The sequence below is a fragment of the Nocardioides taihuensis genome, from assembly GCF_042657275.1.
Taxonomy (GTDB): Bacteria; Actinomycetota; Actinomycetes; order Propionibacteriales; family Nocardioidaceae; genus Nocardioides; species Nocardioides taihuensis.
In genome coordinates, this window is record NZ_JBHSKD010000009.1 from 55,592 (window position 1) to 112,320 (window position 56,729).

A 56,729-nucleotide genomic window follows, 5' to 3' on the forward strand; every position below is an offset into this window, starting at 1 on the left:
GCGGGTTGGTACGGGCCACGGTCGGTTCCTCCCGGTCGCGTTCGAGGTCTCACGGGCAGTCAAGCACGAAGGGCGCCGGCGCAGGAGGCGCCGGCGCCCTTCTGGGACGGGTGGGGGTCAGGAGACGGAGCGGAACGGGTCGTGCTCGCTGAGGATCTTCTCCACGCGGGCCTGGTCGAGCCTGGCGTAGACCGCCTGGGTCTCCTGGGCGTCGCGGACGCACTTGGCGAGCGTGAACGACGAGGTGGTCAGGTAGAGGATCCCGATCCCGAGGAAGGCCCGGATCCAGGGGTCCACCGGGAGGTAGAAGATCGAGAAGACCAGGGTGAGGAGGGCGATCGCGAAGGAGATGCCCGCCTGGGCGTAGAACGCGGTGGTGTTGCTGGGGTGCTGTGGCTGGCTCATGGGGAGCAGCCTCGTCGGGTCCGGGGCGGCCGGGGCCCGTCGTCGTACCCGACGGGGAGTGAGTATGCGCGCTCAATCTGGTCGGATGGGCCCATGAAGCTGTACGCCGACCTGCCCGGACGCCGGGCCCGCCAGATCCTCGCCGACTGCCTCGTGGTGCTGTGGGTGGTGCTGTGGTCGTGGTTCGGCATGGCCGTCCACGACGGCACCATGGCGCTCGCCGCACCCGGCCGGCAGGTGGCGGAGTCGGCCACCGGGCTGGCGGGGTCGATGTCGGACGCGGGGGAGCGGTTGAGCTCGGTGCCGCTGGTGGGCGACGAGGTTGCCGCGCCCTTCGACCAGGCCTCGGGCGCCTCCGAGCAGATCGCGGAGGCCGGGCGGCAGCAGGTCGAGGCGGTGGAGTCGCTGGCGCTGGTGCTCGGGCTGTCCACGGCCCTGGTGCCGATCCTGATCGTGGTCGGCTTCTGGCTGCCGCGGCGGCTGCGGTTCGCGCGGGAGGCGGCCGCGGGGCAGCGGTTCGTCGACTCCGACGCCGACCTCGCGCTGTTCGCGCTCCGGGCGATGGCCCACCAGCCGATGCACGTGCTGGGCCGGATCTCCGACGACCCGGTCACCGCCTGGCGCGAGGGCGACGCGGACGTCGTACGGGCGCTGGCGTCGCTCGAGATGCGCACGGTCGGGCTGGTGCCACCAGCGCTGGCCGCCCCGTCCGCCTGACGGCGGTGGTCCGGACCACGGTTGGTTCACGCTCCGGAGGGGAACGGTGAGGCCCATGGTGGACAAGAAGCGCACCGACCGGATCGTCGACGTGCTCGGAGAGGCGTTCGCGCCCCTGATGGAGGCCGACCCCGCGGCGTTCCGGAGCAAGTACCGCAAGATGGCCTCCGACCCGCACTCGTTCTACCGAGGGACGGCGTGCCTGTTCTACGCCGACGTCACCGACGAGAAGGGGGAGTGGGCGGAGGACTTCTGCGACGACCGGGCCCGGCGGATCTGGGTGCACGCTGACCTGCACGTGGAGAACTTCGGCACCTACCTCAACTCCGACGGCGTCCTGGTCTTCGACGTCAACGACTTCGACGAGGCCTACCTCGGCCGCTTCACCTGGGACCTGCAGCGCTTCGCGGCGTCGCTGGCGCTCGTCGGCTGGCAGAAGGCGCTGCCCGAGGAGGACGTGCGGCGGCTGATCGGCTCCTACGTGCGCGCCTACCTCGCGCAGGTCGACGAGTACCGCCGCAGCGCGGAGGACGACGACTTCGCGCTGCACCTCGACAACACCGAGGGGCCGGTGCACGCCGCGCTGGTGTCGGCGCGGGGCCGGCGGCGGGCCGACCTGCTCGACGCCTCCACCGTGCTCGACCAGGACGTCCGGGTCTTCCGCGAGGACTCCTCGGTGCGGCGGCTCGGCAAGCGCGAGCGGCAGCAGGTGGTGCGGGCGTTCGAGGGCTACCTCGAGACGATCCCGGAGGACAAGCGCTTCGACCGCGAGCTCTTCTACGAGCTGCGCGACGTCGTGGGCAAGTCGGGCTTCGGGATCGGCAGCGCGGGCCTCCCGGCGTACAACGTGCTGGTGGAGGGGTACAGCCAGGCGCTCGACAACGACGTCGTGCTGTCGATGAAGCAGGCCAACGTGCCGGCCGTGAGTCGCTTTGTCGACACGACGGCGGTCGAGGACTACTTCCAGCACGAGGGGCACCGGACGGTCGTCAGCCAGCGCGCCCTCCAGGTGCACACCGACCCGCTGCTCGGCCACACCGAGCTCGGCGGCGTGGGCTACGTCGTCAGCGAGGTCTCGCCGTACGAGGTGGACCTCGACTGGTCGGGGCTCACCGAGCCCGACGAGATCGCGGCCGTGGTCGGCCTGCTCGGCCGGGCGACCGCCAAGATCCACTGCGCCTCCGACGAGGACAGCGAGCAGGACCTCGTCGACTTCCAGGTCGAGGAGGCGGTGGCCGCCTCGGTGGAGGGGCGCCGCCGCGAGCTCACCAGCTGGCTCACCGACTTCGCGATGCGCTACGCCGTCCGCGTGCGCGACGACCACGCCCTCTTCGTCGACGCCTTCCGCGAGGGCCGGATCGGCGTCTCGGCGACCTGAGCGGCCGGCGTCTGTCAGTGCGGTTGGTGACCAATCGGCACGATGTCACCGGTCACATCCGTCGTCTGGTCACCAACCGCAATTCTCAGATCACCTCCGCCGGGCCCGACGGGTCGGCGCGGAGGTGGGCGGGCGCACGGAAGCCGGCGGCGACGAACGCCGTGTCGACGGCGCGCACGACGGCGTCGAGGCGCTCGGTCGGGACCAGGGCGACGCTCGAGCCGCCGAAGCCGCCCCCGGTCATCCGGGCGCCGAGGGCTCCGGCCTCGACGGCGGTGGTCACCGCGAGGTCGAGCTCGGCGCAGGAGATGTCGAAGTCGTCGCGCATCGAGGCGTGCGACGACGCGAGCACCGCGCCGAGCGAGTCCCACGTGCCGGCCTCGACCAGCCGGACCACCTCGGTGACCCGGCCGATCTCGGTGACCACGTGCCGCGCGCGGCGCCGCAGCCGGTCGTCGGCCAGCGTCTCCACCGACGCCAGGTCGGCCCCGCGCAGGGAGACGAGCCCGAGCGCCGCGGCCGCGGCCTCGCAGTCCGCCCGGCGCTCCGCGTAGCCGCCGTCGACGAGCGCGTGCGAGACCCGGGTGTCGGTCACGAGCAGCGCCAGCCCGGCCTCCTCGAGGGCCAGGGGCACCGCGCGTGTGTCGTGGGTGGTGAAGTCGATCAGGAGTCCAGCCCCGGGCGACGCGAGCAGCGCCACCGTCTGGTCCATCCCGCCGGTGGGCGCACCGGCGACCTCCGCCTCGGCGCGCATGCAGGCGCTCACCAGCCGACGTCGCAGGTCGGGGGAGTCGTCCAGCCCGGCCAGCCGCGCCGCCGCCACCGCCACCGCGCACTCGATGGCCGCGGAGCTCGACAGCCCCGCGCCGAGGGGCACCGTGCTCTCCACGGCGAGGTCGACGCCGGGCACGTCGAGACCGTCGTCGCGCAGCGCCCACACCACGCCGCCGACGTACGCCGCCCAGCCGTCGAGCGCCCCCGGCCCCAGGCCGCCGGCCGCGGCCGTCCAGCCGTCGTCGGCCTGGCGGCTGACTGCCGCGACCCCGGCGTCGTCGCGCGCCGCAGCCGCGACGTACGTCGCGTGGGGCAGCGCGACGGGCAGGCACAGCCCGCCGTTGTAGTCGGTGTGCTCACCGATCAGGTTGACCCGGCCGGGAGCGCGGGCCACCAGCGTGGGGGCCCGGCCGTGCGCGGCCCGGAAGGCCGCCGTCGCGCGTTCGGTGAGGTCGTCGCGGGAACCCGGATGCAGGAGAGCCACCCGGCCACCCTAGGCGCGGGCCCACAAGCAGCCGGGTCGCGTAGATTCACCCGTCGTGCACTTCCTCGGAACCGCGACCCCGTCGCACGACCTGACCTACGACGACGTCTTCATGGTGCCCCGGCGCTCGGCCGTGGCCAGCCGCTTCGACGTCGACCTGAGCACCGACGACGGCACCGGCGCGACGCTGCCGCTCGTCGTCGCGAACATGACGGCGGTGGCCGGCAAGCGGATGGCCGAGACCGTGTCCCGGCGCGGCGGCCTGGTGGTGATCCCGCAGGACATCCCGATCCCCGTCGTCACCGACGTCATCCGCTACGTCAAGGAGCGGCACCTGGTCTTCGACACGCCGATCGAGCTGCGCCCCGACCAGACGGTGGCCGAGGCGCTGTCGCTGATCCCCAAGCGGGCGCACCGGGCGGCCGTGGTGGTCGACGGCGCCCGGCCGGTCGGCGTGGTCTCCGAGTCCGACTGCGGCGAGGTCGACCGCTTCGCACAGGTGCGCCAGGTGATGAACCCGTCGTTCGTCAGCATCGCCCACACCACCGACCCGCGGGCCGCGTTCGAGGCGCTGGAGGCCGCCCGCGAGCACCTCGCCGTCGCCGTCGACGACGACGGCGCCCTCGTCGGCGTGATCACCCAGAACGGCGCCCTGCGCTCCACGCTCTACCAGCCGGCTGCCGACGCGGCGGGCCGGCTGCGCGTGGCCGCCGCCGTCGGCGTGAACGGCGAGGTGGCCCAGCGCGCCCGCGACCTGCTCGCCGGCGGGGTGGACTGCCTCGTCGTCGACACCGCGCACGGCCACCAGGACCGCATGGTCGAGGCGCTCGGCGTCGTCCGCGCGCTCGACCCGGGCGTGCCGGTCGTCGCGGGCAACGTGGTCTCCGCCGAGGGCACCCGGGCGCTGATCGAGGCCGGGGCCGACATCGTCAAGGTCGGCGTCGGGCCGGGCGCCATGTGCACCACCCGGATGATGACCGGGGTGGGGCGCCCGCAGTTCACCGCCGTGCTGGAGTGTGCGGCCGCGGCGCGGGCGCTGGGCCGCCACGTGTGGGCCGACGGCGGCGTGCGCCACCCACGTGACGTGGCGCTGGCGCTGGCTGCGGGTGCGGGGTCGGTGATGATCGGGTCCTGGTTCGCCGGCACCCACGAGTCGCCGGGCGACCTGCTCCACGACGTCGACGGCCGCCCCTACAAGGTCTCCTTCGGCATGGCGTCGGCCCGCGCAGTGGCCAGCCGCACCGCGCACGAGTCCGCCTTCGACCGGGCCCGCAAGGGCCTCTACGAGGAGGGGATCTCCTCCTCGCGGATGTACCTCGACCCCGCGCGTCCGGGGGTGGAGGACCTGATCGACGAGATCTGCTCCGGTGTCCGGTCCGCCTGCACGTACGCCGGTGCCGGCTCGCTCGTCGAGCTCCACGAGCGCGCGGTCGTGGGGGTGCAGTCGACCGCCGGGTTCCACGAGGGCCGGCCGCTCACCACGAGCTGGTGAGCGGCCGGCCCCGCGCGTCGTACGCGGTGCGCGTCAGCGCGGCTCCGGCACCGCGTCGGGGTCCTGCTCCACGGCGATGACGACGTCGTCACCGCGCGGTCGCGCCGGCACGGGACGGTCAGCCGCGGCTGCTGCGCGCCGTACGCCCGCGCACGACGCCGATGAAGGCCTGGATCCGCTCGTCCTCGTCGTCGACGCGCCAGACGAGGCCGATCGTGGTGCCGGGGAGGTCCGCGACGAAGCGCTGCACGACATCCTTGCGGTGGTGCAACCGGGCCACCGACTGGGGGAGGAGGACGATGCCGGTGCCGGCAGCGACGGTGGCCACGGCGTCGCGCTCGCTCATGGCGGGCCAGGACAGCTGGGGCGCCGAGGGTGTCCAGCCGGAGCGGTGCGGCAGCACCAGCTGCTCGTCGGCGAGGTCGGCGAGCCGCAGCTCCTCGTGCGGGTCGGTGGCCGCGACGACGTGGTCGTGGCCCGCGACCACCACGGGACGCTCCTCGTAGAGCGGGATGCAGTGCAGACCGGTGCGATCCACGGGCAGCCGGGCCAGCACCATCGAGAGGCTGCCGTCGCGGACGCCGACCTCCTGGTCGGTCTCCTCGAGCGGCACCAGCTCGAGGGCGTCGCGGCGCCGCTCGCGCCAGGTGCGCGCCCACTTGTCGGGGGTCGCGCCGGTCACGAACCCGATCCGGAACGGCGCGTCGTCGGGGGGCACGCCGTGACTGTAGTCGCCGCGACGCAGCGGTCAGGCGTGCGAGCCGACCTGGTGGCGGTGGGGACGGTGGCCGTGGTGGTGTGACTCGACCGGGGCGGCCACGAGCACCGGGCAGGCGGCCTCGCGCAGGACGGTGCGTGCGACCGGCCCGAGGTGCGACCCGAGCGGGATGGCCGGGTCGTGGCGTCCGACGACGAGAAGTGCGGACCGCTCGGCCTCCGCGAGCAGCAGGTCGGCCGGGCGACCGTGGTGGACCTCGATCTCGACCGGCACGTCGGGGTACTCGGCGCGCGGCCCGGCGAGCGCCTCCTCGATCTCGTGGCGGGCGCGCTCGGTCCACTCGGCGGCGCCCACGGGGTCGACGGAGAGGTCCTCGTAGGCCGTGGGGAACCACCAGGCGTGGAAGACGCGGAGCGTGGTGCCGGCGGTGCGGGCCTGGTCGAGCGCGGTGCGAAGCAGCGACGAGGCGGACGAGGCGTCGTCGACGGCGACCGTGACCGGCTTGCTGTCCGCGGCCGCGGGGGACCACCCCGGTGGCACCACGACGACCGGCACGTGGGCACGCGCGGCGACGCCGCTGGTCGTCGAGCGGGTGACCGCGCGGCGCGCACGGGAGAGGTCACGGCGCTCGAGCACCACCATGCGGGCGTTCTCACCCGCCTCGACGAGGCGGTGCACGGCGGCGCCGTGGGCGGTGCGCGCGGTGACCGTCACGCCCTCGGGGGCGGGATCGCCGACGAGGTGCTCGGCGCGCTCGCGTGCGGCGTCGATGACGGTGCGGGCGGTGGCCTCGATGCTGGTGAACTCGACGAGCTCGGTCTCGGGGCCGGTGGGGCGCAGCTGGTAGCAGTGCACGAGGCGCAGCTCCCCACCCGTGCGCAGGACCTCCCGAGCGCCGTACTGCACGGCGGCGTGGTGCTCGTCCTGGGCAGGGACGGCGACGACGACGGGGCCGGTGGTGGTCATGGTGTGTCTCCTCGCGGGCTGAGGTTCCTCCGATCCGTCACCTCCAGCCTTGCTCGGCGGGGTGGGTCCAGACAGGGACCAACGGCCCGGTGCCGCGCGCCGAAGGTCTTCTGTCCGGACCAGTCCGGGCTCCGGTGTGTGACCCGTCGGCCGAGGGGGTACCTGACTCGCCCCGCCCGCGAGAGGCCCAGGACCGTGCCCCTGCTCGGCGGCCTCGGCGCGGGCTTCGCCGTGCTGCGCGGCCACGTGCCGACCCACATGCAGGGCCTGCTCACCGTGGGCGGCTCCCTGTTCTCCGGCCTGGTGCTGATCCCCAGCTGGGCCCGGAACGGCTGCGACGCAGGTCGTGACCCCTGGGTGGCCTGACCTGCGTCGCTGTGCCCCGGCCCGTCTGGGCTCGTCCGGGGAGTGCTGTCGAGGGTGCGCCCGACCGGACCGCTTCGTCAAGTTCTCCTCAAGAAGCGGTCCGGACCGGGGTGGGCGGACCGAGCTGGACCCGTCAGGCCAGGTCGAAGCGGTCGAGCTCCATCACCTTGGTCCACGCGGCCGCGAAGTCGTGCGCGAACTTCTCACGGGCGTCGTCGCTGGCGTAGACCTCGGCAAGGGCGCGCAGCTCGGAGTTCGAGCCGAAGACCAGGTCGACGCGGCTGCCGGTCCACACGACGTTCCCCGCGTCGTCGCGCGCCTCGAAGGTCTCCTGCGCGTCGTCGACCGCCTTCCACGTCGTGCCCATGTCGAGCAGGTTGACGAAGAAGTCGTTGGTCAGCCGGCCGGGAGTGCGGGTCAGCACGCCGGTGTCGCTGCCGCCCTGGTTGGCGCCGAGGACCCGGAGGCCGCCGACGAGGACGGTCATCTCCGGTGCGCTGAGGGTCAGCAGGTTGGCCCGGTCGAGGAGCAGGTACTCGGCGGGGAGCCGGTGGCCCTTGCCGAGGTAGTTGCGGAACCCGTCGACCGTGGGCTCGAGCGCAGCGAAGGACTCGACGTCGGTCTCCTCCTGGGAGGCGTCGCCGCGACCCGTGCTCACCGGCACCTCGACCGTGACCCCGGCGTCGCGGGCGGCCTGCTCGACCGCCGCGGCGCCGCCGATCACGATCAGGTCGGCCATCGAGACCCGGCCACCGAACGACGACCGAACCTCCTCCAGGGTGCGCAGCACGGTGGCGAGCTGGTCGGGGTCGTTGACCTCCCACCCGTTCTGCGGCTCGAGGCGGACCCGCGCGCCGTTCGCCCCACCGCGCTTGTCGCTGCCGCGGAAGGTCGAGGCTGAGGCCCACGCGGTCGACACCAGCTGGGCGACGGTGAGGCCCGACGCCAGCACCGCTGCCTTGAGGGCCGCGACGTCGTCGGGTGACAGTGCCTCGCCCGCCGGGACCGGGTCCTGCCAGAGCAGCGTCTCCTGCGGCACCTCGGGGCCGAGGTAGCGCGACACGGGTCCCATGTCGCGGTGGGTGAGCTTGAACCAGGCGCGCGCGAACGCGTCGGCGAACTCGGCGGGGTTCTCGTGGAAGCGGCGCGAGATCGGCTCGTAGACCGGGTCGAAGCGCAGCGCGAGGTCGGTGGTGAGCATGGTCGGCACCCGGCGGGGGGAGCCCTCGGCGGGGCCGGGGACGGCGTCCTTGCCGGCGCCGTCCTTCGGCTGCCACTGGTGGGCGCCGGCGGGGCTCTTGGTGAGCTCCCACTCGAAGCCGAAGAGGTGGTCGAAGAAGCCGTTGCTCCACTGGGTGGGCGTGGCGGTCCAGGTCACCTCGAGGCCACTGGTGATCGCGTCCTCGCCCTTGCCCGTCCCGAACGAGTTCCGCCAGCCGAAGCCCTGCTCCTCCAGCCCCGCGGCCTCCGGCTCCGGGCCGACGTAGCGATCGGGGTCGGCCGCCCCGTGGGTCTTGCCGAAGGTGTGGCCGCCGGCGATCAGCGCGACGGTCTCCTCGTCGTTCATCGCCATCCGGCGGAAGGTCTCGCGGATGTCGCGGGCCGCGGCGAGCGGGTCGGGGTTGCCGTTGGGTCCCTCCGGGTTGACGTAGATGAGGCCCATCTGGACGGCGGCGAGCGGGTTCTCGAGGTCACGCTCCCCGCTGTAGCGGGCGTCGCCGAGCCACTCGTTCTCCGGGCCCCAGTAGACGTCCTCGTCGGGCTCCCACACGTCCTCACGACCACCGGCGAAGCCGAAGGTCTCGAAGCCCATGGACTCCAGGGCGACGTTGCCCGTGAGCACCATCAGGTCGGCCCAGGAGAGGCTCTGGCCGTACTTCTTCTTGACCGGCCACAGCAGCCGGCGGGCCTTGTCGAGGTTGCCGTTGTCGGGCCAGCTGTTGAGGGGCGCGAACCGCTGCTGGCCGGCGCCCGCGCCGCCGCGGCCGTCGCTGATGCGGTAGGTGCCGGCGCTGTGCCACGCCATCCGGATCATGAACGGGCCGTAGTGGCCGAAGTCGGCGGGCCACCAGTCCTGGGAGGTGGTGAGCACGTCGCGGATGTCGGCCTTGACGGCGGCCAGGTCGAGCGCGCTGAACGCCGCGGCGTAGTCGAACTCCTCGCCCAGCGGGTTGGCCACCGCGGGGTTCTTGGCGAGGATCTTCAGGTTGAGCCGGTTGGGCCACCAGTCGCGGTTGCCGGCGCCCTCGGTCGGGTGGTTCGGGACCCGCTCGTGGGCGACGGGGCAGGCGCCCTCGCTCTCCTCGGTGTTCATGTCGCCGACTTTGGCGTCGTGCTCAGCCATGGGGTTCCTTCCGGGTTCGGTGCGGGGATGGGGTGCGGGGATCAGGTGCTGGACAGGCAGGAGGGGCAGTGGCCCCAGTAGATGACCTCGGCCTCGTCGATGACGAACCCGTGGTGGTCGGACGCGGTCAGGCACGGCGTGGCGTCGACCGCGCAGTCGACGTCGGCGATCGTGCCGCACGAGCGGCACACGACGTGGTGGTGGTTGTCGCCCACCCGGGCCTCGTAGCGCGCCACCGACCGCTGGGGCTGGATCCGCCGGACGAGGCCGGCGTCGGTGAGCGCGCGCAGCGCGTCGTACACGGCCTGGTGGGAGACGTCCTGACCCTCGTGGCGCAGATCGGCGCGAGCGGCGCCGATGAGGGTGTCGGTGTCGGCGTGCGGGTGCGAGTGCACCGCGGCGAGCACCGCCGCCCGGGGTCGCGTCACCCGCAGCCCCGCCTCTCTCAGGAGGCGCTCGACGTCGGTGACCGGGGACACGTCCGCATCCTTGCCCAGATTCTTGAACAGTTCAAGACACGCCGCGCGCGGCGGCGTCTCCTCAGGCAGCGCGGCGGCTCCGGACCTCGGCGAGCACCACGCCGACGACGATGGCAGCGAGCGCCAGGTCGATCACCACGGCAGGCGCCCACCAGCCGCTCGCCAGCACGCCCAGGGCGAGCCCCGCGCCCGCGATGAGCCTCACGGCGTCCCCGGTCCTGCGGTTCGCCACGACCTGCAACCAGGCGATGGCGGCGAGCGACAGGGCGACGGGCGCGGCGACCGAGGCCGCGCGGACGGGGTCCGGAAGGGCGTGGTCGTCCAGCTGCACCTGCACCCCGGCGCCGAGCGCCGCCACGGACGCGTACAGGACGTAGTGGCCGTAGCCCCAGGTGAAGGCGGCGCGACGGTTCCGCGTCAGCCCGTCGCGCCCGAGAGCGTCGAAGTAGACCCACCAGAGTCCGAACGCGAGGACCAGGGCGGCGCCGACGACCACCGCGGCGTGGGCGACGTCCCCCTCGCCCGCGAGGACCTCCTGGAGTCCGACTGACACCGCCAGGATCGTCTCCCCGAGCACGATGATGGTGAACAGGCCGTACCGCTCCGCGATGTGGCCCGGGTGGAACACCCGGTCGGGCGAGCGTCGTACGGCGAGGACCGGCGTGGCGAGCTCGACGCCGAGGGCGACGATGAAGGCCACCCAGCGAGGGGCGCCGTGAGCCGCCGCGCCGAGCAGCCACAGGACCTGCGCCAGGACCGAGCCGACGGCGTAGGTCAGCGCGAAGGCCCGGTGGGCGGGGTCGTCATGGGCTGCCCGCAACCACTGGAGCACCAGGGGGAGCCGCATCAGCGCGTAGGCGACCGCGAACGCCAGCAGGTCGCCGGCGACCGCGCTGGGCACCGCGGCAGCCACCGCCAGGACCCCACCCATCTGCAGGAGGGTCAGCAGCCGGGTCTGCGGGTCGTCGTGGGAGAAGGCGGTCGCGAACCACGTGTAGCTCATCCAGGCCCACCACAGCGGTACGAAGAGCGCGCTGTAGGTCAGTGTCGCCTCGAGCCCGTGGCCCTCGGCCACGCCGTGGTGGAGCTCAGCGGCGAGGACGGCAACGGCAACGACGAAGCAGAGGTCGAACAGCAGCTCCAGGGGGGTGGAGGCTCGCTCCGCGACGTCGTGATCACGCATCGTCGCGGGAGTCAGGTACCGGCCGGGTGAGTCCATGCGCGACTCAGTCCTCACGCTGGCAGGCGACGAGGGCGAACCGGCGGCCCAGGCCGCCGTCGTGGGCCAGCAGCCCCCAGTAGCGTGCGGCGGACTCCATCACCGCGGCGGCCGACAGGTCGCCGACCTCGACGGAGTGGAAGCCCATGTCGCGGGCCAGTGCGGCGACGTCCGCCCGTGCGCCGGGATCGTCCCCGGCGACGGGCAGGAGCGGCCGTTGGCCATCCGGCAGGACGGGGTCGGCCATGTGCTCGGCGCCGAGGACGTTGAACGCCTTGACCACACGAACGCCGGGGCCGGCCAGGTCCGCGACCAGAGCCGCGCCGCTGTCGTAACCCGCCGGGAGCGGCCGGCCGAAGGGGTTGGTGGCGTCGACGAGGAGCGCGCCCGGGGGCAGCTCGAGGCGGGGCAGGACCTCCTCGACGGCGGGAAACGGCGCCGCCAGCACCACGAGATCGGCCGCGCGGCCTGCGCCGTCGAGGGGGAGCGAGCTCGAGCCGGGCGGGAGCGGCCGGGCCGAGCCTCGGCGAAGGGCGAAACCCACCTCGTGACCCAGTCGCAGCAGGTTGGTGCCCAGCGCGGCGCCCACGTTCCCGGCACCCACGACCACGACGCGGCTGCGTCCTGGCTGCCTCATCGGCCCAGCGCCTCGATCACCAGCCGCGCCGCGGCGGCGCCGGAGTACTGCTGCTGGCCCGTGACGAGGTTGCCGTGGCGCACGGCGTGGGGCCGGAACCGGCCGTGGACCACGAAGTTGGTCCCGGTGACGGCGCGGGCCTCGTCCTCGATGCGGAACGGCTGGATGCGCAACCCGGCGAACTCGTCGGCGTAGTCCTCCTCGGCGTTGGCGAAGCCGGTCCAGGTCCGGCCGGCGACCACGAGCTGCCCGTCGAGCGTCCTCGCGTCGAGCAGCACGCAGGTCGCGTGGCAGACGACGGCCGCGATCCTGCCGTCGTCCACGACCCGGCCGACGAGGTCCTTCACCCGGTCGTCGTGCCGGAACGTGTACATGGCGCCTGACCGCCCACCAGGAAGACCGCGTCGTGGCTGTCGACGTCCACGTCCGACAGCGACGGCGTGTCGGCGACGAGGGCGGCATGCTCCGGACTGGCCATGAAGCCGCGGGAGAGCAGGTCGTGCGCCGAGTACCCCGAGGGGTCGGTGGGGTCGGAGAAGGAGTCGGCGACCAGCGCGCCGCCGTCCGGGCTGGCGATGGTGACCCGGTAGCCGGCCTCGGTGAACTCCCAGTAGGGGTGGGTCAGCTCGGCCCACCAGAAGCCGATCGGCCACCCGGTCTGCTCCGACGTGGCGGGGTTGGAGGCCAGCATGAGGACGCTCTTCGCGCCGTGGGTGTCGATGGTGGCGGTCACGGACTCCTCCATGATCTATTACGAGACGGACATGTAATGAGTAGAGGCTAGGCACGGAACCCGGTGGAATCAATACGCGACTGTCACGTAACCTCACCGCATGACGACCGGGACCGGCCGACCCCGCGACGCCACCATCGACGTCGCAGTGCTGGAGGCGACCCTGCGACAGCTGGCGCGTGACGGCATGGGCGGTCTCTCCCTCGCGGCCGTCGCCGCCGAGGCCGGAACCACCCGGCCGGCCATCTACCGCAGATGGGCGGACAAGAGCGCACTCGTCGTCGACGCCGTGGCCCATCTCGCCGCGGTCGACCCGCCGGTCGCCAGGGGGGAGCCCTTTGCGGACCTCGTCGCGGAGCTGGAGCACTTCCGGCACTGCATCACCGAGGCGGCGGCCCTGCCGCTGGCCGGCCTGATGATGGGCGACGGCGTCACCCCGGCCGTCCGCGACCAGTACGCGCGCGAGGTGGTCCGCCCGCGCCGGGCCCGGATCCGCGCCTGCCTCGAGAGCGCACTGGCGCGCGGCGAGCTCAGCCCGGACGCCGACCTCGCCGTCGCCGGCTCGTTCCTCACCGGCTCGTGGTACGCCTTCGCTCTCAGCGACACCACCCCGCCGGACGACTGGGCTCGCCGCACCGCGACCCTGGTCTGGCGTGCCTGCGGCGGCTCGCCGCCCTGAGGTCATCGACGAGATCATCGACGAGGTCATCGACGCTCGGGCTCGGCACCGGTTCCCGACCGGGGGACGCGAAACGGCCCCCGACCTGGTGGTCGGGGGCCGTCCCTCCGGTGTCCGAGGGGGGACTTGAACCCCCACGCCCTAATACGGGCACTAGCACCTCAAGCTAGCGCGTCTGCCAATTCCGCCACCCGGACGAGTGCGCAGGAACTGTAGCAAAGCAGGGGGGTCGGTTCCGCATCGGGAGGGGCCTCCGGGATCGTCGCGGGCGGGTGGGCCGACCGGGTACCGGATGACATGCTGGGCCCATGGCCGAACCGACCGAGCAGACCGCCGGGACCCCGTCGTACGACCCCGCCGCGGAGGTCGTGGACCTGTGCCGGGACCTGATCCGGATCGACACCTCGAACTACGGCGACGACGACGGCCCGGGGGAGCGGAAGGCCGCCGAGCACGTGGCCGCGCTGCTCGACGAGGTGGGCATCGAGGCCCGTCTCTACGAGGGTGACCCGGGGAGGACCTCGGTCGTGGCCAGCTGGGGCGGACCGGTGGGCTCGGGCGACCGTGGCGCGCTGCTGCTGCACGGCCACCTCGACGTCGTGCCGGCCGAGGCGTCGGACTGGCAGGTCGACCCGTTCGCGGGGGAGGTCCGCGACGGCTACCTGTGGGGCCGCGGCGCGGTGGACATGAAGGACTTCGACGCGATGCTGCTCTCGGTCGTGCGCGCCCGGCAGCGGGCGGGGCGCGTGCCCGAGCGTCCGGTGGTGCTGTGCTTCACCGCCGACGAGGAGGCCGGTGGCCACGGCGGTGCGGAGGTGCTGGTCGAGCACCACCGCGAGGAGCTCGAGCACTGCACCGAGGCCGTCGGCGAGGTCGGCGGCTTCTCCGCCACCATCGGCGGCCGGCGGCTCTACCTCATCGAGGCCGCGGAGAAGGGCATGGCCTGGATGCGCCTCACCGCGCGCGGGCGCGCCGGCCACGGCTCGATGATCAACCACGAGAACGCCGTGACGGCCCTGTCCGCCGCCGTCGCCCGGATCGGTGCCCACGAGTGGCCGGTGCGACTCACGCCGACCATGAAGGTGCTGCTGGCGTCGGTCGCCGAGATGGCCGGCACCGAGGCGACGCCGGAGAACGCCGAGGCGCTGGTCGAGGAGTTCGGGACCGCGTCGCGGATGCTCGGCGCGGTGCTGCGCAACACCGCCAACCCGACGATGCTCGGTGCGGGTTACAAGGTGAACGTGATCCCGACCGAGGCGACCGCACACGTCGACGGGCGCTTCCTGCCCGGCTACGAGGACGAGTTCTTCGCGACCCTGGCCGAGCTGTGCGGCGACGACGTGTCGATCGACTTCATCTCGAAGCAGGCGCCCTGGGAGACGCCGTACGAGGGCGCCCTGGTCGAGGCGATGACCCGCTCACTGATGGCCGAGGACCCCGACGCCGTGGTCGCTCCGTACCTGATGAGCGGCGGCACCGACGCCAAGCACTTCAACAAGCTCGGGCTGCGCTCCTACGGCTTCGCGCCCCTGCGGCTGCCCGCCGACCTCGACTTCACCGCGCTCTTCCACGGCGTCGACGAGCGGGTGCCGGTCGACGCGCTCGAGTTCGGGTCGCGGGTGCTCGACCGGTTCCTCGAGGACATCTGAGGCCGTCGCCCGCGGCTCAGGCAGGCGGGAGCGTCGCCCGCTGGCGGATGATCTTGCGCCGCAGCACGACGCGGCGGGTGCCGTCGGGGGAGACGCGGACGCGGTCGAGCTCCCAGCCACCGTGCTCAGCGTGCTCGACGAGCAGCCGGGTGACCACGTTGCGCGAGAAGTCGCGCGAGATCGTGAGCTTCTGGAACTCCCACTCCACGACCCGCCGCCGGTCCTGGCGCAGGGTCGGGGTGGTGTGCATCCTCAGTCCCCCGAGACGTCGTCGAGGGCGTCGACGATCTCCGCCGGAAGGCTCAGCTCCTCGACCCCCAGGATGCCCTTGAGCTGGGCGGCCGTCCTGGCGCCCACGATCGGCGCGGTCACGCCGGGCCGGTCGCGCACCCAGGCCAGGGCGACCTCCAGGGGGGCCCAGCCGAGGCCGTCGGCCGCAGCGGCCACCGCCTCGACGACGCGTGCGGAGCGGTCGGTCAGGTAGGCCTCGACGAAGGCGGAGAAGTGCGGCGATGCGGCCCGGGAGTCCGCGGGCGTCCCGTGCCGGTACTTGCCGGTGAGCACCCCGCGGCCCAGCGGCGACCACGGCAGCACGCCGAGCCCCAGGGCCTGGGCGGCCGGCAGCACCTCGGCCTCGACGCCGCGGCTGAGGAGTGAGTACTCCACCTGGGTGGACGCCAGCACCGCGCGCCCCGGCACGGCGCGCTGCCAGGCGGCGGCCTGCCCGGTCTGCCAGCCGCTGTAGTTGGAGACGCCGACGTACGACGCGCGCCCGCTCGAGACCGCGAGGTCGAGCGCCGACAGCGTCTCCTCGAGCGGGGTGTCGTCGACCCAGGTGTGCACCTGCCAGAGGTCCACGTGGTCGACGCCGAGCCGGCGCAGGGAGGCGTCGAGCGTGCTGAGCAGGAAGCCACGCGAGGCGTTGGTCTCGCGGGTGCCGCGGCGCCGGGAGATGCCGGCCTTGGTGGCCAGCACGACGTCCTCGCGGGCCACGACGTCGCCGAGCAGCGAACCGACCAGCTCCTCCGAGGCGCCGTCGCCGTACCCGGCGGCGGTGTCGACGAGCGTGCCGCCCGCCTCCACGAAGGCGACCAGCTGGTCACGGGCCTCGTGCTCGTCGGTGTCGCGGCCCCAGGTGAGCGTGCCCAGCCCGAGGCGCGAGACCTTGAGCCCGGTGCTCCCCACGGCGCGCTGCTGCATGCGGCCAACCGTATCGGGAGCGACCCGCCCCCGGGCCCAACTGCCCATCTGGCGGGGTGTGTCTCTAGGCTGCGTAGTCGTGTCGGACCCCATGGACTACCTCCAGGCGATCTTCCTCGGCGTACTCCAGGGGCTGACCGAGTTCCTGCCGATCTCCAGCAGCGCGCACCTGCGGATCTTCCCCGAGCTCTTCGGGTGGGGCGACCCCGGCGCGGCGTTCACCGCCGTCATCCAGATCGGCACCGAGCTCGCCGTCCTCGTCTACTTCCGCAAGGACATCTGGCGGATCGCGTCGGCCTGGCTGCGCTCGCTGGTCCGTCCGGAGTACCGCGGCCACTTCGACGCGCGGATGGGGTGGTTCATCATCCTCGGCTCGCTGCCGATCGTCGTGCTCGGCATCCTGCTCAAGGACACCATCGAGACCGAGTTCCGCAGCCTGTGGCTGGTGGGCACCATGCTGATCGTGATGGGCCTGGTGCTCGGCGCCGCCGACCGCGTCAGCGCCAACGACAAGGTGATCCGCGACCTCGGGCTGCGCGACGCGGTGCTGATGGGCCTCGCACAGGCGCTCGCTCTGATCCCCGGCGTCTCCCGGTCGGGGGCGACCCTCTCCATGGGCCGCTTCCTCGGCTACGAGCGCGAGGCGGCGACCCGCTACGCCTTCCTGCTCGCGATCCCTGCCGTCATCGGCGCCGGGCTCTTCGAGCTCAAGGACGTCCCCGACGGCGACAACCTCTACGGCTGGGGGCCGACGATCGTGGCGACGGTGGTGTCGTTCGTGGTGGGGTACGCCGCGATCGCCTGGCTGCTGCGCTACGTCGTGGCGCACTCCTACCTGCCGTTCGTGATCTACCGGGTCGCCCTGGGTTCCTTCGTGCTGATCCTGCTCGGGACCGGCGTGCTGGCCGCCTGAGCACGGGAGGGCTCAGAGCCAGCCGGCGCGCTTGCTGAGCACGTAGACGACGGCGGACGACAGGGCCATCAGCAGCAGCGCGAACGGGTACCCCAGGTGCCAGTGGAGCTCCGGCATGTTCTGGAAGTTCATCCCGTAGACCGAGCCGACGAGCGTCGGGGCCGCGATCATGCCGACCACGGCCGAGATCCGGCGCATGTCGTCGTTCTGCCGGATGCTGACCTGGGCGAGGTGGGCGTCGAAGGCGGTGGAGAGCAGCGAGTCGAGGCTGTCGACGGCTTCGGCCACGCGGGCGAGGTGGTCGCCCACGTCGCGGAAGTAGGGCCCGGCGTCGGCGTGGATGCCCCGCACCACGCCGGTGGCGAAGCGGCCGACGGGGTCTCGCAGCGGCAGCACCGCGCGCCGTACCTCGGCCAGCTCGCGCTTGAGCACGTAGATGCGGGCGGAGTCGTCGGTGCGCTCGTCGGAGAAGACCGACGACTCGACCTCGTCCACGTCGACGGCGAGCTCGTCGGCGACGGCCTCGTAGGAGTCGACCACCTGGTCGCAGACGGCGTACACGACGGCCGACGGGCCGTGGGCGAGCACCTTCTCGCGGTCCTCCAGCGCGCTCCTGGCCCCGTGGAGGCCACCCCCGCCGCCGTGGCGCACGGTGACCACGAAGTCGCTGCCGACGAACATCGCGATCTCGCCGGTCTCCACGGCGTCCTCCTCGTCGACGTACCAGAGCGTCTTGAGGATGAGGAACAGGCTGTCGTCGTAGCGCTCGAGCTTGGGGCGCTGGTGGGCGTTGACCGCGTCCTCGACAGCGAGCGGGTGCAGGCCGAAGGCCTTGGCGACCTCGGCCAGCTCCTCCGTGTCGGGATCGTGCAGGCCGACCCAGACGAAGTCGCCCGGCCCGCAGTGCTCGCGCACGGCTGCGAGGTCGGTGACCTGGCACTCCACGGGCACGCGGACGCCCCTGCGGTAGAGCGCGTTGTCGACGATCACGGGACGAGGCTAGCCCTCGACGGCGTCCGGGCGACGCGCCGCGCGAGGTGCCGCGCACTAGGGTTCCCCGCATGGCAACGGTGGTCCTCGTCCGGCACGGCCGCACCAGCGCGAACGCGTCGGGCACCCTCGCGGGGCGCACGCCCGGCGTCCGCCTCGACGACACGGGGACTGCCCAGGCCGAGCGGGCCGGCGCCCGGCTGGCCGCCGTCCCCCTCGCCGCGATCGTCTCCAGCCCGCTGGAGCGCTGCCGCCAGACGGCGCGGGCGATCGCCCGGGCGCACCCTGCCGCTCCGCGCGTGTCGTCCGACCGCGGCCTCACCGAGTGCGACTACGGCGAGTGGCAGGGCCGCCCGCTGAAGGAGCTGGCGAAGGAGAAGCTGTGGAAGGTGGTGCAGGGCCAGCCCTCGGCCGCGGTGTTCCCCGGCGGTGAGTCGATGGCGACCATGCAGGCGCGCGTCGTCGACGCCGTCCGACGGCACGACGCGGCGGTGGAGGCCGAGCACGGCCCGCACGCCGTCTGGGTCGCGGTCAGCCACGGCGACCTGATCAAGGCGGTGCTGGCCGACGCGCTCGGCATGCACCTCGACCTCTTCCAGCGGATCCAGGTCGACCCGGCGTCGGTCTCGGTCGTGCGCTACACCGAGGCCCGGCCCTACGTGCTGGCCACCAACTCCCACGAGGGCGACCTCGGCTGGCTGGCCCCGCAGCCGGCCAGGCGCCGCACGCGCCGCTCCACGGACGCGGCGGTAGGCGGGGGAGCGGGACCCTCTCCGGCGGCACCCTAGGCTGGTCGCATGGCTCCTCTTGTCCACGGTTTCGACCCGCCCGAGCGCTTCGTCACGGGAACCGTCGGCGAGCCCGGCAACCGCACCTTCTTCCTCCAGGCCCGCAGCGGCGCGCGCGTGGTCAGCGTCGCGCTGGAGAAGCAGCAGGTCGCCGCGCTGGCCGAGCGGATCGACGAGCTGCTCGACGAGGTGATGGCCAGCCAGGCCGCCGCCGGGACCGTCGTACCGGCCGTGGCGCCGCTCGACCTCGAGGACTCCGAGCCGCTCGAGCAGCCGATCGAGGAGGAGTTCCGCGCCGGCACCATGACGCTCTCGTGGGACCCCGACGACGCCCGCGTGGTGATCGAGGTGTTCCCGTTCACCGAGGCGGCCGTGGTGTCGCCGGAGCAGGTCGACGACGACTTCGAGGAGCCCGAGCCCGACGAGCTGCTGCTGGTCCGCCTCACCGCCGGCGCCGCGCGGGCGTTCGTGTCCCGCGCCGAGAAGGTGCTGGAGGCCGGTCGACCCAGCTGTCCCTTCTGCGGCAACCCGATCGACCCCGACGGGCACCTGTGCGTCCGGGCGAACGGGTTCCGCCGCCGGGACCCGTGAGCGTCCCGGCGCACCTCGCCGACGCGCTCGCCGACGGCGAGCTGGTCGTGCACGGCCGGATCATGCCGGCCTCCAACGCCACCTTCGTCGGCGAGATCGGCGAGACCCGCGTGGTCTACAAGCCGATCGCGGGGGAGCGGCCGCTGTGGGACTTCCCCGACGGCACGCTCGCCTTCCGCGAGGTCGCGGCGTACGCCGTGTCGGTGGCCACCGGCTGGGACGTCGTGCCGCACACGTTCCTGCGCGTCGGCCCGCACGGCCCCGGCATGGTGCAGCTGTGGCAGGAGCCCGACGAGGAGCAGGCCGCGGTCGACATCGTCGCCGAGGGAGCCGTGCCGGAGGGCTGGCGGCACGTCTTCGACGGCGTCGACGGCCTCGACCAGCCGGTGTCGCTGGTGCACGAGGACACCCGCGCGCTTCGCCGGATGGCCGTCTTCGACGCGATCGTGAACAACGCCGACCGCAAGGGTGGCCACGTGCTCGCGATGGCCGACGGGCACCGCTACGGCGTCGACCACGGCCTCACCTTCCACGACGAGCCCAAGCTGCGCACCGTGCTGTGGGGCTGGCTCGGCGAGCCGCTCGACGACGAGGAGCTCACCGTCGTCGACCGGGTCCGCGAGGCCCTCGGCGGGTCACTGCGCGAGGAGCTGGAGACGCTGGTGACGCAGCCCGAGATCGACGCCCTCGACCGCCGCTGCCGCCGACTGCTGGCCAAGGGCCGGATGCCCGCGCCGCACGGCCGCTCTCCGGCGATCCCCTGGCCGCCGTTCTAGCGCGGACACCCCGTCCCGTTAGGCTGCGGGCCATGCGCAGCTGGCCGGCCCCGGAGATCCCGACGCTGCCCGTCACCGGGCCGCCCGTCTCGCTCCACGACACCGCGTCCGGGGGCCGGGTGACCGCCCGGCCCGACGGCGCGGCACGCCTCTACGTCTGCGGGATCACGCCGTACGACGCGACCCACCTCGGCCACGCCGCGACGTACGTCGCCTTCGACCTGCTCAACCGCGCGTGGCGCGCCGCGGGCCACGACGTCCTCTACGTGCAGAACGTCACCGACGTCGACGACCCCCTGCTCGAGCGCGCGGCCAAGGTCGGCTCGGCGTGGGAGGAGATCGCGGAGCGCGAGACCGAGCTCTTCCGTGAGGACATGACCGCGCTGCGGGTGCTGCCGCCGGACCACTACGTCGGTGCCGTGGAGACGATCCCGCTGGTCGTGGCGCTCGTGCAGCGCCTCGAGGCCCTCGGCGCCGTCTACCGCGTGGAGGACGACCTCTACTTCTCGGTGACCGCCGACCCCGCCTTCGGTGCGGTGTCGGGCCTCGACCGCGACGCGATGCTGCAGATCTTCCCCGAGCGCGGGGGCGACCCCGACCGTCCGGGCAAGAAGGACCCGCTCGACTGCATCGTCTGGCGCGGTCACCGCGACGGCGAGCCGAGCTGGGACAGCCCCTTCGGCCCCGGCCGTCCCGGCTGGCACATCGAGTGCACCGCGATGGCGATGGAGCTGCTCGGCGGGGCCTTCGACGTGCAGGGCGGCGGCAGCGACCTCGTCTTCCCCCACCACGAGATGTGCGCGGGCGAGGCGCAGGTGGCCGAGCCCGGCACGCCGTTCGCGCGGGCCTACGTGCACGCCGGGATGGTCGGCTACGACGGCGAGAAGATGTCGAAGTCGCGCGGCAACCTGGTCTTCGTCTCCCACCTGCGGCACAGCGACGTCGAGCCGGCGGCGATCCGCCTGGCCCTGATGCGGCACCACTACCGCGAGGACTGGGAGTGGCACGACCAGGAGCTCTGGGACGCCGTCGACGACCTCACCCGCTGGCGACGGGCCCTGTCGCTCGGCGCCGGAGCCCCCGCCGCCCCGGTGTGCGAGGCCGTGCTGACCGCCCTGGCCGACGACCTCGACGCTCCCACCGCGCTCGCCGCCGTCGACGCCTGGGTGGCCGCCACCCTCGGCACCGACGGCCTGGCCGACACCAGCGACCCCGACGCCGCGCTCGCCGTCGTCCAGCTGCTCGACGCCGCCCTCGGCCTGGCCCTCTGACCATCCTCCGCGGCCGTCCTGCCGGTTGCGGTGGGTCGCGGTCAATTGCGGTTGGTGACCAAACGGCAATTGAAGCCGGTACCGACCCGCGGTTGGTGACCAATCCGCACGCCGCGGGGACGGACGGAGACGGGTGCGCCGGGCTCAGCCCTCGTCGTCGCGCCGCTTGAGGTAGCGCTCGAACTCGCGCGCGATCGCGTCGCCGGAGGCCTCGGGGAGGTCGGTGGTGTCGCGGGTCTCCTCGAGCGCGCGGACGTAGTCGGAGATCTCCTCGTCCTCCTGCGCGAGCTCGTCGACGCCCCTCTCCCAGGCGCGGGCGTCCTCCGGCAGCTCGCCGAGCGGGATGCTCACCTCGAGCAGGTCCTCGAGCTGCCCGATCAGCGCCAGCGTGGCCTTGGGGCACGGCGGCTGCGCGACGTAGTGGGGGACGGCGGCCCAGTAGGACACCGCCGGGATGTCGAGCCGCACGCACGCGTCCTGGAAGACGCCGACGATCCCGGTCGGGCCCTCGTACGTCGACTGCTCGAGCTTGAGCCGGTCGACCAGCTCGGGCTCGGTGGCCGTGCCGGTCACGGGGATCGGCCGGGTGTGCGGGGTGTCGGCGAGCAGGGCGCCCAGCGAGACGACGAGCTGCCCGCCGAGCTCGTCGCAGGCTGCCAGCAGCTCGGCGCAGAACTGCCGCCACCGCATGTTGGGCTCGATGCCCCGCAGCAGGATCACGTCGCGGTCGAGGTCGGGCGGTGAGGCCACCGCGATCTGGGTGCTGGGCCAGGTCAGCCGGCGGAAGCCGTTGTCGTCGGTGCGCACCGTGGGGCGGTTGACCTGGAAGTCGTAGAACTCCTCGGGGTCGATCGCCCCGACGATCCGCGCGTTCCACACCCTCATCAGGTGGTCGACCACGCCGGAGGCGGCGTCGGCGGCGTCGTTCCACCCCTCGAAGGCGGCGATCACCACCGGGTCCACCAGGTCCGGCGCATCCTCGATCTCGATCACACGACCACCCTATGCCGCACCCCGGGTCGCGCGCGGTCTCGACAGGCGGACGACGGCCGCGCCGGCAATTTCCGCGGCCCCGACGGCCGGTGTCACGATCCGGGATCAGTGTCCACACTGCGGGACGCCGTCCGTACGCTGGTCGTGCCGCCAGGAGAAGGAGTGCTGTGACCGAGACGCGCCCCGACGCCACCGAGGAGCTCACCGCGATCCTGCGGGAGCGGATCCTCGTGCTCGACGGCGCCATGGGCACGCTGATCCAGGGCTTCGGTCCCGGGGAGGCGGAGTACCGCGGCGACCGGTTCGTCGACCACGAGCGCGACCTCGGCGGCGACAGCGACCTGCTGAACCTGACCCAGCCGGAGATGATCCGGTCGATCCACCGCTCCTACCTCGAGGCCGGAGCGGACGTCGTCGAGACCAACACCTTCACCGCGACCTCGATCGCCCAGGCCGACTACGGCCTCGAGCACCACGCCTACGAGATCAACCTCGAGGGCGCCCGGATCGCCCGCGCGGCCGTGGACGAGTTCGCCACGCCCGACCGCCCGCGCTGGGTGGCCGGCTCGCTCGGCCCGACCAACCGCACCGCCTCCATCTCGCCCGACGTGAACGACCCCGGCGCCCGCAACGTGTCCTTCGACGAGCTGGTCGCGGCGTACCACGAGCAGGCCCGCGGGCTGGTCGACGGCGGGTCCGACCTGCTCCTGGTCGAGACGATCTTCGACACCCTCAACGCCAAGGCCGCGATCTTCGCCCTCGAGACGCTCTTCGAGGAGCGCGGCCGCCGCTGGCCGGTGGTCATCTCGGGCACCATCACCGATGCCTCCGGCCGCACCCTGTCGGGCCAGGTGACCGAGGCCTTCTGGAACTCCGTGCGCCACGTCCGGCCGATCGCCGTCGGCCTCAACTGCGCCCTCGGCGCGGAGGACCTGCGCCCCTACGTCGCCGAGCTGAGCCGGGTCGCCGACTGCTTCGTCTCGGTGCACCCCAACGCCGGCCTGCCCAACGCCTTCGGCGAGTACGACGAGACGCCGGAGCACATGGCCGGCCTGCTCGGCGAGTTCGCCTCGAGCGGGCTGGTCAACGTCGTCGGCGGCTGCTGCGGCACCACACCCGAGCACGTCGCGGCGATCGGGGCGGCGGTCCGCGAGCACGCCCCGCGGCGGACGGCGACCCCCCGGCCCGCGATGCGGCTGGCCGGTCTCGAGCCGGTCACCATCGACGAGGACAGCCTGTTCGTCAACGTCGGCGAGCGCACCAACATCACCGGCTCGGCGCGGTTCCGCAACCTGATCAAGGACGGCGACTACGACACCGCTCTGACCGTGGCCGCGCAGCAGGTCGAGAACGGTGCGCAGGTCATCGACGTCAACATGGACGAGGGCATGATCGACGGGGTCGCGGCCATGGACCGCTTCCTCAAGCTGGTGGCGGCCGAGCCCGACATCAGCCGGGTCCCGGTGATGGTCGACTCCTCGAAGTGGGAGGTCATCGAGGCCGGGCTGAAGTGTGTCCAGGGCAAGCCGATCGTCAACTCCATCTCGATGAAGGAGGGCGAGGAGAAGTTCCGCGAGCAGGCCCGCCTGTGCCGCAAGTACGGCGCGGCGGCCGTGGTCATGGCCTTCGACGAGGACGGCCAGGCCGACAGCCTCGCCCGGCGGACCGCGATCTGCGAGCGCGCCTACCGGATCCTGGTCGACGAGGTCGGCTTCCCGCCCGAGGACATCATCTTCGACCCCAACGTCTTCGCCGTGGCGACGGGCATCGAGGAGCACGCGACGTACGGCCTCGACTTCATCGAGGCCACCCGCTGGATCAAGGAGAACCTCCCCGGCGCGCTGGTCTCCGGCGGCATCTCCAACGTCAGCTTCAGCTTCCGCGGCAACAACCCGGTGCGCGAGGCGATCCACGCCGTGTTCCTCTACCACGCCATCCGGGCGGGGCTCGACCTCGGCATCGTCAACGCCGGCGCGCTGGTGGTGTACGACGAGGTGGACGCCGAGCTGCGCGAGCGGATCGAGGACGTGGTGCTCAACCGCCGCGAGGACGCCGCGGAGCGCCTCCTCGAGATCGCCGAGTCCTACAACCGGGCCGCGGGCGAGGTCGACGAGACCGAGGAGGAGTGGCGCTCGCTGCCCATCGGCGAGCGGATCACCCACGCGCTGGTCAAGGGCGTCGACACCTGGGTCGAGAGCGACACCGAGGAGCTGCGCGCGGAGATCGCGGCCCGTGGTGGCCGCCCGATCGAGGTGATCGAGGGCCCGCTCATGGACGGCATGAACGTCGTCGGTGACCTCTTCGGCTCCGGGAAGATGTTCCTGCCCCAGGTGGTGAAGTCGGCCCGGGTGATGAAGAAGGCCGTCGCCTACCTGATCCCCTTCATCGAGGAGGAGAAGCTCGCCAACCCCGAGCTCGCCACCCAGAAGGACACCAACGGCACGATCGTGATGGCGACCGTCAAGGGCGACGTGCACGACATCGGCAAGAACATCGTCGGCGTGGTGCTGCAGTGCAACAACTACGAGGTCATCGACCTCGGCGTGATGGTGCCGGCGCAGAAGATCCTCGACACCGCCCAGGAGGTCGGCGCCGACCTGATCGGCCTCTCCGGGCTGATCACCCCGTCGCTGGACGAGATGGTGTCGTTCGCGAGCGAGATGCAGCGGCTCGGGCTCGACCTGCCGCTGCTCGTCGGCGGCGCCACGACGTCGCGCGCGCACACGGCCGTGAAGGTCGACCCGAAGTACGACGGACCCGTGGTGTGGGTCAAGGACGCCTCCCGCTCGGTGCCGACCGCGGCCGCGCTGCTCCACCCGGAGCGTCGCGTCGACCTGCTGACCGCGCAGAAGGCCGACTACGACGCGCTGCGGGCCCGCCACGCCCAGAAGCAGGACCGCCCCAAGGTCTCGCTCGTCGACGCCCGCGCCGACCGCACGCCGATCGACTGGGCGTCGTACGAGCCGGTGGCGCCGCGGCAGGCCGGCGTCCACGTGCTGGCGGACTACGACCTCGCGGAGCTGCGCGAGTACATCGACTGGCAGCCGTTCTTCAACGCCTGGGAGATGAAGGGGAAGTTCCCCGACATCCTCCACAACCCGGCGACGGGGGAGGCGGCCAAGCGGCTCTACGAGGATGCCCAGCGGATGCTCGACCGGATGGCCGACGAGCACTGGGTCACCGCCAGCGGCGTGTACGGCTTCTTCCCCGCGAACGCCGTGGGCGACGACATCGAGGTGTACGACGACGCGTCGCGCTCCTCGGTGCGCGCCGTCCTCCACCAGCTGCGCCAGCAGGGCGAGCACCGCGCCGGGGTGCCGCACCGTTCGCTGTCCGACTTCGTCGCGCCCCGGGAGACCGGGCTGGCCGACCACGTCGGCGGGTTCGCGGTGACCGCCGGGCTCGGCCTCGGGGAGCGGGTGGCCGCGCTGAAGGCGTCGCTCGACGACTACGACGCGATCCTCCTGGAGTCGCTGGGGGACCGGCTGGCCGAGGCCTTCGCCGAACGGCTGCACCAGCGCGTGCGCACCGAGCTGTGGGGCCACTCGCCGGAGGAGCTGATGACGACCGAGGACCTCATCGCGGAGCGCTACACCGGCATCCGCCCGGCCGCGGGCTACCCGGCGTGCCCCGACCACACCGAGAAGCTGACCCTGTGGGACCTGCTCGGCGTCGAGCAGGCCACCGGCATCACGCTGACCGAGTCGATGGCGATGTGGCCGGGTGCCTCCGTGTCGGGCCTCTACTTCAGCCACCCGCAGTCGCAGTACTTCGTGGTCGGCCGCCTCGCGCGCGATCAGGTCGAGGACTACGCCGCCCGCAAGGGCTGGACCCTCGCCCAGGCCGAGCGGTGGCTCTCCGCCAACCTCGGCTACGACCCCGATGACTGACCAGCGCCCCGGCCGGCGGTCGCGTGGAAATGCGGATTGGTCACCAACCGCACGTGGCGACCGGTCACACCTGCCGTTTGGTCACCAACCGCAATTCACCCCCGCCCCGGAGCGCCCGTGACCACCCTCCCCGCGGCCGTCCTCTGGGACATGGACGGCACCCTCGTCGACACGGAGCCCTACTGGATCGAGGCGGAGTTCGCGCTCGCCGAGCGGTACGGCGGGACGTGGAGCCGCGAGCACGCGCTGGCGCTGGTGGGCAACGACCTCATCGAGTCGGGGCGCTACATCCGCACCCACATGGGCATCGACCTCGCCCCGGAGGAGATCGTCGAGGAGCTGCTCGACGGCGTGATCGCGGGGGTGCAGCGCGAGGTGCCGTGGCGGCCCGGGGCGCTCGAGCTGCTGGCCGCCCTCCGCGCCGACGACGTCCCCTGCGCCCTGGTGACGATGTCCTACCAGCGCTTCGTCGCCCCGGTCCTCGGCGGCCTCCCGGAGCACTCGTTCCCCGTCGTGGTGACCGGCGACAACGTCAGCCGCGGCAAGCCGCACCCTGAGCCCTACCTCGAGGCCGCCCGCCGGCTGGGCGTCGACCCCCGCGACTGCGTCGCGATCGAGGACTCCGAGACCGGCACACGCTCGGCCGAGGCGGCCGGCTGCGCAGTCCTCGTCGTCCCCCACCACGTGCCGGTGGAGCCGGGGGAGCGGCGCTTCTTCCGCAACAGCCTTGCGGGGCTGGGGTCGGCCGACCTCGCCCCCCTGTCCGGAGGTACCGGTACCCCTGGACGATGGTGAACCGGACCGCGGTTCCCGTTGACTCGGAGTCACCCACTCGAACGAAGGAGACCCCGATGAACACCACCACCCGCACCCTCAAGACCCGCCTCGCCGCCACCCTGGTCGTGGCGACCCTGGCGCCCACCGTCGCTCTCATGACCGCCGGCTCCGCCTCCGCCCAGGGCGGCGACGAGGTCATCAACCGCGGCAGCTGCTCGGGCAGCACCCACTGGAAGATGAAGGCCAAGCCCCGCGACTCGCGCATCGAGGTCGAGGCCGAGATCGACAGCAACGTCAACGGCCAGAGCTGGAACTGGAAGCTCTTCCACGACGGTTCGGTCTCCGCGCACGGCACCTCGACGACGCAGGCCCCCAGCGGTTCGTTCAGCGTCCAGCGCAAGACCACGGACGCCGCGGGCACCGACAGGTTCAAGTTCCGCGCTGTCAACCCCGCGACCGACGAGGTGTGCGTCGCGCGGGTCGCGCTCTGACGCGCCGGCCCGCCGTAGCACGATGATCCCGTGACGAGACCCCGCGACGGCTTCTGGCCGACGAGCCCGGTGACGCAGTTCCTGCTCGCCGGGCTCGTCGTCGTGTCCGCGGTCGTGACCGCCACGGTCCTGCTCAGTCGCCACGCCGCCAGTGACGACGCGCTCAACGACGCCAGCGCGACCACGTCCGTGCTGGCCACCTCGGTCGCGGAGCCCGCGATCCCGCGCCGGCTGGCCGCCGGTGACATCGGGGCGGTGGACCGGTTCGACCGGGTCGCGCTGCGGCGGCTGCTCGTCAACGACGTACGCCGCATCAAGATCTGGAACGCCGACGGCACGATCGTGTACTCCGACGAGACCCGGCTGATCGGCCAGACCTACGACCTAGGCGACGAGGAGCTCGAGATCCTCCGCAGCGGGGGCATCGAGGCCGAGGTCACCGACCTCGACCGCCCCGAGAACCGCTTCGAGCCGCACGACGAGGGGCTCGTCGAGGTCTACACGCAGGTCCACTCGCCCGAGGGCGAGCCGCTGCTCTTCGAGACCTACTACTCGCTCGACGGCATCGAGCAGCGCGGCACCGAGGTGATGTCACCCTTCCTGCGGATCGCGCTCGGCAGCCTCGCGGTGCTCGCCGCGGTCGCCACCCTGCTGCTGTGGCTGCTCAACCGCCGGCTGGGCCGCGCCGCCGCCGAGCGCGAGCGCCTCCTCCGGCTCGCCGCCGAGGCGTCCGAGGCCGAACGCCGCCGCATCGCCCGCGACCTGCACGACGGCGTCGTCCAGGACCTCGCGGGTACGACGTTCGCCGTCACCGCCCTGGCGTCCCGGGTCCCGCCGGAGGAACGGGCGGACGTCGACGAGCTGGCCGACACGCTGCGCCGCGCCAGTCGCGACCTGCGCTCGCTCCTGGTTGAGATCCACCCACCGGAGCTGAGCGCGGCCACGCTGCCCGGCAGCCTGCAAGACCTCGTCGCGCCCGCGGCGGCGGGCGGGGTCGAGGCCACGGTGTCGGTGGACGCGCTGCCGGAGCTGCGCCCGGGGCAGACGGCGCTGCTCTGGCGGGTGGCGCAGGAGGCCGTGCGCAACGCGCTGCGGCACGCGCACTGCCGCCACCTCGACGTCCGGGTGCGGGTCGCCGGCGGCGTCGTCCTCGAGGTCGAGGACGACGGCACGGGCTTCGTGCCCGAGGAGGTCGGCGCCACCCACTTCGGGCTGCGCGGGCTGCGCAGCCTCGTGGCCGACCGCGGTGGCCGGCTCGACGTCCGCACCCGGCCCGGCGAGGGCACGCTGGTGCGGCTGACCCTCGACGAGGCCACCGCGCGCCCCGCCCACGACCAGGAGGTGCCGCGATGACGATCCGGCTCGTGCTCGCAGAAGACCACGCCATGGTGCGCCGCGGCCTCGAGCAGTTCCTCGGCGGCGTCGAGGACATCGAGGTCGTCGGCCTCGCCGCCGACGGCGCCGAGGCGATCGAGGTGGCGCGCACCGCCCGCCCCGACCTCGTCCTCATGGACCTGCAGATGCCCGGCGTCGACGGCGTCGAGGCCACCCGGGCGATCGTGGCCGAGGGAACCGCGGCGGTGCTGGTGCTGACCTCGTTCTCCGACGCCGAGCGGATCCTCGGCGCGCTCGACGCCGGCGCGCTCGGCTACCTCCTCAAGGACGCCGAGCCCGAGGAGGTGCTGGCCGGCATCCGCGCGGTGACCCGCGGGGAGTCGCCGATCCACCCGCGGGCGGCCCGGGAGCTGCTGACCGCGCGCCGGGGGATCGTGCTCCCGGACCTGTCACCCCGGGAGACCGAGGTGCTGGCGCTCGTGCGCGCCGGCCTGGCCAACAAGCAGATCGCCCGCCGCCTCGGCATCAGCGAGCGCACCGTCAAGGGCCACCTCACCGCCGTCTACAGCGCGATCGGGGTCACCGACCGCACCCAGGCGGCCGTCTGGGCCGAGCGAAACCGGATCGGGGACTAGACCGGTTCGCAACGGGGTAGGGGGTTCCCGACCATCGGCACCATCGGCCTCGGGGCCCCCTGGATCGTGCGGTCTAGACCATCAGTAGGGTCGGCGGACCGTCCTCGGGAGACACCTGGGCACGACACACGAGGTGAGCTGTGCGATCCACTCGAATGCGATTCCTTTCACGGGGCGTGACCGGGGCCGTGGTGGCCTCGCTCGCCCTGGCCGGCTGTGCGGACAGCCAGCGTGACGAAGACACCGGCGCATCCGGCGGCGGCGGGACGTTCGTCTTCGCGGGCTCGGCCGAGCCGGTCAGCCTCGACCCGTTCTTCGCCTCCGACGGCGAGACCTTCCGCGTCTCCCGGCAGATCTTCGAGGGCCTGGTCGGCACCGAGCCCGGCACCGCGGACCCGGCGCCGCTGCTCGCGAAGAGCTGGGACGTCAGCGAGGACGGCCTGACCTACACCTTCCAGCTGCAGGACGGTGTCACCTTCCAGGACGGCACGACGTTCGACGCCGACGCGGTCTGCTTCAACTTCGACCGGTGGTACAACATGCCGCCGTCGGCCCAGACCGACGACCTGACCTACTACTACGCCGCGCTCTTCCGCGGGTTCAAGACCGGTGACCGCTCCGGCGAGGCCGTCTACGACTCCTGCACCGCCGAGGACGACCTGACCGCGACGATCAAGCTGCAGAAGCCCTTCGCCGGCTTCATCTCGGCCCTGTCGCTGCCGGCGCTGTCGATGCAGAGCCCGACCGCCCTGAAGAAGTACCAGGACGACGGCGCGGACAACCCCCGCACCACCGAGTACTCCACCGCGCACCCGGTCGGCACCGGCCCGTTCGAGCTCGAGTCGTGGGAGCGCGGCAAGCAGGTCACGCTGCAGGCGTACGACGACTACTGGGGCGACCCCGCCAAGATCGACGAGGCCGTGATCGTGGCGATCGAGGACCCGAAGGCACGTGCCGACGCCCTGCGCAACGGCGAGATCGACGGCTACGACCTGGTCGGCCCGGCCGACGTCGAGCCCCTCAAGGACGAGGGCTTCACGATCGAGAACCGTGACCCCTTCAACGTGCTCTACCTCGGCATGAACCAAGCCCATAAGCCGCTGGACGACCCGAAGGTGCGCCAGGCGATCGCCTACGCCCTCGACAAGGAGGAGATCATCAGCGCCTCGATGCCCGAGGGCACCCAGGTGGCGAAGGAGTTCATCCCCGAGATCGTCAACGGCTACAACGACGACGTCCCGACCTACGACTACGACCCCGACAAGGCCGAGGCGCTGCTCAAGGAGGCCGGGGCCGACGGTGCGACGATCGAGTTCAACTACCCGACCGGCGTCAGCCGCCCCTACATGCCGGCTCCCGAGGACACGTTCAACGTGATCCGCACCCAGCTCGAGGCGGTCGGCCTCGACATCAAGCCCGTCGCGGACCGCTGGGACCCCGACTACCTCGAGAAGATCCAGGGCACCTCCGACCACGGCATCCACCTGCTCGGCTGGACCGGTGACTACAACGACACCGACAACTTCCTCGGCGTCTTCTTCGGCGCCAAGTCCAACGAGTGGGGCTTCGAGAACCAGCAGATCTTCGACGACCTCAAGGAGGCGCGCTCGCTGCCCACGCCCGAGGAGCAGGAGCCGCTCTACCAGAAGATCAACCAGGAGGTCATGGAGTACCTCCCGGGCGTGCCGATCGCGCACCCGGTCCCGTCGCTCGCGTTCTCGCCCGACGTCTCGGGCTACCAGACCAGCCCCGTCCAAGACGAGGTCTGGAGCTCCGTCGAGATCTCGGGCTGAGAGCCGCGCGACACCATGCTCCGCTTCGTCCTGCGCCGCCTGGCGCTGATGGTCCCCGTCCTGGTGGGGCTCTCGATCCTGCTGTTCGCATGGGTCAGGGCCCTGCCGGGGGACCCGGCCCGGGCACTGCTCGGTGAGCGCGCCACGCCCGAGGGCCTGGCCCGCGTCAACGACGCCTACGGCTTCGACCAGCCGCTCGTGCAGCAGTACGTCACCTACGTGACGGCCCTGCTGCACGGCGACTTCGGCAGCTCGATCCAGACCGGGCAGCCGGTCGTGGACAGCTTCACCGAGCGGTTCCCGGCCACGGTCGAGCTCGCCGTCGCCGCCCTGCTGTTCGCGGTGGTGCTCGGCGTACCGCTCGGCTACCTCGCGGCCCGCCGCCAGGGGCGACCCCTCGACACCTTCGTGGTGTCGGGGTCGCTCCTGGGGGTGGTCACCCCGGTCTTCTTCCTGGCGATCCTGCTCAAGCTGGTGTTCGCCGACACGCTGCACTGGCTGCCCACGTCGCTGCGGCAGGACCCCCGCATCGACGCCACCCACATCACCAACTTCTACCTGCTCGACGGGATCCTGACGCGGGAGTGGGACGCCGCCTGGGACGCCGCCCTGCACCTCGTCCTGCCGGCCATCGCGCTCGGAACCATCCCGCTCGCGATCATCGTGCGGATCACTCGGGCGTCCGTGGCCGAGGTCGTGCACGAGGACTACGTACGCACGGCCGAGGCCAAGGGGCTCGCCCGTGGCACGGTGTCGCGGCGCCACGTGATGCGCAACGCGCTGCTCCCGGTCGTCACCACCATCGGCCTCCAGGCCGGCCTGCTCCTGTCCGGGGCGGTCCTCACCGAGACCGTCTTCTCCTTCAACGGCATCGGGCAGTACCTGTTCGAGGCGATCGGGCAGCGCGACTACCCGGTGCTCCAGGGGTTCATCATCTTCATCGCGGTCGTCTACTCCCTCATCAACCTGCTCGTCGACCTGTCGTACGGCGTGATCGACCCACGGGTGAGGGCGGTGAGCGCATGAGCCTCACTCTCCCTCCCGCAGGCGCGGAGCCCGCCAGCTTCGACGGCGTCGCGTTCGGTGACGAGCCCGGCGTCAGCCTGTGGCGCAGCGCGTTCCGTCGGCTGCGGCGCAACCCCAGCGCGCTCGTCGGCGCCGCGATCGTCATCGCCTTCGTCACCGTCGCGGTCATCGCGCCGCTGCTCACGCCGTACCAGCCCGGCTCGGCGGAGTGGTCCGGCGACGTCACGCCGACGACCGTCCCCGGTCCGTCCCCGGACCACTGGCTCGGCCTCGACCGGTTCGGCTCCGACATGTGGACCCAGATGGTCTACGGCGCCCGGCAGTCGCTGGTGTACGGCGTGGTCTCGACCGCGCTCGGACTCGTCGTCGGCGCGGGCCTGGGGGCCCTCGCCGGCGGGTGCGGCGCCGTGGGCGGCCGGTGGGGCAGCTGGGTCGACACCACCATCATGCGGTTCGTCGACATCCTGCTCTCGATCCCGAGCCTGCTCCTCGCCGTCAGCGTCGCCGCCGTCCTCGGGCAGAACCCCTACGCCGTGATGATCGCGATCGGGGCCGCGCAGGTGCCGATCTTCGCCCGGCTCCTGCGGGGGTCGATGCTCGGCCAGGGACAGGCCGACTACGTGCTCGCCGCGGGGGCGCTGGGCCTCCGCAGGCGCCGGATCGTGGTCAGCCACGTGCTGCCCAACAGCATCGGGCCGACCATCGTGCAGGCCACGCTCAACCTCGCCACCGCGATCATCGAGGTCGCCGCGCTGTCCTTCCTCGGCCTGGGCCAGTCCGACCCCGCCATCGCGGAGTGGGGCCGGATGCTCGTGGCCGCCCAGGACCGCTTCGACGCGGCCCCGCGCCTGGCCGTCCTGCCCGGCATCGCGATCGCGATCACGGCGCTCGGGTTCACGCTCTTCGGTGAGGCCCTGCGCGAAGCCCTCGACCCCCGCACCCGGAGGTGACCGTGCGTTCCCGCGAACGCGACCCGTCCCGCGCCCGTCGCGACGAGTCGCCCACCGAGCCGCTGCTGGCGGTCCGCGACCTGGCGGTCACCTTCGCCACCAAGGGCGCCCGACCGGTCCGGGCCGTCGACGAGGTGTCCTTCGAGATCCGTCCGGGGGAGCACGTCGCCCTCGTGGGCGAGTCCGGCAGCGGCAAGTCCGTGACCGCGCTGGCCGTGATGGGCCTGCTCCCCGACCGGGGCGTCCGCGTCGAGGGGGAGGTGCTGTACCGCGGCCGTGACCTGCTGCGCCTGCCCGCGCGGCAGATGTCCTCGCTGCGCGGGAACGACATCGCCATGGTCTTCCAGGACCCCCTGACCTCGCTCAACCCCGTCGTCACCGTCGGCGTCCAGCTCACCGAGGTGATCCGGCGCCATGAGGACGTCGACCGGGGTGAGGCCTCCGACCGCGCCGAGGCGCTGCTCGAGCAGGTGGGCATCCCCGACCCCGGCCGGCGGCTGCGGGAGTACCCCCACCAGCTGTCCGGCGGGATGCGCCAGCGCGTGCTGATCGCGATCGCGCTGGCCTGCGGGCCGCGCCTGCTCATCGCCGACGAGCCGACGACCGCGCTCGACGTGACCATCCAGGCCCAGGTGCTCGAGGTGCTCAGGGACCTCGTCGCCGACACCGACGCGGCGCTGCTGATGATCACCCACGACCTCGGGGTCGTGGCCGGGCTGTGCGACCACGTCAACGTCATGTACGCCGGGCGGATCGTCGAGTCCACGGGCCGCGACCGGCTCTTCGCCGAGCCTCGCCACCCCTACACCGGAGGGCTGCTCGCCTCGATCCCGCGCCTGGACGCGCCGCGTGGGGCACCCCTGACCCCGATCCCGGGGTCGCCGACGCTGACCATCCCCTGGACCGAGGGCTGCGCGTTCGCGCCCCGGTGCGGCCACCGGCAGGACGACTGCACCCAGGCGCCTCCCGTGCTCGAGGACCACGGTGACCGGTGGCTGCGGTGCTTCCACCCGCTCGAGGGCACCACCGGCGGGCACGCCGGACGGGGCGGCGCCGCCCGCCCGGCCTCCGACGGAGAGGCGGTGGTCCGGTGAGCACGCTGGTACGGGTCCGCGACCTGGAGGTGCACTTCCCGATCCGCGACGGTCTCCTGCTCAACCGCCAGACCGGCGCCGTGCGCGCCGTCGACGGTGTCGACCTCGACATCACCGAGGGGTCGACACTGGGGCTGGTGGGGGAGTCGGGGTGCGGCAAGTCCACGCTGGGCCGTGCCCTGCTGCGGCTCTCGCCCATCACCGCCGGGAGCGTGGAGTTCGACGGCACCGACGTGGCCTCCCTCTCGGGCGAGAAGCTCCGGCGGATCCGCCAGGACATGCAGATGGTCTTCCAGGACCCGCTCTCCAGTCTCAACCCCCGCCAGAACGTCGAGACGATCCTCACCGAGCCGCTGCGCGCCCACGGGATCGCGTACGGCAAGGGGCGCGTGCGCGAGCTGCTCGACCAGGTCGGCCTGCCGGCCAGCGCCGCGCAGAAGTACCCGCACGAGTTCTCCGGCGGGCAGCGCCAGCGCATCGGGATCGCCCGGGCGATCGCCCTCGAGCCGCGGATCGTGATCGCCGACGAGCCGGTCTCGGCGCTCGACGTGTCGATCCAGGCCCAGGTGCTGAACCTGCTGGCCGACCTGCAGGAGCAGCTCGGGCTGACCTACCTGGTGATCGCGCACGACCTCGCCGTCGTGCGCCACGTCTCCGACGAGGTCGCGGTGATGTACCTCGGCGGGGTGGTCGAGCAAGCTCCCAGCGACGACCTCTACGCCGAGCCGTTGCACCCGTACACGAAGGCGCTGATGTCGGCGGTGCCCGTCCCCGACCCGGTGGTGGAGGCCTCCCGGGAGCGGATCATCCTGCAGGGCGACCTGCCCTCGCCGGCGGACCCGCCGAGCGGCTGCCGGTTCCACACCCGCTGCCCGTTCCGGCAGGAGTCGCGGTGCGACAGCGAGCGGCCGGAGCTGCGCGAGCTGCGCAGCGGGCACCGGGTGGCCTGCCACTACGCCGAGGAGATCCTGGCCGGGACGGTCCGGGCCCACGAGGTGACGCCGGAGGAGGCTGCGGCCGTCGTCTGACCCCCGGGCCGGGGCGGGTCAGACGGTCGCCGGGTCGACGTCCTCCACGGTCAGGGCGCCGGGGTCGGTGACGGCTGGGGCCGGCAGGGGCGGCGGGGTGCCGCCCTTCGCGGGGCAGAGTGCGTGGTGGGCGCACCAGTCGCACAGGCGCGAGGGGCTCGGGCGCCAGTCGCCGGTCTCCTCGGCACGGCGGATCGCCTCCCAGATCGCCTCGACCTTGCGCTCCGTGGCGAGCAGGTCGGCCTCGTCGGGGACGTAGCGGACGATCTCGCCGTTGCCGAGGTAGACCAGCTGCAGCATGGCGGGCACGACGCCGCGGGTGCGCCAGATGACGAGCGCGTAGAACTTCATCTGGAACAGCGCCTTGGCCTCGTAGTGCTCCCCGGGGGAGCGGCCCGTCTTGTAGTCGACCACCCGGATCGACCCGTCGGGCGCGACGTCGAGCCGGTCCACGAAGCCCCGCAGCAGCAGCCGCGACTCCAGGAGCGTCTCGACGTACAGCTCCCGCTCGGCGGGCTCGAGGCGGCGGGGGTCCTCGAGCTCGAAGTAGCGGTCGAGCACCTCGCGGCACGACGTGAGCCAGGTGTCGACGTCCGGCGGGGGCAGGTCGTCGTCGCCCCCGGCGAACATCTCCGCGATGGCGGGCTCGGACGCGAGCAGCGCCTCCCAGGTGGGCACCAGCATCGCGTGCGCCTGGCGCGGCGTCCGGTCGGCCGCCGGGTGGTCGAAGAGGTCCTCGAGGACCTTGTGCACGAGCGTGCCGCGCATCGCGTCGGGCGAGCTGGGCTCGGGCAGCCGGTCGATGGTGCGGAAGCGGTAGAGCAGCGGGCAGGACATGAAGTCGCCGGCCCGGCTGGGGGAGAGCGCGCCCCGCACCCCGACGCCGTCGACGACCGTCGACCCCGGCACCGCGCCGGTGGGGCTGACCACCGCGAGGGGTGCGACCGGCGGGCTGGGGCTGCTCATGCGGCCACCCTAGGTGAGGCCGGGGACAGTCCGGCCGGCGTGCGGGGAGTGGGCAGCGGTCGGCTAGCGTGGAGGCGTGTCCGACCCCGCCGATCCTCCCGGTCCCCGCACGCCCGGGGAGCCTCCCGAGCGGCCGCCGGCGACCCCACGCCCGCCCGGCACGATCCGCATCGGCAGCATCGCCGGGAGCGACGTGCTGGTGTCGTCGTCCTGGTTCCTGGTGGCCGGTCTGGTCGCCGTCCTCATCGCGCCGGCGATCGAGCAGGTCCAGCCCGGTCTCGGCGCCTGGAAGTACGTCGCCGGCCTCGCCTTCGCGGTCGTGCTCTACCTCTCGGTGCTGCTGCACGAGGCCTCGCACGCGATCGTCGCCCGGCGGCTGGGCTTCCCGGTCACCTCGATCACGCTGCACTTCCTGGGCGGGATGACCGCCATCGAGGGCGAGGCGCGCCGCCCTCGCGAGGAGTTCCTGATCGCGGTCGTGGGGCCGCTGACCTCGATCGGCGTGGGCGTCGTCGCGGGCGGCCTGTGGTTCGTCGCGCCCGACGGTCTGATCCGGTTCACCGTCGGCGGTCTGGCCGGGGCGAACCTGCTCGTGGGCGTGCTCAACCTGGTGCCCGGGATCCCGCTCGACGGCGGTCGGGTGCTGAAGTCGGCGGTCTGGGCCGTCTCGGGCGACGTCCACCGCGGCACGGTGGTGGCGGGCTGGGGCGGTCGGGTGACCGCCGGTCTCGTCCTGCTGTGGCCGCTGCTGCAGGAGGCGGTCTTCGGGACGCCGCCGACCCTGATCGACTTCGTGCTGTCGTTCGTGATCGCCCTGTTCCTGTGGACGGGGTCCTCCCAGGCGATCACGTCGGCCAAGGTGCGCGCCCGGCTGCCGCAGCTGGTCGCCCGCGACCTGGCCCGGCGTACCCTCACCGTCCCCGACGACCTCCCGCTCGCCGAGGCCGTACGGCGTGCCCAGGAGGCCCGCGCCGGCGGCATCGTCACCGTCACCGCCGGGGGGCAGCCGATCGGCATCGTCAACGAGGCGGCCCTGCTCGCCGTACCGGAGGAGCGCAGGCCGTGGCTGGCTGTCTCCGTGGTCGCCCGCACCCTCGACCCGGGGCTGCGGCTGCCCGCGACGCTGTCGGGGGAGGAGCTGGTGCTGGCGATCAGCCGCAACCCCGCGACCGAGTACCTGCTGCTCGAGGGCGACGGCAGCATCTACGGCGTGCTGGCGACCGCCGACGTCGACGCGGCGTTCCGGGCCGGCCAGCGCTAGGGTCCCGGGGTGCCCGACGAGACCCCCACCGCCTCGGACCCCCACGACGCCGACCTCCCCGCCGACGCCTGGTCCGGCGTCCACCGCGGGCCGCTGCGTGCCGGTGAGTGGGTGCGGCTGACCGACCAGAAGGGTCGCCGCCACAACTTCGAGCTGGTGCCGGGCAAGCGCTTCTTCTCCAACCGCGGGCACATCGAGCACGACGAGCTCATCGGGCGCGAGGAGGGCTTCACGGTCGCGTCGTCGGCCGGCGGGGAGTACCTCGTCTTCCGTCCGCTCCTGTCGGAGTTCGTGGTCTCGATGCCGCGCGGCGCCGCGGTCGTCTACCCCAAGGACGCCGCGCAGATCGTCGCCACGGCCGACATCTTCCCCGGCGCCCACGTGGTGGAGGCCGGCGTCGGCTCCGGCGCCCTGACCTGCTCGCTGCTGCGCGCCGTCGGGCCGTGGGGGCGGGTGTCGTCCTACGAGCGGCGCGAGGAGTTCGCCGACGTGGCGCGGGCGAACGTCCGGCAGTTCTTCGGCGGCGACCACCCCGCGTGGTCCCTGACGATCGGCGACCTGGCCGAGGCCCTGCCGGCCTCGGGGGAGCGGGTCGACCGGATCATCCTCGACATGCTGGCCCCGTGGGACTGCCTGGAGGCGGCCGCCGGCGCCCTGCGCCCGGGCGGGATCGTCTGCGCCTACGTCGCCACGACCACCCAGCTGTCGCGGTTCGTGGAGACGGTGCGTGCGCACGGCGGCTTCACCGAGCCCGCCGCCTGGGAGTCGCTGGTGCGCGACTGGCACGTCGAGGGCCTCGCGGTGCGGCCCGGCCACAAGATGATCGGCCACACGGCCTTCCTGGTCACCGCCCGCCGCATGGCCCCCGGTGCCCGGCCCCCGGTCAAGAAGCGGCGTCCCGCCCCCGGCGCCTACGGCCCCGACTACACCGGCCCCCGCCCCGCGGACCTCCCCCCGCAGGTGCTCGACCAGTCCTTCGACGCCTGAGCCGTCCTCCCTGACCTGGGCGCCCGTCGAACGCCGGCCTCCGCAGCGTGCCGTTTGGTCACCAACCGCAGGTGGCCGGAGCCGGTGCGTGCGGTTTGGTCACCGACCGCAGGCTGCGGGGGCCGGTGCGTGCGGTTTGGTCACCAACCGCAGTTCCTGAGCCACCGTCCGGCGTCGCCAAATCGTGATCGACACGTCTCCGTTGCCCCTTTCGCACGCCGATACGGCTAGTAGGGTCACAACCGGAGGAGGTGGCGCCGATGTCAGCATCCGAAGGCGTTCCCAGCACCGGGGGCCGAACCCCCGATGAGCTCGTGAGCCAGGTGCGTTTCCTCGAGGCCGAGGTCACCGACCTGCGGCGGAGGTTGGCCGATGCACCCGGCAGCTCCCGCGGGATCGAGATGCGTCTGGCCGACACCCAGCGCTCGCTCGCAGCGGTCACCAGCCAGAACGAGCGGCTCGCCCAGACCTTGCGCGAGGCCCGCGACCAGATCATGAAGCTCAAGGAGGAGGTCGACCGGCTCGCGCAGCCGCCCGCCGGGTTCGGCACCTTCCTCGCCCGCAACGAGGACGACTCCATCGACGTCTTCACCGGTGGGCGCAAGCTCCGGGTCAACGTCAGTCCGGCCGTCGAGCTCGACGAGCTCGTGCGTGGCCAGGAGGTCATGCTCAACGAGGCGCTCAACGTGGTGGCCGCGCTCGACTTCGAGGAGGTCGGCGAGGTCGTCATGTTCAAGGAGCTGCTCGCGGACGGCCACCGGGCGCTGGTGATCGCGAACGCCGACGAGGAACGCGTCGTACGCCTCGCCGAGCCGCTGCGCGAGGTCACGCTGCGCGCTGGCGACTCGCTGCTCCTGGAGTCGCGGTCCAACTACGTGTACGAGCGGGTCCCCAAGTCCGAGGTGGAGGAGCTGGTCCTCGAAGAGGTCCCGGACATCGACTACGACTCGATCGGTGGTCTGGTCAGCCAGATCGACCAGATCCGCGACGCGGTCGAGCTGCCGTACCTGCACCCCGAGCTCTTCGAGGAGCACGAGCTCAAGCCGCCCAAGGGCGTGCTGCTCTACGGGCCTCCCGGCTGCGGCAAGACGCTCATCGCCAAGGCGGTCGCCAACTCGCTGGCGAAGAAGGTGGCGGCCCGCACCGGCCAGGAGGGCAAGTCCTACTTCCTCAACATCAAGGGCCCCGAGCTGCTCAACAAGTACGTCGGGGAGACCGAGCGGCACATCCGCCTCGTGTTCCAGCGGGCGCGTGAGAAGGCCAGCGGCGGCACTCCCGTGATCGTGTTCTTCGACGAGATGGACTCGCTGTTCCGCACCCGCGGGTCGGGGGTCTCCTCCGACGTCGAGAACACCATCGTCCCGCAGCTGCTGAGCGAGATCGACGGCGTGGAGCTGCTCGAGAACGTGCTGGTGATCGGCGCCTCCAACCGCGAGGACATGATCGACCCGGCGATCCTGCGGCCGGGCCGGCTCGACGTGAAGATCAAGATCGAGCGCCCCGACGCGGAGTCCGCGCGCGACATCTTCAGCAAGTACCTCACCACGACCCTGCCCCTGCACGCCGACGACCTGCGCGAGTTCGGCGGCGACAAGGACGCGTGCGTGGCGGGCATGATCCAGGCGACGGTCGAGCGGATGTACACCGAGACCGAGGAGAACCGGTTCCTCGAGGTCACCTACGCCAACGGTGACAAGGAGGTCCTCTACTTCAAGGACTTCAACTCGGGTGCGATGATCCAGAACATCGTCGACCGTGCCAAGAAGATGGCGATCAAGGACTTCCTCGACCACGACCAGAAGGGGCTGCGCGTCGGGCACCTGCTGCAGGCCTGCGTCGACGAGTTCAAGGAGAACGAGGACCTCCCGAACACCACGAACCCCGACGACTGGGCCCGGATCTCGGGCAAGAAGGGTGAGCGGATCGTCTTCATCCGCACCCTGATCACCGGCAAGCAGGGGACCGAGCCCGGCCGCTCGATCGACACCGTCTCGAACACCGGCCAGTACCTCTGACCGCTGCGCTCCCGCCCGGACCATGGGGTCCGGGCGGCGGGCGTGGGTCCGTGCGGTTTGGTCACCAACCGCAGGCCGGACGCGCCGCGGAATGCGGTTGGTGACCAAACGGCTCGCCCGGGCAGACAGTCCTGCCGGGCTGCCGGGGCTCACGCAGCGTCAGGCGTACGACGCGCGATGCCGAGGAATCCGTAGCTCCACGGCCGGGCGAGGGCAGGTCCGGTGAGGTAGCGCTCCTCGACGTCCTGCACCTCCAGCCCGGCGCCGGCGACGTGCGACGGGATGTCGCGCGAGAGGTGGCAGCCACCGAACAGACGCCCTTGCACGGGGTCGAGCCGGCGCTGCCATGCCGCCACTCGCTCGTCGGGAGCCTGGCCGTGCTCGAGGAAGTGCAGGCGCCCGCCCGGGACCAGCACCCGCCGGGCCTCCGCGAGCGCGGCCGCGAGGTCCGGGATCGTGCACAGGGTGAGCGTGGTCAGGACGCAGTCCACGCTCGCGTCGTCCTGCTCCAGGCGCTGACCGTCGAGTCCAGCCCGTTCCACGGGCACCGCGGCCGTCGCGCGCCGAGCCCGGGAGAGCTCCCACCCGACGTCCGAGGGCTCGACGGCGAGCACCGTGGTGACCGCGGCGGGGTAGTGCCTCACGTTGAGGCCGCCCCCGAAACCGAGCTCCAGCACCCGACCGTGCAGCCCCTCGCAGGCGCGGGCCCGCAGCTCGTCGAGCTCCGGCGAGCGGCCGGCGAGGTCGACGAGGCGCGGCACGACCCGCTCGGACCACACGCCCATCAGGAGGCCCCTTCCTGCTGAGGCCGGGTGACGTCCGCGACCACGGCGTCCAGCAGGGTCAGCAGGTCCTCCGCCGCCACCGTGAGGGCCACACCGGGCGCGCCACCGCCGATCGACACGGTGCCGCGCACGCGCTCGTCGGCGACCACGGGCAGGGCGCGGAGGCTGCCCAGCGGCGTGATCGAGCCGCGTTCGTAGCCCGTCACCTCGCGAGCCTCCTCCGCCGGCGGCAGCGAGAGGCGGTTGACCCCGAGCAGCGCCCGCAGCCGGGGCCAGGCGATCTCGCGCCCACCCGGCACCAGCACGAACCGGTGGTCGTCCTCGCCCAGCCGGACGACGATCGTCTTGACCACCTGCTCAGGCTCGAGGCCACGCGCGGCAGCCGCCTCGGCCAGCGAGGAGACCGGGCCGTGCCGGGTGACGACGTGGTCCAGCCCGGCGGCGACCGCGGCTGCCTCCGCACGGGTCGACGGGCCGGTGCCGGCCGCTCGTGCGACCGCGTCCGCGCCTGCTCCTGCAGTCGATCTCGCCTCGTTGCCCACGTCACCGTCCTCTCCTCGCACGCCTCCCGTGCCTCGGGGTGCCGCGTCGTAGGCTCTGAGGGTGAGCGTACGACGCGTGATGGGCACCGAGGTCGAGTACGGCATCTCGGTCCAGGGCCAACCCCTGGCCAACCCGATGGTCGCCTCCTCGCAGGTCGTGAACGCCTACGCCTCCGCCACCGTCCGCGCCCGTCGTGCCCGCTGGGACTTCGAGGAGGAGTCGCCGCTGCGCGACGCCCGCGGCTTCGACATGTCGAGGCAGGTCGCCGACCCGAGCCAGCTCACCGACGAGGACATGGGCCTGGCGAACGTCATCCTGACCAACGGGGCCCGTCTGTACGTCGACCACGCCCATCCTGAGTACTCGACGCCCGAGGTCACCTCGCCGCTCGACATCGTCCGCTTCGACAAGGCGGGGGAGCAGGTGATGCTCGACGCTGCGCGCCGGGCCAGCCTGCTGCCTGGTGGCGCCCCGATCGTTCTGTACAAGAACAACGGCGACGGGAAGGGCTCGTCGTACGGCGCCCACGAGAACTACCTGATGCGGCGCTCCACGCCGTTCGGCGACATCGTCCGGCACCTCACGCCGTTCTTCGTCAGCCGGCAGGTGGTGTGCGGGTCCGGCCGGGTCGGGATCGGCCAGGACGGCCGGGAGAGCGGTTTCCAGATCAGCCAGCGCGCCGACTACTTCGAGGTCGAGGTCGGTCTCGAGACCACGTTGAAGCGGCCGATCATCAACACCCGCGACGAGCCCCACGCAGATCCCGAGAAGTACCGCCGGCTCCACGTGATCATCGGGGACGCCAACCTCGCCGAGGTCTCGACGTACCTCAAGGTGGGCACGACGTCGCTGGTGCTCGCGATGATCGAGGACCGCTTCATCGGCCACGACCTCACCGTCGAGGGCGCGGTGGCCGGCCTGCGCGCGGTCTCGCACGACCCGACGCTGACCCACCTGCTCACGCTCACCGACGGTCGCAAGCTGACCGCGATCCAGCTGCAGTTGGAATACCTCGACCTCGCCCGCAAGTTCGTGGAGGACCGGTACGGCGCGGACGCCGACGCCCAGACCCTCGACGTGCTGGCGCGCTGGGAGTCGGTGCTCGACCGGCTCGAGCGCGACCCGATGCTGTGCGCCCGCGAGCTCGACTGGGTGGCCAAGCTGCGTCTGCTCGAGCAGTACCGCGACCGCGACGGACTGGCGTGGGACGACGCGAAGCTGCAGCTCATCGACTACCAGTACTCGGACATCCGGCCCGAGAAGGGCCTCTACCACCGGCTGGTGGGCCTGGGCCGGGTCGAGCGCCTCCTCGACGACGCCTCCGTCGAGGCGGCGATGCACGACCCGCCGGACGACACGCGCGCCTACTTCCGGGGGCGCTGCCTGGAGAAGTACGCCGAGCACGTCGCGGCCGCGTCCTGGGACTCGGTGATCTTCGACCTCCCCGGGCGCGAGTCTCTCCAGCGTGTCCCGACCATCGACCCGCTGCGCGGCAGCCGTGCCCACGTCGGTGACCTGATCGAGCGGTGCGAGTCGGCCGAGGAGCTGTTCACGGCCCTCACCCGCTGACCCCGGTCCGTGCGGTTGGTGACCAAACCGCAGGCACCGTCTGCCCGCGGCCGCGGTTGGTGACGGATCCGCATGCTGCAGGGCACGTCCGGGCCGCCCGTCTTCCGGCTAGGGTTCAGGTATGGCACAGGAGCAGAAGCAGCCACGCAAGTCGCAGGAGACGGAGGAGTCCACCGAGGCGACCGCCGAGAGCGACGTGGCCGAGCGCAAGGAAGCCCTGGACGACGACATCGACGCGATCCTCGACGAGATCGACGACGTGCTCGAGACCAACGCCGAGGACTTCGTGAAGTCGTTCATCCAGAAGGGCGGCCAGTGAGCGTTCCCGACGGGGCGCGGCTCCCCGCTGCCTACCTGACGCCGGGCTCGTCGTCGTTCACCGACTTCCTGGCCGGCCAGGCCCCCGACCTGCTCCCCTCGCGCCGCAGCGTGCCCCAGGGACACGCGGGCGACCTCGCCCCCCACGGCACCACGATCGTGGCGGCGACGTTCGCCGGTGGTGTCGTGATGGCCGGTGACCGCCGCGCGACGATGGGCAACATCATCGCCCAGCGCGACATCGAGAAGGTCTTCCCGGCCGACGAGTTCTCGGCCGTGGGCATCGCGGGCACGGCCGGCCTCGCCGTCGAGCTGGTCCGGCTGTTCCAGACCGAGCTCGAGCACTACGAGAAGATCGAGGGCACCACGCTCTCGATGGACGGCAAGGCCAACCGCCTGGCCGCGTTGATCCGCAGCAACCTCGGTATGGCCATGCAGGGCCTGGCGGTCGTCCCGCTGTTCGCGGGCTTCGACCTCACCACCGACCAGGGCCGGATCTTCAGCTACGACGTCACCGGTGGCCGCTACGAGGAGACGGCGTTCCACGCCGTCGGCTCCGGCTCGCTGTTCGCCCGCGGCTCCCTGAAGAAGCTCTACCGCGACGGTCTGTCCGAGGAGGACTGCGTGACGGCGACCATCCAGGCGCTGTACGACGCGGCCGACGACGACTCGGCGACCGGTGGCCCCGACCTCGCCCGGAGGATCTTCCCGGTCGTCCAGGTGATCACGGCCGACGGTGGACGCCGGATGCAGGACGACGAGGTGGCCGCGATCGCCGACCGCGTGATCGCCGGCCGCATGAACCGCCCCGACGGCCCCGCCGCCGCGAGCCTGACCTGACAACGGAGGACGACGAGTCATGAGCATGCCGTTCTACGTGCCGCAAGAGCAGGTCATGAAGGACCGCGCGGACTTCGCCCGCAAGGGCATCAGCCGTGGCCGCTCCGTGGTGGCTGTGCAGTACAGCGACGGAGTCCTCTTCGTCTCCGAGAACCCCTCGCAGGCGCTCCACAAGGTCTCCGAGATCTACGACCGCATCGCCTTCGCCGCGGTCGGCCGCTACAACGAGTTCGAGAACCTGCGCATCGCCGGCGTGCGCCTCGCCGACATGCGCGGGTACGCCTACGACCGGCGCGACGTGACCGGCCGCAGCCTGGCCAACGCCTACGCGCAGACCCTCGGCACGATCTTCTCCAGCGGCGGCGAGAAGCCCTACGAGGTCGAGATCTTCGTGGCCGAGATCGGGGACGCCCCCGAGGACGACCAGATCTACCGGCTCACCTACGACGGCCAGGTCGCGGACGTCCAGGGGTTCGCCGTCATGGGTGGAGCCTCCGACACGGTGGCGGCGTACCTCGAGGAGCACTACACCGAGGGCGCGTCCCTCAACGACGCCTTGCACGTGGCGGTGGCGGCTCTCGGTCATTCCGACAGCAGCGACCGGGTGATCCCCGTGCGGGAGCTCGAGGTCGCGGTGCTCGACCGCAGCCGTACGCAGAAGCGCAAGTTCCTGCGGCTCCGCAGTGACCGACTCGTCGACCTCCTGGGCGACCGCGGACCCGAGACCCCCGGCGAGGCGTCCGAAGAGGCGGACACGGCCGATGCTGCGGGCGCCGATCCCACGAACGGCTCCGCTGCCGACGGCGTTTCCGAGCGACCGGTCGCGCCCCCCGCCTGATCGCCGGCCCCGGTTCCTGCGGTTGGTGACCAGACCGCCGGTTCGCGACCCGGAGGCAATGGTTGGTGACCGAACGGCTGGTCCGCGCCCCTGAGAGCAGCGGTTGGTGACCAAACGGTCCTCACCCGGCCCGCGAGACGTGCACAGGGACGCTTCGAGGCCCGCCTGTCCACAGGCTGCTCGTCGACAGCGACGCCGGCGCGGCCCGGGCGGGCAGGGTGCCGCCATGGAACCGAGCAACGACGATGTCCCCATCCGGGGCGAGGTGCGCACCAAGGGCCACCGCCGCGTGGCGCACGGCCTGTTCGTCGAGAAGCGAGACGGTCTGTCGGACGCGGACGAGCTGCTCCGCGACCTCCGCGCGTGGCTCTTGGTCCTGCCCCCGACGGCCGTGTTCACCCACCTGACCGCCGTCCTCCTGTACGGCTGGGACCTGCCCAACCTCCCGGAGCAGCTCCCGGTCTGGGCTGCCGTGCAGGGGGACGGCCCCCGACCGCGCCGCCCCGGCCTGATCTGCTCCCGCCTCAAGCGCGCCACCGAGAAGGTGGTGTGCCAGGGTCTGCCTGTCGACCGACCCGAGGAGGTGCTGCTCCGGTGCGCCCGCGACCTCGGTCACCTCGACCTCGCGATCATCATCGAGTCCGCCCTGCGCAGCGGTGACCTCGATCGCGACAGGATGGAGGCACTCCTGGCCACCCGACGGCCAGGGGTCGCCGCCCTGCGTGAGGCCTACCGTGCGGCCACGGGTCGCCCCGAGTCCGCCGGCGAGGTGGTGCTGGTGAAGTTCCACGAGGTCATGGACGTGCCGGTCGAGTGCCAGGTCGACTGCTTCGAGGACGACGGAACGCTGATCGGCCGCGCCGACCTCCTCGTCGTCGGCACCCGTCAGGTGCACGAGTACGACGGGGCCGGGCACCGCGACGCCGCGCAGCACCGCAAGGACCTGCGACGCGACCGGCGCTGGGCGTCCTCGGCGTACGTCCGCCGGGGCTACACGCTGGACGACCTGCTCAACCACGCCGGCACCGTGATGCACGAGCTGGACCGGCTGCTGGGCCGCCCCCACGACCCCGAGCGGCTGCGGCGGTGGCGTCGCCTGGTCTCGGCGTCGCTGTACTCGGAGGAGGGGCGCGCCCGGGTGATGAACCGGTGGCGCCGCGAGATGGGCGTCGTGGACTGGGCCCGCACCGCCTGACCGACCCGGACAGGCCGTCTCGGCGAAGTCCCCGCGACCTGAGGGTCCGCCGCTAGGCTGGCTGACGTGGACAGGCGCATCTTCGGGATCGAGAACGAGTACGGCGTCACGTGCACGTTCCGCGGTCAGCGACGCCTGAGCCCCGACGAGGTGGCCCGCTACCTGTTCCGCAAGGTCGTCAGCTGGGGTCGCAGCAGCAACGTCTTCCTGCGCAACGGCGCGCGGCTGTATCTCGACGTCGGCAGCCACCCCGAGTACGCCACCCCCGAGTGCGACTCGATCACCGAGCTCGTCGCGCACGACAAGGCGGGAGAGCGGGTCCTCGAAGGCCTGCTGCTCGACGCCGAGCAGCGCCTCCACGACGAGGGCATCGCCGGTGAGATCTACCTGTTCAAGAACAACACCGATTCCGCCGGCAACTCCTACGGCTGTCACGAGAACTACCTGGTGAGCCGTGCGGGCGAGTTCACCCGCCTGGCCGACGTCCTCATCCCGTTCCTGGTGACCCGGCAGATCGTGGTGGGTGCCGGCAAGGTGACCCAGACACCGCGCGGCGCCAGCTACAGCGTGAGCCAGCGCGCCGAGCACATCTGGGAGGGCGTCTCCAGCGCCACCACCCGCAGCCGGCCGATCATCAACACCCGCGACGAGCCGCACGCCGACGCCGAGAAGTACCGCCGCCTGCACGTGATCGTCGGCGACTCGAACATGAGCGAGACGACCACGCTGCTCAAGGTGGCCAGCTGCGACCTCGTCCTGCGGATGATCGAGGAGGGCGTGGTGATGCGCGACCTCACGATGGAGAACCCGATCCGGGCCATCCGCGAGATCTCCCACGACGTCACCGGTCGTCGCAAGGTCCGGCTCGCCAACGGACGCGAGGCGAGCGCCCTGGAGATCCAGGGGGAGTACCTCGCCAAGGCCCGCGACTTCGTCGACCGGCGCGGGTTGGCGACGCCGACGATCGAGCAGGCGCTGGACCTGTGGGAGCGCGGCTTGAAGGCGGTCGAGTCCGACGACCTCGGCCTGGTCGACCGCGAGATCGACTGGGTGATCAAGTGGAAGCTCATCGAGCGCTACCGGGCAAAGCACGGCCTCCCGCTCGGCCACCCCCGGATCGCACAGCTCGATCTCGCCTACCACGACATCCACCGTGGCCGCGGTCTCTACTACCTCCTGGAGAAGCGGGGGGCGGTGGCACGGGTGACCACCGACCTGCAGGTCTTCCAGGCCAAGTCGGTGCCACCGCAGACCACCCGCGCACGGCTGCGGGGCGAGTTCATCCGTCGCGCCCAGGAACGTCGACGTGACTTCACCGTCGACTGGGTCCACCTCAAGCTCAACGACCAGGCTCAGCGCACGGTGCTGTGCAAGGACCCGTTCCGCGCCCACGACGAGCGGGTGCAGCGACTCATCGATGGCATGTAGCCGACGAGACCGGCGGTTGGTGACCAAACCGCGCTGGCAAGGGGCCTCGGCGCGTGGTTGGTGACCAAACGGCCCGCCGTACGGGGGGAGCCGGAACCTCTCAGGTGTCCCGGATAGGGTGAGCGCGCCGCCGGACCTGTGCCCGGTCGCCCCGCTCCACGACCGAAGAACGACGACCGATCCTGAAGGTGAACCCTGTGTCCCGACGCACCCGTCGCGTGCTGCCGCTGCTCCTGACCGCCGTCCTCGCCTTGGGTCTGTCCGGGTGCGGCAACGACGACGCTGCCTCGGACTCCGACAGCTCCTCCGGCGGCGGTCTGGACTCCGTGACCATCGGCGGTGACTTCGGCAAGGCCCCCGAGATCACGTGGGACGGTCAGATGGAGGCCGACGAGGTCACCGCGAAGGTGATCAGCGAGGGCGACGGTGAGGAGGTCGCCGAGGGTGACGCGGTCCTGACCAACATCTGGGTCGGCAACGGCTACACCCAGGAGCAGGCGTTCAGCACCTACGACGAAGGCGGCAAGCCCCAGATCATCACCGTGACCCCGCAGGGTGCCAGCGAGGTCTTCATCAAGGGGCTCGAGGGCCAGAAGATCGGCTCGCGGATCGCCGTCGCCGCCTCCGCCGAGGTAGCGTTCGGTCCCCAGGGCAACCCGAACATCGGCGTCGCCAACAAGGACACCGTGCTCTTCGTCCTCGACCTCATGGAGAAGGTGCCGACCGAGCCCGAGGGCAAGGCGCAGCCGGCGCCGTCGTGGGCGCCCAAGGTCGAGGAGACCGACGGCGACGTCACGGGCCTCGACATGAGCTCGGCGCCCAAGCCCGACGGTGAGCTCAAGTCGGCCGTCCTCATCGAGGGCACCGGCCCGAAGGTCGAGAAGGGCCAGACCATCACGGTCAACTACCTCGGCCAGACCTACACCGGCGACAAGCCGTTCGACGAGTCCTACACGTCCAGCCCGGCGTCGTTCGCCATCGGCGTGGGCCAGGTCGTCCCCGGCTGGGACAAGACGCTGGTGGGCCAGCGGGTCGGCAGCCGGGTGATCCTCGCGATCCCGCCGGAGGAGGGCTACGGCAAGCAGGGCCAGCCGGATGCGGGCATCTCCGGTACCGACACGCTGTACTTCGTGGTCGACATCCTCGGGGCCTCCTGAGGACTGGGCCAGACTGGGCCCGAGACCCCGGCCCGCAGGTGTGGGGCCGGCCCGGACGAGTCACGGAGGACGCGTGGTAGCAGAGAAGAGCGAGCGACTGCTCAACCTGCTCATCATGCTGCTCGTGCAGCGGCACTTCGTGTCCAAGGAGCGGATCCGCGCGATCCTCTACCCCGGGTCCGGTGACGAGGCGTTCGAGAAGATGTTCGAGCGCGACAAGGAGGACCTCCGCGCGATCGGCGTGCCCATCGAGGTGGGCCAGATGGACGCCTACTTCGACGACGAGCCCGGCTACCGGGTGCGCCCCGACGTGCTCCAGATCCCCCGCATCGAGCTCGAGGCCGACGAGGCCGCCGTCGTCGCGTTGGCCACCAAGGTGTGGGAGCACGCGCGGCTGGCCCAGGCCACGACCGAGGCGGTGCGCAAGCTGACCGCGTACGGCCTCCCGGTCGACGTCTCCGCGCTCGATGTGGTCGAACCCCGTCTGGGTGCGGACGAGCCGTCCTTCGACCTGTTCTGGGAGGCGACGCAAGAACGCCAGCCGGTCGAGTTCGAGTACCAGCGGCGCGACCAGCCCCACCCCACGACCCGGCACCTCCAGCCGTGGGGCGTCGTGCGTTACTCCGGGCGCTGGTACGCCGTCGGCCACGACACCGACCGCGACGAGGAGCGGGTGTTCCGCCTGTCGCGGGTCGTGGGGGAGGCGCGGAAGGTCGGACAGCCCGGGGCGTACGACGTGCCGGCAGGCGTCGACATCCACGAGATGGCCAAGCGGCTCGCCCCGCCGCGCACGAGCCAGGCGGTCACGCTCCTGGTGCGCGAGGGGACCGGGCATGCCCTGCGCCGTGGCGGCCTCGTGCTGGCGACCGACGTGCCCGGGCCCGACACTGCGACGCGCTGGGACCGCGTCACGCTCGAGCGCGGCGGGCTCGACGTGATCGGCGAGCTGCTGTCGTACGGACCGGACGTCTATGTCGAGGCTCCGGCCGAGCTGCGCGCGGGGGTCGTCGAGCGGTTGCGCGCCCTGGCGGAGTCGTCGGGAATTGCGGTTGGTGACCAAACCGCGAGCCGCGGAGGCGAGCGGTGACGAGCCCCGGCGGAGCCAAGGAGCAGGTCGGGCGCCTGCTGCGCCTGGTGCCGTACCTCTACGCACGCGGCTCGGTGACCGTCGACGAGGCGGCCACTGACCTCGGCGTCACCCCGGGGGTGCTGGTCTCCGACCTCAAGGTGCTGTTCATGTGCGGCCTGCCGGGCGGCTACCCCGACGACCTCATCGACGTCGACCTCGACGCCATCGAGGGCCCGGAGGCCGAGGGCGTGATCCGGGTGTCCAACGCCGACTACCTCGCCCGACCCCTGCAGCTCTCGCCCACCGAGGCGACCGCGGTCATCGTGGCGCTGCGGGCACTGCGCTCGGGTGCCGGCGACGCCACCCGCGAGATCGTCGACCGGACCCTGGCCAAGCTCGAGGCCGCCGTGCAGGGGGAGTTCGACCCGCTCGTGGACCCCGGCACCGACCGGGTGGGCCGCGACGAGCAGCGCTTCCGGGCCGACCTCGACCTCGCGACGGCGCAGCGGCGCCAGGTGCGGCTGACCTACTACGTCCCCGCACGCGACCAGGAGTCCGAGCGGGTGGTCGACCCGCGCGGGGTCGTGACCGCCCACGGGTTCGCCTACCTCGACGCCTGGTGCCACAGCGCCGAGGCACCGCGGCTGTTCCGCCTGGACCGGATCGTGGAGGCGGAGGTGCTCGATGAGCCGGTCAGCACGCCCGTGGAGCCGCCCCGCGACCTCGCAGACGGCATCTTCTCGCGCTCCGAGGACACCACCCTGGCCACGGTGCGGCTCGCGCCGCAGGCGCGCTGGGTGGTCGAGTACTACCCGGCCGAGGACGTCCGCGAACTCGGCGGGGGAGCCCTCGAGGTCGACCTGCGGGTCGCGGACAAGCGGTGGCTGCGGCGCCTGCTGCTCCGGCTCGCACCGCACGCCCGGGTGGTCTCCCCGGTCGACCTGCAGGAGGCCGTGGCGGCCTCCGCGGTCGACACCCTCCGCCTGTACGACACCGGCGCGTACCATGGCACAGACGACCGCAACGAGTGAGGATCTGCGATGTACTCCCTGATTGGCATGCCGCAGGGCGCCGAGTGGCTGGTGATCCTGGCGATCGTGGTGCTCGTGTTCGGTGCGGCGAAGCTGCCCGACCTCGCCCGCGGGACCGGGCAGGCGCTCCGGATCTTCAAGGCCGAGACCAAGGGCCTCAAGGACGACGACGACACCACCACGCCCGACGTGGCCGCCCCACCGGCCGAGCTGCCGCCGGTCTCCACGACCGACGATTCCGCGACGGTGCAGGACCGGCGGAACGACACCACCAACGGCTGACGGGCGCCGTGCACCCACAGCAGGCCGGGTAACCGGCCGTGGCGCTCTCCGGTCTCGTCCGGCTCTTCGTCGGCGCGCCGGTCCACCCCGTCGGCGACGACGGGAGGATGGCTCTCTCCGACCACCTGCGCGAGCTGCGCGCCCGCATTCTCCGGGTGGCGGTGGTGATGCTCGTGGCGCTCGTCGTCGCGCTGTTCTTCTTCGAGCCGCTCTTCGACTTCGTGTACGGGCCGTACCTGCAGGCGCAGGAAGCCCTGCCGAAGGGCAGCAGCATCGCGACCACCCAGGGCGCCGGCGGCGGCCTGATGCTCTACCTCAAGCTCTGCGGGTTCGCGGCGCTGATCGGCACCAGCCCGTACTGGCTCTACCAGATCTGGGCGTTCATCCTCCCCGGCCTGCACGCGCAGGAGCGGAAGTGGTCCTACGTCTTCCTCGGCGCGGCCGCGCCGCTGTTCCTGGCCGGCATCGCGCTGGCCTACCTGACACTGCCCAAGGGCCTCGAGGTGCTGATCGGCCTGAACCCCGATGGCATCACCAACCTGGTGGAGTTCACCGAGTACCTGCAGTTCTTCACCCGCACCATGCTCGTGTTCGGGATCGCCTTCGAGATCCCGGTCTTCGTGGTGCTGCTCAACCTCGCCGGCGTGCTGCCCGGCAAGACCCTGGGCGAGTACCGGCCCTGGATCATCGTCGGCATCTTCGTCTTCGCCGCCGTGGCCACCCCCTCGACCGACCCCTTCACCATGACCTTCATGGCGGTGCCGATGGTGCTGCTGTTCTTCATCTCGGAGGCGATCGCCCGGTTCAACGACCGGCGTCGCGCTCGCAACCGCCGGTACGCCGGCCTGTCCCCGGACGAGGCGTCGCCCCTGTGATCACCCCGTGACCCTGCCCATCCCCGCCTTCGACGACGTCGACCCCTTCGACCTCCCCGCCTGGCTGGGCGAGCTCGACGTCACGTGGGCCGCCGAGGGCGGCCTGCGCGACCAGCACCGCGTCCCCGGCACGCTGTCCTCACCGGGCCAGGACGACGTCCCGTGCGACCTGTACGCCGTGGACGAGGCCTACCCCCGCCCGGTGGCGCCCGAGGACATCCGGACCCGCGCCCACCAGGCGTGGCGGCACGGGCAGGTGCTGCTCGTGGCGGTCGACGGACGGCTCACCCTGGCGGTCCCCGGTACCGGGTTCGACGCCGACCGGGTGCTCGACACGCTGGGGCGCCTCACCAAGGCCGTCGGCGCCTCCGCGGACCATGTCGCCGTACGCCTCCGGATCGGCGTCGAGCGTCCGCGCTGGCAGGGTTCCGACCGCTGAGCGGCGCCGTGCCCTAGGGTCGCTGCGTGTCCGCGAGTCCGCGCGAGATCGCGCTCCTCACCAATCCCACCGCCGGCAAGGGACGCGGCGCCCGCGCGCGCGACCTCGCCCTGCCGCGGCTGCGCGAGGCGGGCTTCGTCGTGCGCAACCTGGCCGGTCGCGACGCCGACGAGGCGCTCGACCTGGCCCACCAGTGCGTCGCCGACGGGGTCGAGTCGCTGGTGGTCTGCGGCGGTGACGGCATGGTCCACCTCGCGGTCCAGGCGGTCGCCGGGACCGGCACCCACCTGGGGATGATCCCCGCCGGCACCGGCAACGACGTCGCACGCTACTTCGACATCCCGCGCAAGGACCCGCTGGCGGCCGCCGACCGGGTGATCGCCTCCACCCCGCGGACGATCGACCTCGCCCGCTGCGGTACGAAGTACTTCGTGACGGTCCTGGCGGCCGGCTTCGACGCGGTCGTCAACGAGCGGGCCAACCGGATGACCTGGCCGCGCGGGCAGATGCGCTACAACCTGGCCACCCTCGCCGAGCTGCGGGTCTTCGAGCCGCTGCCCTACACCCTCGCGCTCGACGGGGCCATCCGCCGCCTCGACGCGATGCTGGTCGCGGTCGGCAACGGGCCGTCGTTCGGCGGCGGCCTGCGGATCACCGAGGGCGCCTTGCTCGACGACGGCATGCTGGACGTCGTGATCATCAAGCCGATGAGCAAGACCGAGCTGATCCGCACCTACCCCAAGCTGTTCAAGGGCACCCACGTCACGCACCCGCAGTACGAGCACCACCGCGTGCGTTCGGTGACGGTCGCGGCGCCGGGCATCACGTCGTACGCCGACGGCGAGCGGTTCGGGGCCCTGCCCCTGACCATCGAGTGCGCCCCGGGAGCCCTGAGCGTCCTTGTCTGACACCCACCCCACGCCCCAGCCCACGCCCCAGCCCGTCCCTCAACCCGGGCCCGAGGCCGCACCTGAGGCTGCGACCCCGGCCGAGCGGTACGCCGCCTACCGCGGCCACCGCGGCCACCCGGTGTTCAAGGACTTCGTCGCGCACTTCCCGTTCGCGCTCGACGACTTCCAGGCCCGCGCCTGCCGCGAGATCGAGGAGGGCCGCGGCGTCCTGGTCGCCGCTCCCACCGGCTCGGGCAAGACGGTGGTGGGCGAGTTCGCGGTCCACCTCGCGCTCGAGACCGGCCGCAAGTGCTTCTACACCACACCGATCAAGGCGTTGTCCAACCAGAAGTACGCCGACCTGGTGGCGCGCTACGGCGAGGACCGCGTCGGGCTGCTCACCGGCGACGTCAGTGTGAACGGGGAGGCGCCGGTCGTGGTGATGACGACCGAGGTGCTGCGCAACATGCTGTACGCCGGGTCGCGCACGCTCCTGGGGCTCGGGTTCGTGGTGATGGACGAGGTGCACTACCTCGCCGACCGCGACCGCGGGGCCGTGTGGGAGGAGATCATCATCCACCTGCCGGAGTCGGTCTCGCTGGTCTCGCTGTCGGCGACGGTGAGCAACGCCGAGGAGTTCGGCGAGTGGCTGGAGACCGTGCGGGGCGAGACGACGACGATCGTCGAGGAGCGGCGCCCGGTCCCGCTGTTCCAGCACGTGATGGTGGGCCGTCGGCTGCTCGACCTCTTCGCCGACACCGACATCGACGCCTCGTCCGGGTTCGCCGGCGAGGGCGCGACGGTCAACCCCGAGCTGGTGCGGATCGCGCGCGACGACTGGGCCAGCAGCCGGCTGATGCGCGACCGGCGCTCGCCACGCAAGGGCAAGCCGGGCTCGTCGAAGAACCCGCGCGCCGTCGGGAACGGGCGGCGTGTCTGGATCCCGAGCCGGGTCGACGTGATCGAGAAGCTCGACCGGCAGGGACTTCTGCCCGCGATCGTGTTCATCTTCAGCCGCGTCGGCTGCGACGCGGCCGTGCAGCAGTGCCTCGACGCGAACGTGCGGCTGACCTCCCCCGAGGAGCGCGACACGATCTTCGCCTTCGTCGAGGACGCCTGCCGGCACCTGCCCGACGAGGACCGGCACGTGCTCGGCTACCACGACTTCCTCGACGGGCTGACCCGCGGCGTGGCCGCCCACCACGCGGGGCTGCTGCCGGCGTTCAAGCAGTGCGTCGAGCAGCTGTTCGTGCGCGGGCTGTGCAAGGTCGTGTTCGCGACCGAGACGCTCGCGCTGGGCATCAACATGCCGGCCCGCACCGTGGTGATCGAGAAGCTCACCAAGTGGAACGGCGAGACCCACGCCGACATCACGCCGGGGGAGTACACCCAGCTCACCGGTCGCGCCGGCCGCCGGGGCCTCGACGTCGAGGGCCACGGCGTCGTCCTCTGGCAGCCCGGCACCGACCCGCGCGAGGTGGCCGGGCTGGCCTCGACCCGCACCTACCCGCTGCGGTCGTCGTTCCGCCCGTCGTACAACATGGCCGTCAACCTGGTCCACGACTTCGGCCGGGCGACCGCGCGCGAGCTGCTCGAGCAGTCCTTCGCCCAGTTCCAGGCCGACAAGGCGGTCGTGGGGCTGGCGCGGCAGCTGCACAAGAGCGAGGAGGCGCTGGCGGGGTACGCCGACGCGGCGACCTGCCACCTCGGAGACTTCATGGAGTACGCGCGCCTGCGCCGCCGGATCTCCGACCTGGAGAAGGACGCCGCGCGCGCTCGGCGGGCCGACCGTCGTCAGGAGGTGGTCGCGTCCCTGGCCGCGCTGAGGCCCGGGGACGTGATCGAGGTGCCGACCGGGAAGTTCGCGGGGTACGCCGTGGTGGTCGACCCTGGGCTCTCGCGCGACGAGCCGCGCCCGTACGTCGTGACGGCGGACCGCCAGGCCCGCCGGCTGGCGATGATCGACTTCCCGACGCCGGTGACGGCGCTGACCCGGCTCAAGGTGCCGCGCTCGTTCAACGGTCGCAACCCGCAGATGCGGCGCGATCTGGCCTCGGCGCTGCGGGACCGGACCCACGGGCTGGCGCCGCCGCCCCCGACGTCCGGTGAGGAGCGGCGATCACGGGGGCGGGGCGGGACCAGCGCCGGCGAGGCCGTCGACCGGCTGCGCGCCGACCTCAGGGCGCACCCGTGCCACCAGTGCCCCGAGCGCGAGGACCACGCCCGCTGGGCGGAGCGGTGGTTCAAGCTCGAGCGCGACGCCGCGACGCTCAAGCGACGGGTCGAGCAGCGCACCAACACCATCGCCCGGCAGTTCGACCGGGTCTGCGAGGTGCTGACGCGCCTGGAGTACCTCGACGGCGACAAGGTCACCGAGCGGGGTAGCCACCTGCGCCGGATCTACTCCGACGTCGACCTGCTGGCGGCCGAGTCGCTGCGTCAGGGCCTCTGGGACGACCTCGACGCCTCCGGCCTGGCGGCGGTGCTGTCGATCCTGGTCTTCGAGGCGCGGCGTCCCGACGACGCGCACTCGCCGCGACTGCCCGGCGGTCCCGTCAAGGAGGCGATCGCGGCGATGGTGCGGCTGTGGGGCGACCTCGACGCCCTGGAGAAGGAGCACCACCTCGACTTCCTGCGCGAGCCCGACCTCGGCTTCGCCT

The 56,729-nt window shown here is 72.3% G+C and carries 56 protein-coding genes and 1 tRNA gene (2 of these 57 running past the window's edge); 38 read left to right on the forward strand and 19 right to left on the reverse strand.

Annotation, left to right across the window (positions count from 1 at the left end):
* Together ACFPGP_RS09760 and ACFPGP_RS09765 are read right to left on the reverse strand one after the other, a co-directional pair.
* On the reverse strand, nt 1–19 hold the 5' end (the start) of the coding sequence (locus ACFPGP_RS09760) for a hypothetical protein (RefSeq protein WP_378589633.1). Its footprint begins 491 nt before the window's first position; only the first 19 of its 510 coding nucleotides appear in the window; the start codon lies at nt 17–19; its stop codon lies beyond the left edge, outside the window.
* Between the two features lie 98 nt (nt 20–117).
* Complete coding sequence (locus ACFPGP_RS09765; RefSeq protein ID WP_378589634.1) at nt 118–405, reverse strand: YiaA/YiaB family inner membrane protein; 288 nt, start codon at nt 403–405, stop codon at nt 118–120.
* 93 nt (nt 406–498) lie between these two features.
* Here ACFPGP_RS09765 and ACFPGP_RS09770 point away from each other — a divergent pair, with 93 nt between their 5' ends.
* Together ACFPGP_RS09770 and ACFPGP_RS09775 are read left to right on the forward strand one after the other, a co-directional pair.
* Nucleotides 499–1,122: a hypothetical protein gene (locus ACFPGP_RS09770; RefSeq protein WP_378589635.1), complete on the forward strand. Its 624-nt coding sequence runs from the start codon at nt 499–501 to the stop codon at nt 1,120–1,122.
* 55 nt (nt 1,123–1,177) lie between these two features.
* The gene (locus tag ACFPGP_RS09775; RefSeq protein WP_378589637.1) at nt 1,178–2,500 is read left to right on the forward strand and encodes a DUF2252 domain-containing protein; all 1,323 of its coding nucleotides are present in this window, start codon (nt 1,178–1,180) and stop codon (nt 2,498–2,500) included.
* Nucleotides 2,501–2,585: 85 nt separating this feature from the next.
* Here ACFPGP_RS09775 and galK read toward each other — a convergent pair whose 3' ends face one another.
* Nucleotides 2,586–3,758: a galactokinase gene (gene galK, locus ACFPGP_RS09780; protein ID WP_378589639.1), complete on the reverse strand. Its 1,173-nt coding sequence runs from the start codon at nt 3,756–3,758 to the stop codon at nt 2,586–2,588.
* A gap of 55 nt (nt 3,759–3,813) precedes the next feature.
* On the opposite strand from galK, the gene ACFPGP_RS09785 reads away from it, so the two are divergent.
* Complete coding sequence (locus ACFPGP_RS09785) at nt 3,814–5,250, forward strand: GuaB1 family IMP dehydrogenase-related protein (RefSeq protein ID WP_378589641.1); 1,437 nt, start codon at nt 3,814–3,816, stop codon at nt 5,248–5,250.
* Nucleotides 5,251–5,368: 118 nt separating this feature from the next.
* Here the strand turns inward: ACFPGP_RS09785 and ACFPGP_RS09790 are convergent, their stop codons facing one another.
* Nucleotides 5,369–5,968, reverse strand: coding sequence for a LysR family substrate-binding domain-containing protein (locus ACFPGP_RS09790; protein WP_378589643.1), 600 nt, complete (start codon nt 5,966–5,968; stop codon nt 5,369–5,371).
* A gap of 30 nt (nt 5,969–5,998) precedes the next feature.
* Nucleotides 5,999–6,934 (reverse strand): universal stress protein, encoded by a 936-nt coding sequence (locus ACFPGP_RS09795; protein ID WP_378589645.1) that lies wholly within the window; start codon nt 6,932–6,934, stop codon nt 5,999–6,001.
* A gap of 195 nt (nt 6,935–7,129) precedes the next feature.
* Here ACFPGP_RS09795 and ACFPGP_RS09800 point away from each other — a divergent pair, with 195 nt between their 5' ends.
* Entirely contained in the window at nt 7,130–7,300 is a 171-nt protein-coding gene (locus tag ACFPGP_RS09800) for a hypothetical protein (protein ID WP_378589646.1), read from the forward strand.
* A gap of 133 nt (nt 7,301–7,433) precedes the next feature.
* On the opposite strand, the gene katG is transcribed toward ACFPGP_RS09800, so the two are convergent.
* The 6 genes from katG to ACFPGP_RS09830 form a co-directional block, all read right to left on the reverse strand.
* Nucleotides 7,434–9,644 carry a catalase/peroxidase HPI gene (gene katG, locus ACFPGP_RS09805; protein ID WP_378589647.1) on the reverse strand — a complete coding sequence of 737 codons (2,211 nt, stop codon included), beginning with the start codon at nt 9,642–9,644 and terminating at the stop codon, nt 7,434–7,436.
* Nucleotides 9,645–9,685: 41 nt separating this feature from the next.
* Nucleotides 9,686–10,123 (reverse strand): Fur family transcriptional regulator, encoded by a 438-nt coding sequence (locus tag ACFPGP_RS09810; protein ID WP_378589649.1) that lies wholly within the window; start codon nt 10,121–10,123, stop codon nt 9,686–9,688.
* Between the two features lie 61 nt (nt 10,124–10,184).
* Complete coding sequence (locus tag ACFPGP_RS09815) at nt 10,185–11,342, reverse strand: low temperature requirement protein A (RefSeq protein ID WP_378589651.1); 1,158 nt, start codon at nt 11,340–11,342, stop codon at nt 10,185–10,187.
* Nucleotides 11,343–11,349: 7 nt separating this feature from the next.
* Nucleotides 11,350–11,979, reverse strand: coding sequence for an NADPH-dependent F420 reductase (locus ACFPGP_RS09820; RefSeq protein ID WP_378589653.1), 630 nt, complete (start codon nt 11,977–11,979; stop codon nt 11,350–11,352).
* Nucleotides 11,976–12,353, reverse strand: coding sequence for a DJ-1/PfpI family protein (locus ACFPGP_RS09825; RefSeq protein WP_378589654.1), 378 nt, complete (start codon nt 12,351–12,353; stop codon nt 11,976–11,978). The genes ACFPGP_RS09820 and ACFPGP_RS09825 overlap by 4 nt, the downstream gene beginning before the upstream one ends.
* Nucleotides 12,323–12,712, reverse strand: coding sequence for a type 1 glutamine amidotransferase family protein (locus tag ACFPGP_RS09830; RefSeq protein ID WP_378589656.1), 390 nt, complete (start codon nt 12,710–12,712; stop codon nt 12,323–12,325). Before ACFPGP_RS09830 ends, ACFPGP_RS09825 begins: the two co-directional genes overlap by 31 nt.
* A gap of 100 nt (nt 12,713–12,812) precedes the next feature.
* On the opposite strand from ACFPGP_RS09830, the gene ACFPGP_RS09835 reads away from it, so the two are divergent.
* Nucleotides 12,813–13,391 (forward strand): TetR/AcrR family transcriptional regulator, encoded by a 579-nt coding sequence (locus tag ACFPGP_RS09835; RefSeq protein WP_378589658.1) that lies wholly within the window; start codon nt 12,813–12,815, stop codon nt 13,389–13,391.
* A gap of 111 nt (nt 13,392–13,502) precedes the next feature.
* On the opposite strand, the gene ACFPGP_RS09840 is transcribed toward ACFPGP_RS09835, so the two are convergent.
* A tRNA-Leu gene (locus ACFPGP_RS09840) sits at nt 13,503–13,588 on the reverse strand.
* A gap of 111 nt (nt 13,589–13,699) precedes the next feature.
* Here ACFPGP_RS09840 and ACFPGP_RS09845 point away from each other — a divergent pair.
* Nucleotides 13,700–15,040, forward strand: a complete 1,341-nt coding sequence (locus tag ACFPGP_RS09845) for a M20/M25/M40 family metallo-hydrolase (protein ID WP_378589660.1) — start codon at nt 13,700–13,702, stop codon at nt 15,038–15,040.
* A gap of 16 nt (nt 15,041–15,056) precedes the next feature.
* On the opposite strand, the gene ACFPGP_RS09850 is transcribed toward ACFPGP_RS09845, so the two are convergent.
* On the reverse strand, nt 15,057–15,290 hold the full coding sequence (locus ACFPGP_RS09850; protein WP_378589662.1) for a DUF5703 family protein: 234 nt from the start codon (nt 15,288–15,290) through the stop codon (nt 15,057–15,059).
* 2 nt (nt 15,291–15,292) lie between these two features.
* Nucleotides 15,293–16,240: an aldo/keto reductase gene (locus ACFPGP_RS09855; protein ID WP_378589664.1), complete on the reverse strand. Its 948-nt coding sequence runs from the start codon at nt 16,238–16,240 to the stop codon at nt 15,293–15,295.
* 91 nt (nt 16,241–16,331) lie between these two features.
* Between ACFPGP_RS09855 and ACFPGP_RS09860 the strand changes: the two genes are divergently transcribed.
* Nucleotides 16,332–17,153: an undecaprenyl-diphosphate phosphatase gene (locus ACFPGP_RS09860; protein WP_378590112.1), complete on the forward strand. Its 822-nt coding sequence runs from the start codon at nt 16,332–16,334 to the stop codon at nt 17,151–17,153.
* Between the two features lie 12 nt (nt 17,154–17,165).
* Here ACFPGP_RS09860 and corA read toward each other — a convergent pair whose 3' ends face one another.
* Complete coding sequence (gene corA, locus ACFPGP_RS09865) at nt 17,166–18,143, reverse strand: magnesium/cobalt transporter CorA (RefSeq protein ID WP_378589665.1); 978 nt, start codon at nt 18,141–18,143, stop codon at nt 17,166–17,168.
* A 71-nt stretch (nt 18,144–18,214) separates the two neighbouring features.
* Between corA and ACFPGP_RS09870 the strand changes: the two genes are divergently transcribed.
* The 4 genes from ACFPGP_RS09870 to mshC all read left to right on the forward strand — a co-directional run bounded on the left by ACFPGP_RS09870 (nt 18,215) and on the right by mshC (nt 21,569).
* Nucleotides 18,215–18,931: a histidine phosphatase family protein gene (locus ACFPGP_RS09870; protein ID WP_378589667.1), complete on the forward strand. Its 717-nt coding sequence runs from the start codon at nt 18,215–18,217 to the stop codon at nt 18,929–18,931.
* Between the two features lie 9 nt (nt 18,932–18,940).
* Complete coding sequence (locus ACFPGP_RS09875) at nt 18,941–19,522, forward strand: DUF3090 domain-containing protein (protein WP_378589668.1); 582 nt, start codon at nt 18,941–18,943, stop codon at nt 19,520–19,522.
* 62 nt (nt 19,523–19,584) lie between these two features.
* Nucleotides 19,585–20,298, forward strand: a complete 714-nt coding sequence (locus ACFPGP_RS09880) for an SCO1664 family protein (protein WP_378590114.1) — start codon at nt 19,585–19,587, stop codon at nt 20,296–20,298.
* A 32-nt stretch (nt 20,299–20,330) separates the two neighbouring features.
* Entirely contained in the window at nt 20,331–21,569 is a 1,239-nt protein-coding gene (mshC, locus tag ACFPGP_RS09885; RefSeq protein WP_378589669.1) for a cysteine--1-D-myo-inosityl 2-amino-2-deoxy-alpha-D-glucopyranoside ligase, read from the forward strand.
* A 144-nt stretch (nt 21,570–21,713) separates the two neighbouring features.
* On the opposite strand, the gene ACFPGP_RS09890 is transcribed toward mshC, so the two are convergent.
* Nucleotides 21,714–22,562 carry a PAC2 family protein gene (locus ACFPGP_RS09890; protein ID WP_378589671.1) on the reverse strand — a complete coding sequence of 283 codons (849 nt, stop codon included), beginning with the start codon at nt 22,560–22,562 and terminating at the stop codon, nt 21,714–21,716.
* Between the two features lie 167 nt (nt 22,563–22,729).
* Between ACFPGP_RS09890 and metH the strand changes: the two genes are divergently transcribed.
* From metH to ACFPGP_RS09940, 10 genes are all read left to right on the forward strand, one after another.
* Nucleotides 22,730–26,452, forward strand: a complete 3,723-nt coding sequence (metH, locus tag ACFPGP_RS09895; RefSeq protein ID WP_378589673.1) for a methionine synthase — start codon at nt 22,730–22,732, stop codon at nt 26,450–26,452.
* 117 nt (nt 26,453–26,569) lie between these two features.
* Nucleotides 26,570–27,247, forward strand: a complete 678-nt coding sequence (locus tag ACFPGP_RS09900) for an HAD family hydrolase (protein WP_378589675.1) — start codon at nt 26,570–26,572, stop codon at nt 27,245–27,247.
* Between the two features lie 56 nt (nt 27,248–27,303).
* Nucleotides 27,304–27,720 carry a hypothetical protein gene (locus tag ACFPGP_RS09905; protein ID WP_378589676.1) on the forward strand — a complete coding sequence of 139 codons (417 nt, stop codon included), beginning with the start codon at nt 27,304–27,306 and terminating at the stop codon, nt 27,718–27,720.
* Nucleotides 27,721–27,750: 30 nt separating this feature from the next.
* Complete coding sequence (locus tag ACFPGP_RS09910; RefSeq protein WP_378589678.1) at nt 27,751–29,073, forward strand: sensor histidine kinase; 1,323 nt, start codon at nt 27,751–27,753, stop codon at nt 29,071–29,073.
* Nucleotides 29,070–29,690, forward strand: a complete 621-nt coding sequence (locus ACFPGP_RS09915; protein WP_378589680.1) for a response regulator — start codon at nt 29,070–29,072, stop codon at nt 29,688–29,690. The genes ACFPGP_RS09910 and ACFPGP_RS09915 overlap by 4 nt, the downstream gene beginning before the upstream one ends.
* A 176-nt stretch (nt 29,691–29,866) precedes the next feature.
* Nucleotides 29,867–31,483, forward strand: coding sequence for an ABC transporter substrate-binding protein (locus ACFPGP_RS09920; protein WP_378589682.1), 1,617 nt, complete (start codon nt 29,867–29,869; stop codon nt 31,481–31,483).
* A 15-nt stretch (nt 31,484–31,498) separates the two neighbouring features.
* Complete coding sequence (locus tag ACFPGP_RS09925) at nt 31,499–32,509, forward strand: ABC transporter permease (protein WP_378589684.1); 1,011 nt, start codon at nt 31,499–31,501, stop codon at nt 32,507–32,509.
* Nucleotides 32,506–33,459 carry an ABC transporter permease gene (locus ACFPGP_RS09930; protein ID WP_378589685.1) on the forward strand — a complete coding sequence of 318 codons (954 nt, stop codon included), beginning with the start codon at nt 32,506–32,508 and terminating at the stop codon, nt 33,457–33,459. Before ACFPGP_RS09925 ends, ACFPGP_RS09930 begins: the two co-directional genes overlap by 4 nt.
* Nucleotides 33,460–33,461: 2 nt before the next feature.
* Complete coding sequence (locus tag ACFPGP_RS09935) at nt 33,462–34,553, forward strand: ABC transporter ATP-binding protein (protein WP_378589687.1); 1,092 nt, start codon at nt 33,462–33,464, stop codon at nt 34,551–34,553.
* Entirely contained in the window at nt 34,550–35,581 is a 1,032-nt protein-coding gene (locus ACFPGP_RS09940) for an ABC transporter ATP-binding protein (RefSeq protein WP_378589689.1), read from the forward strand. Before ACFPGP_RS09935 ends, ACFPGP_RS09940 begins: the two co-directional genes overlap by 4 nt.
* 18 nt (nt 35,582–35,599) lie before the next feature.
* Here the strand turns inward: ACFPGP_RS09940 and ACFPGP_RS09945 are convergent, their stop codons facing one another.
* Entirely contained in the window at nt 35,600–36,547 is a 948-nt protein-coding gene (locus ACFPGP_RS09945) for a RecB family exonuclease (RefSeq protein ID WP_378589691.1), read from the reverse strand.
* 76 nt (nt 36,548–36,623) lie between these two features.
* Here ACFPGP_RS09945 and ACFPGP_RS09950 point away from each other — a divergent pair, with 76 nt between their 5' ends.
* The 3 genes from ACFPGP_RS09950 to arc all read left to right on the forward strand — a co-directional run bounded on the left by ACFPGP_RS09950 (nt 36,624) and on the right by arc (nt 40,810).
* Nucleotides 36,624–37,808, forward strand: coding sequence for a site-2 protease family protein (locus ACFPGP_RS09950; protein WP_378589693.1), 1,185 nt, complete (start codon nt 36,624–36,626; stop codon nt 37,806–37,808).
* 9 nt (nt 37,809–37,817) lie between these two features.
* Entirely contained in the window at nt 37,818–38,795 is a 978-nt protein-coding gene (locus ACFPGP_RS09955) for a tRNA (adenine-N1)-methyltransferase (RefSeq protein ID WP_378589695.1), read from the forward strand.
* Nucleotides 38,796–39,055: 260 nt separating this feature from the next.
* Nucleotides 39,056–40,810: a proteasome ATPase gene (gene arc / locus ACFPGP_RS09960; RefSeq protein ID WP_378589696.1), complete on the forward strand. Its 1,755-nt coding sequence runs from the start codon at nt 39,056–39,058 to the stop codon at nt 40,808–40,810.
* 149 nt (nt 40,811–40,959) lie between these two features.
* On the opposite strand, the gene ACFPGP_RS09965 is transcribed toward arc, so the two are convergent.
* Entirely contained in the window at nt 40,960–41,595 is a 636-nt protein-coding gene (locus tag ACFPGP_RS09965; RefSeq protein ID WP_378589698.1) for a class I SAM-dependent methyltransferase, read from the reverse strand.
* Nucleotides 41,595–42,137, reverse strand: a complete 543-nt coding sequence (locus ACFPGP_RS09970; RefSeq protein WP_378589700.1) for an aminoacyl-tRNA deacylase — start codon at nt 42,135–42,137, stop codon at nt 41,595–41,597. The genes ACFPGP_RS09965 and ACFPGP_RS09970 overlap by 1 nt, the downstream gene beginning before the upstream one ends.
* A gap of 61 nt (nt 42,138–42,198) precedes the next feature.
* On the opposite strand from ACFPGP_RS09970, the gene dop reads away from it, so the two are divergent.
* The 14 genes from dop to ACFPGP_RS10040 all read left to right on the forward strand — a co-directional run.
* Nucleotides 42,199–43,707, forward strand: coding sequence for a depupylase/deamidase Dop (gene dop / locus ACFPGP_RS09975; RefSeq protein ID WP_378589701.1), 1,509 nt, complete (start codon nt 42,199–42,201; stop codon nt 43,705–43,707).
* Between the two features lie 121 nt (nt 43,708–43,828).
* Nucleotides 43,829–44,026 carry a ubiquitin-like protein Pup gene (locus ACFPGP_RS09980; protein WP_378589702.1) on the forward strand — a complete coding sequence of 66 codons (198 nt, stop codon included), beginning with the start codon at nt 43,829–43,831 and terminating at the stop codon, nt 44,024–44,026.
* Nucleotides 44,023–44,865: a proteasome subunit beta gene (gene prcB, locus ACFPGP_RS09985; RefSeq protein WP_378589703.1), complete on the forward strand. Its 843-nt coding sequence runs from the start codon at nt 44,023–44,025 to the stop codon at nt 44,863–44,865. The genes ACFPGP_RS09980 and prcB overlap by 4 nt, the downstream gene beginning before the upstream one ends.
* A gap of 19 nt (nt 44,866–44,884) precedes the next feature.
* Entirely contained in the window at nt 44,885–45,703 is an 819-nt protein-coding gene (gene prcA, locus ACFPGP_RS09990) for a proteasome subunit alpha (protein WP_378589705.1), read from the forward strand.
* A 226-nt stretch (nt 45,704–45,929) separates the two neighbouring features.
* Nucleotides 45,930–46,898 (forward strand): hypothetical protein, encoded by a 969-nt coding sequence (locus ACFPGP_RS09995; protein WP_378589706.1) that lies wholly within the window; start codon nt 45,930–45,932, stop codon nt 46,896–46,898.
* A 66-nt stretch (nt 46,899–46,964) separates the two neighbouring features.
* On the forward strand, nt 46,965–48,326 hold the full coding sequence (gene pafA / locus ACFPGP_RS10000) for a Pup--protein ligase (RefSeq protein WP_378589707.1): 1,362 nt from the start codon (nt 46,965–46,967) through the stop codon (nt 48,324–48,326).
* A gap of 197 nt (nt 48,327–48,523) precedes the next feature.
* Nucleotides 48,524–49,483: an FKBP-type peptidyl-prolyl cis-trans isomerase gene (locus ACFPGP_RS10005; protein WP_378589708.1), complete on the forward strand. Its 960-nt coding sequence runs from the start codon at nt 48,524–48,526 to the stop codon at nt 49,481–49,483.
* Nucleotides 49,484–49,556: 73 nt separating this feature from the next.
* Nucleotides 49,557–50,570: a helix-turn-helix transcriptional regulator gene (locus tag ACFPGP_RS10010; RefSeq protein WP_378589710.1), complete on the forward strand. Its 1,014-nt coding sequence runs from the start codon at nt 49,557–49,559 to the stop codon at nt 50,568–50,570.
* On the forward strand, nt 50,567–51,583 hold the full coding sequence (locus tag ACFPGP_RS10015) for a helix-turn-helix transcriptional regulator (protein WP_378589712.1): 1,017 nt from the start codon (nt 50,567–50,569) through the stop codon (nt 51,581–51,583). The genes ACFPGP_RS10010 and ACFPGP_RS10015 overlap by 4 nt, the downstream gene beginning before the upstream one ends.
* A 9-nt stretch (nt 51,584–51,592) precedes the next feature.
* Entirely contained in the window at nt 51,593–51,865 is a 273-nt protein-coding gene (gene tatA / locus ACFPGP_RS10020; protein WP_378589713.1) for a twin-arginine translocase TatA/TatE family subunit, read from the forward strand.
* Nucleotides 51,866–51,903: 38 nt separating this feature from the next.
* A complete protein-coding gene (gene tatC, locus ACFPGP_RS10025; RefSeq protein ID WP_378589715.1) occupies nt 51,904–52,740 on the forward strand; it encodes a twin-arginine translocase subunit TatC in 837 nt (278 codons plus the stop codon).
* Between the two features lie 7 nt (nt 52,741–52,747).
* Nucleotides 52,748–53,179: a hypothetical protein gene (locus tag ACFPGP_RS10030; protein ID WP_378589717.1), complete on the forward strand. Its 432-nt coding sequence runs from the start codon at nt 52,748–52,750 to the stop codon at nt 53,177–53,179.
* 26 nt (nt 53,180–53,205) lie between these two features.
* Nucleotides 53,206–54,087, forward strand: coding sequence for a diacylglycerol kinase (locus ACFPGP_RS10035; protein ID WP_378589719.1), 882 nt, complete (start codon nt 53,206–53,208; stop codon nt 54,085–54,087).
* Between the two features lie 121 nt (nt 54,088–54,208).
* Nucleotides 54,209–56,729, forward strand: partial view of a DEAD/DEAH box helicase gene (locus ACFPGP_RS10040; RefSeq protein WP_378590116.1) — the 5' portion only. Its footprint extends 218 nt past the window's final position; the window shows 2,521 of its 2,739 coding nt (coding positions 1–2,521); its start codon is at nt 54,209–54,211; its stop codon lies beyond the right edge, outside the window.

Bases quoted from the DNA above. Each gene is read 5' to 3' on its own strand.
- ACFPGP_RS09965 (WP_378589698.1), bottom strand. From the start codon at position 41,595: ATGGGCGTGTGGTCCGAGCGGGTCGTGCCGCGCCTCGTCGACCTCGCC.
- ACFPGP_RS09930 (WP_378589685.1), top strand. From the start codon at position 32,506: ATGAGCCTCACTCTCCCTCCCGCAGGCGCGGAGCCCGCCAGCTTCGAC.
- ACFPGP_RS09815 (WP_378589651.1), bottom strand. From the start codon at position 11,342: ATGGACTCACCCGGCCGGTACCTGACTCCCGCGACGATGCGTGATCAC.
- ACFPGP_RS09820 (WP_378589653.1), bottom strand. From the start codon at position 11,979: ATGAGGCAGCCAGGACGCAGCCGCGTCGTGGTCGTGGGTGCCGGGAAC.
- ACFPGP_RS09995 (WP_378589706.1), top strand. From the start codon at position 45,930: ATGGAACCGAGCAACGACGATGTCCCCATCCGGGGCGAGGTGCGCACC.
- ACFPGP_RS09775 (WP_378589637.1), top strand. From the start codon at position 1,178: ATGGTGGACAAGAAGCGCACCGACCGGATCGTCGACGTGCTCGGAGAG.
- ACFPGP_RS09835 (WP_378589658.1), top strand. From the start codon at position 12,813: ATGACGACCGGGACCGGCCGACCCCGCGACGCCACCATCGACGTCGCA.
- ACFPGP_RS09915 (WP_378589680.1), top strand. From the start codon at position 29,070: ATGACGATCCGGCTCGTGCTCGCAGAAGACCACGCCATGGTGCGCCGC.
- ACFPGP_RS09825 (WP_378589654.1), bottom strand. From the start codon at position 12,353: ATGTACACGTTCCGGCACGACGACCGGGTGAAGGACCTCGTCGGCCGG.
- arc (WP_378589696.1), top strand. From the start codon at position 39,056: ATGTCAGCATCCGAAGGCGTTCCCAGCACCGGGGGCCGAACCCCCGAT.
- ACFPGP_RS09765 (WP_378589634.1), bottom strand. From the start codon at position 405: ATGAGCCAGCCACAGCACCCCAGCAACACCACCGCGTTCTACGCCCAG.
- prcA (WP_378589705.1), top strand. From the start codon at position 44,885: ATGAGCATGCCGTTCTACGTGCCGCAAGAGCAGGTCATGAAGGACCGC.
- ACFPGP_RS09880 (WP_378590114.1), top strand. From the start codon at position 19,585: ATGCCGGCCTCCAACGCCACCTTCGTCGGCGAGATCGGCGAGACCCGC.
- ACFPGP_RS09870 (WP_378589667.1), top strand. From the start codon at position 18,215: ATGGCAACGGTGGTCCTCGTCCGGCACGGCCGCACCAGCGCGAACGCG.
- ACFPGP_RS09850 (WP_378589662.1), bottom strand. From the start codon at position 15,290: ATGCACACCACCCCGACCCTGCGCCAGGACCGGCGGCGGGTCGTGGAG.
- ACFPGP_RS09875 (WP_378589668.1), top strand. From the start codon at position 18,941: ATGGCTCCTCTTGTCCACGGTTTCGACCCGCCCGAGCGCTTCGTCACG.
- tatA (WP_378589713.1), top strand. From the start codon at position 51,593: ATGTACTCCCTGATTGGCATGCCGCAGGGCGCCGAGTGGCTGGTGATC.
- ACFPGP_RS09845 (WP_378589660.1), top strand. From the start codon at position 13,700: ATGGCCGAACCGACCGAGCAGACCGCCGGGACCCCGTCGTACGACCCC.
- ACFPGP_RS09860 (WP_378590112.1), top strand. From the start codon at position 16,332: ATGGACTACCTCCAGGCGATCTTCCTCGGCGTACTCCAGGGGCTGACC.
- mshC (WP_378589669.1), top strand. From the start codon at position 20,331: ATGCGCAGCTGGCCGGCCCCGGAGATCCCGACGCTGCCCGTCACCGGG.
- ACFPGP_RS09945 (WP_378589691.1), bottom strand. From the start codon at position 36,547: ATGAGCAGCCCCAGCCCGCCGGTCGCACCCCTCGCGGTGGTCAGCCCC.
- ACFPGP_RS09795 (WP_378589645.1), bottom strand. From the start codon at position 6,934: ATGACCACCACCGGCCCCGTCGTCGTCGCCGTCCCTGCCCAGGACGAG.
- ACFPGP_RS09855 (WP_378589664.1), bottom strand. From the start codon at position 16,240: ATGCAGCAGCGCGCCGTGGGGAGCACCGGGCTCAAGGTCTCGCGCCTC.
- ACFPGP_RS09770 (WP_378589635.1), top strand. From the start codon at position 499: ATGAAGCTGTACGCCGACCTGCCCGGACGCCGGGCCCGCCAGATCCTC.
- katG (WP_378589647.1), bottom strand. From the start codon at position 9,644: ATGGCTGAGCACGACGCCAAAGTCGGCGACATGAACACCGAGGAGAGC.
- ACFPGP_RS09980 (WP_378589702.1), top strand. From the start codon at position 43,829: ATGGCACAGGAGCAGAAGCAGCCACGCAAGTCGCAGGAGACGGAGGAG.
- ACFPGP_RS09905 (WP_378589676.1), top strand. From the start codon at position 27,304: ATGAACACCACCACCCGCACCCTCAAGACCCGCCTCGCCGCCACCCTG.
- ACFPGP_RS09925 (WP_378589684.1), top strand. From the start codon at position 31,499: ATGCTCCGCTTCGTCCTGCGCCGCCTGGCGCTGATGGTCCCCGTCCTG.